General features: G+C 42.3%; 49 protein-coding genes (2 of these 49 cut by a window edge). 45 read left to right on the plus strand and 4 right to left on the minus strand.

The window, feature by feature from the left end:
* The 3 genes in view from OW255_RS05965 to OW255_RS05975 are tightly spaced (at most 11 nt apart) and all read left to right on the plus strand, a layout consistent with a single transcriptional unit that may run on beyond the window.
* A protein-coding gene (locus OW255_RS05965) for an ABC transporter ATP-binding protein (RefSeq protein WP_268115974.1) crosses the window boundary here: on the plus strand, positions 1–1,237 show its 3' portion. It extends 1,070 nt beyond the left edge of the window; 1,237 of the gene's 2,307 nt are visible here — the last part of the coding sequence; its start codon lies beyond the left edge, outside the window; the stop codon is at positions 1,235–1,237.
* Positions 1,238–1,244: 7 nt separating this feature from the next.
* Positions 1,245–1,787 carry a DUF1854 domain-containing protein gene (locus tag OW255_RS05970; protein ID WP_268115975.1) on the plus strand — a complete coding sequence of 181 codons (543 nt, stop codon included), beginning with the start codon at positions 1,245–1,247 and terminating at the stop codon, positions 1,785–1,787.
* A gap of 11 nt (positions 1,788–1,798) precedes the next feature.
* On the plus strand, positions 1,799–3,982 hold the full coding sequence (locus OW255_RS05975; RefSeq protein WP_268115976.1) for an ABC transporter ATP-binding protein: 2,184 nt from the start codon (positions 1,799–1,801) through the stop codon (positions 3,980–3,982).
* A gap of 14 nt (positions 3,983–3,996) precedes the next feature.
* Here OW255_RS05975 and OW255_RS05980 read toward each other — a convergent pair whose 3' ends face one another.
* Positions 3,997–4,920: an AraC family transcriptional regulator gene (locus tag OW255_RS05980; protein ID WP_024836807.1), complete on the minus strand. Its 924-nt coding sequence runs from the start codon at positions 4,918–4,920 to the stop codon at positions 3,997–3,999.
* Positions 4,921–5,157: 237 nt separating this feature from the next.
* Here OW255_RS05980 and OW255_RS05985 point away from each other — a divergent pair, with 237 nt between their 5' ends.
* From OW255_RS05985 to OW255_RS06065, 17 genes are all read left to right on the plus strand, one after another.
* The gene (locus OW255_RS05985) at positions 5,158–8,076 is read left to right on the plus strand and encodes an extracellular solute-binding protein (RefSeq protein ID WP_268115977.1); all 2,919 of its coding nucleotides are present in this window, start codon (positions 5,158–5,160) and stop codon (positions 8,074–8,076) included.
* A gap of 12 nt (positions 8,077–8,088) precedes the next feature.
* The gene (locus OW255_RS05990; RefSeq protein ID WP_268115978.1) at positions 8,089–9,027 is read left to right on the plus strand and encodes a carbohydrate ABC transporter permease; all 939 of its coding nucleotides are present in this window, start codon (positions 8,089–8,091) and stop codon (positions 9,025–9,027) included.
* Between the two features lies 1 nt (position 9,028).
* Positions 9,029–9,901 carry a carbohydrate ABC transporter permease gene (locus OW255_RS05995; protein ID WP_268115980.1) on the plus strand — a complete coding sequence of 291 codons (873 nt, stop codon included), beginning with the start codon at positions 9,029–9,031 and terminating at the stop codon, positions 9,899–9,901.
* A gap of 43 nt (positions 9,902–9,944) precedes the next feature.
* Entirely contained in the window at positions 9,945–11,456 is a 1,512-nt protein-coding gene (locus tag OW255_RS06000) for an NHL repeat-containing protein (protein ID WP_268115981.1), read from the plus strand.
* Positions 11,457–11,475: 19 nt separating this feature from the next.
* Complete coding sequence (locus tag OW255_RS06005) at positions 11,476–12,108, plus strand: YIP1 family protein (RefSeq protein WP_024836802.1); 633 nt, start codon at positions 11,476–11,478, stop codon at positions 12,106–12,108.
* A gap of 15 nt (positions 12,109–12,123) precedes the next feature.
* Positions 12,124–14,682: a DUF5696 domain-containing protein gene (locus tag OW255_RS06010; protein WP_268115984.1), complete on the plus strand. Its 2,559-nt coding sequence runs from the start codon at positions 12,124–12,126 to the stop codon at positions 14,680–14,682.
* 17 nt (positions 14,683–14,699) lie between these two features.
* The gene (locus OW255_RS06015) at positions 14,700–15,605 is read left to right on the plus strand and encodes a carbohydrate ABC transporter permease (RefSeq protein WP_268115985.1); all 906 of its coding nucleotides are present in this window, start codon (positions 14,700–14,702) and stop codon (positions 15,603–15,605) included.
* The gene (locus OW255_RS06020) at positions 15,598–16,602 is read left to right on the plus strand and encodes a carbohydrate ABC transporter permease (protein WP_268115987.1); all 1,005 of its coding nucleotides are present in this window, start codon (positions 15,598–15,600) and stop codon (positions 16,600–16,602) included. The genes OW255_RS06015 and OW255_RS06020 overlap by 8 nt, the downstream gene beginning before the upstream one ends.
* 31 nt (positions 16,603–16,633) lie before the next feature.
* On the plus strand, positions 16,634–18,082 hold the full coding sequence (locus tag OW255_RS06025) for an ABC transporter substrate-binding protein (RefSeq protein WP_268115988.1): 1,449 nt from the start codon (positions 16,634–16,636) through the stop codon (positions 18,080–18,082).
* A 30-nt stretch (positions 18,083–18,112) separates the two neighbouring features.
* Positions 18,113–18,760 carry a YesL family protein gene (locus OW255_RS06030; RefSeq protein ID WP_268115990.1) on the plus strand — a complete coding sequence of 216 codons (648 nt, stop codon included), beginning with the start codon at positions 18,113–18,115 and terminating at the stop codon, positions 18,758–18,760.
* Between the two features lies 1 nt (position 18,761).
* Positions 18,762–20,468 carry an SGNH/GDSL hydrolase family protein gene (locus tag OW255_RS06035; protein ID WP_268115991.1) on the plus strand — a complete coding sequence of 569 codons (1,707 nt, stop codon included), beginning with the start codon at positions 18,762–18,764 and terminating at the stop codon, positions 20,466–20,468.
* 46 nt (positions 20,469–20,514) lie between these two features.
* On the plus strand, positions 20,515–22,068 hold the full coding sequence (locus OW255_RS06040; protein ID WP_268115992.1) for a glycoside hydrolase family 43 protein: 1,554 nt from the start codon (positions 20,515–20,517) through the stop codon (positions 22,066–22,068).
* A gap of 30 nt (positions 22,069–22,098) precedes the next feature.
* A complete protein-coding gene (locus OW255_RS06045) occupies positions 22,099–23,706 on the plus strand; it encodes an N-acetylmuramoyl-L-alanine amidase family protein (RefSeq protein WP_268115993.1) in 1,608 nt (535 codons plus the stop codon).
* Between the two features lie 166 nt (positions 23,707–23,872).
* Entirely contained in the window at positions 23,873–25,705 is a 1,833-nt protein-coding gene (recQ, locus tag OW255_RS06050; protein ID WP_268115994.1) for a DNA helicase RecQ, read from the plus strand.
* Positions 25,706–25,778: 73 nt separating this feature from the next.
* Positions 25,779–26,879, plus strand: coding sequence for a TRAP transporter substrate-binding protein (locus OW255_RS06055; RefSeq protein WP_268115995.1), 1,101 nt, complete (start codon positions 25,779–25,781; stop codon positions 26,877–26,879).
* A 185-nt stretch (positions 26,880–27,064) separates the two neighbouring features.
* Entirely contained in the window at positions 27,065–28,234 is a 1,170-nt protein-coding gene (locus OW255_RS06060) for an exonuclease SbcCD subunit D (protein WP_268115997.1), read from the plus strand.
* Positions 28,231–31,398, plus strand: a complete 3,168-nt coding sequence (locus tag OW255_RS06065) for an AAA family ATPase (RefSeq protein WP_268115998.1) — start codon at positions 28,231–28,233, stop codon at positions 31,396–31,398. Before OW255_RS06060 ends, OW255_RS06065 begins: the two co-directional genes overlap by 4 nt.
* Before the next feature lie 7 nt (positions 31,399–31,405).
* Here the strand turns inward: OW255_RS06065 and OW255_RS06070 are convergent, their stop codons facing one another.
* Positions 31,406–31,744, minus strand: a complete 339-nt coding sequence (locus OW255_RS06070) for a helix-turn-helix transcriptional regulator (RefSeq protein WP_024836789.1) — start codon at positions 31,742–31,744, stop codon at positions 31,406–31,408.
* 199 nt (positions 31,745–31,943) lie between these two features.
* Here OW255_RS06070 and OW255_RS06075 point away from each other — a divergent pair, with 199 nt between their 5' ends.
* The 11 genes from OW255_RS06075 to OW255_RS06125 all read left to right on the plus strand — a co-directional run bounded on the left by OW255_RS06075 (position 31,944) and on the right by OW255_RS06125 (position 42,765).
* The gene (locus tag OW255_RS06075) at positions 31,944–32,564 is read left to right on the plus strand and encodes a hypothetical protein (protein ID WP_024836788.1); all 621 of its coding nucleotides are present in this window, start codon (positions 31,944–31,946) and stop codon (positions 32,562–32,564) included.
* A 24-nt stretch (positions 32,565–32,588) separates the two neighbouring features.
* Positions 32,589–33,086, plus strand: coding sequence for a dihydrofolate reductase (locus tag OW255_RS06080; RefSeq protein WP_024836787.1), 498 nt, complete (start codon positions 32,589–32,591; stop codon positions 33,084–33,086).
* A gap of 165 nt (positions 33,087–33,251) precedes the next feature.
* The gene (locus OW255_RS06085; RefSeq protein WP_268116001.1) at positions 33,252–34,142 is read left to right on the plus strand and encodes a sulfide/dihydroorotate dehydrogenase-like FAD/NAD-binding protein; all 891 of its coding nucleotides are present in this window, start codon (positions 33,252–33,254) and stop codon (positions 34,140–34,142) included.
* Positions 34,142–35,530, plus strand: a complete 1,389-nt coding sequence (gene gltA, locus OW255_RS06090; RefSeq protein WP_268116002.1) for an NADPH-dependent glutamate synthase — start codon at positions 34,142–34,144, stop codon at positions 35,528–35,530. The genes OW255_RS06085 and gltA overlap by 1 nt, the downstream gene beginning before the upstream one ends.
* A gap of 58 nt (positions 35,531–35,588) precedes the next feature.
* Positions 35,589–36,935, plus strand: a complete 1,347-nt coding sequence (locus OW255_RS06095; RefSeq protein ID WP_268116004.1) for an MATE family efflux transporter — start codon at positions 35,589–35,591, stop codon at positions 36,933–36,935.
* Positions 36,936–37,053: 118 nt separating this feature from the next.
* Entirely contained in the window at positions 37,054–38,304 is a 1,251-nt protein-coding gene (locus OW255_RS06100) for a C40 family peptidase (protein WP_268116005.1), read from the plus strand.
* A gap of 182 nt (positions 38,305–38,486) precedes the next feature.
* The gene (locus OW255_RS06105) at positions 38,487–39,179 is read left to right on the plus strand and encodes an iron-sulfur cluster assembly scaffold protein (protein WP_024836782.1); all 693 of its coding nucleotides are present in this window, start codon (positions 38,487–38,489) and stop codon (positions 39,177–39,179) included.
* 49 nt (positions 39,180–39,228) lie between these two features.
* The gene (locus OW255_RS06110; protein ID WP_024836781.1) at positions 39,229–40,239 is read left to right on the plus strand and encodes a GGGtGRT protein; all 1,011 of its coding nucleotides are present in this window, start codon (positions 39,229–39,231) and stop codon (positions 40,237–40,239) included.
* A 215-nt stretch (positions 40,240–40,454) separates the two neighbouring features.
* On the plus strand, positions 40,455–40,781 hold the full coding sequence (locus OW255_RS06115; RefSeq protein ID WP_024836780.1) for a hypothetical protein: 327 nt from the start codon (positions 40,455–40,457) through the stop codon (positions 40,779–40,781).
* A 77-nt stretch (positions 40,782–40,858) separates the two neighbouring features.
* Complete coding sequence (locus OW255_RS06120) at positions 40,859–41,308, plus strand: hypothetical protein (protein ID WP_268116007.1); 450 nt, start codon at positions 40,859–40,861, stop codon at positions 41,306–41,308.
* Between the two features lie 1,019 nt (positions 41,309–42,327).
* On the plus strand, positions 42,328–42,765 hold the full coding sequence (locus tag OW255_RS06125) for a hypothetical protein (RefSeq protein ID WP_268116008.1): 438 nt from the start codon (positions 42,328–42,330) through the stop codon (positions 42,763–42,765).
* 216 nt (positions 42,766–42,981) lie between these two features.
* On the opposite strand, the gene OW255_RS06130 is transcribed toward OW255_RS06125, so the two are convergent.
* A complete protein-coding gene (locus tag OW255_RS06130; RefSeq protein WP_197029663.1) occupies positions 42,982–43,155 on the minus strand; it encodes a hypothetical protein in 174 nt (57 codons plus the stop codon).
* 208 nt (positions 43,156–43,363) lie between these two features.
* The gene (locus OW255_RS06135; protein ID WP_268116009.1) at positions 43,364–44,176 is read right to left on the minus strand and encodes a superoxide dismutase; all 813 of its coding nucleotides are present in this window, start codon (positions 44,174–44,176) and stop codon (positions 43,364–43,366) included.
* A 278-nt stretch (positions 44,177–44,454) separates the two neighbouring features.
* Here OW255_RS06135 and OW255_RS06140 point away from each other — a divergent pair, with 278 nt between their 5' ends.
* The 14 genes from OW255_RS06140 to OW255_RS06205 form a co-directional block, all read left to right on the plus strand.
* Complete coding sequence (locus OW255_RS06140) at positions 44,455–45,762, plus strand: O-acetylhomoserine aminocarboxypropyltransferase/cysteine synthase family protein (RefSeq protein ID WP_268116010.1); 1,308 nt, start codon at positions 44,455–44,457, stop codon at positions 45,760–45,762.
* Between the two features lie 73 nt (positions 45,763–45,835).
* On the plus strand, positions 45,836–46,744 hold the full coding sequence (locus OW255_RS06145; protein ID WP_024836774.1) for a LysR family transcriptional regulator: 909 nt from the start codon (positions 45,836–45,838) through the stop codon (positions 46,742–46,744).
* Between the two features lie 121 nt (positions 46,745–46,865).
* Positions 46,866–48,020 carry a trans-sulfuration enzyme family protein gene (locus OW255_RS06150; RefSeq protein WP_024836773.1) on the plus strand — a complete coding sequence of 385 codons (1,155 nt, stop codon included), beginning with the start codon at positions 46,866–46,868 and terminating at the stop codon, positions 48,018–48,020.
* Positions 48,013–49,197 carry a MalY/PatB family protein gene (locus OW255_RS06155; protein WP_024836772.1) on the plus strand — a complete coding sequence of 395 codons (1,185 nt, stop codon included), beginning with the start codon at positions 48,013–48,015 and terminating at the stop codon, positions 49,195–49,197. Before OW255_RS06150 ends, OW255_RS06155 begins: the two co-directional genes overlap by 8 nt.
* 329 nt (positions 49,198–49,526) lie before the next feature.
* On the plus strand, positions 49,527–50,459 hold the full coding sequence (gene cysK / locus OW255_RS06160; RefSeq protein WP_024836771.1) for a cysteine synthase A: 933 nt from the start codon (positions 49,527–49,529) through the stop codon (positions 50,457–50,459).
* A gap of 325 nt (positions 50,460–50,784) precedes the next feature.
* Positions 50,785–51,774, plus strand: coding sequence for a glutathione S-transferase family protein (locus tag OW255_RS06165; protein ID WP_268116013.1), 990 nt, complete (start codon positions 50,785–50,787; stop codon positions 51,772–51,774).
* A gap of 23 nt (positions 51,775–51,797) precedes the next feature.
* Positions 51,798–52,730, plus strand: a complete 933-nt coding sequence (locus OW255_RS06170) for a transporter substrate-binding domain-containing protein (RefSeq protein ID WP_268116015.1) — start codon at positions 51,798–51,800, stop codon at positions 52,728–52,730.
* Between the two features lie 24 nt (positions 52,731–52,754).
* Positions 52,755–53,498 (plus strand): amino acid ABC transporter permease, encoded by a 744-nt coding sequence (locus tag OW255_RS06175; RefSeq protein ID WP_024836768.1) that lies wholly within the window; start codon positions 52,755–52,757, stop codon positions 53,496–53,498.
* The gene (locus tag OW255_RS06180; RefSeq protein ID WP_268116016.1) at positions 53,485–54,249 is read left to right on the plus strand and encodes an amino acid ABC transporter ATP-binding protein; all 765 of its coding nucleotides are present in this window, start codon (positions 53,485–53,487) and stop codon (positions 54,247–54,249) included. The genes OW255_RS06175 and OW255_RS06180 overlap by 14 nt, the downstream gene beginning before the upstream one ends.
* A gap of 31 nt (positions 54,250–54,280) precedes the next feature.
* Entirely contained in the window at positions 54,281–54,772 is a 492-nt protein-coding gene (locus OW255_RS06185) for a GNAT family N-acetyltransferase (RefSeq protein WP_268116017.1), read from the plus strand.
* Between the two features lie 27 nt (positions 54,773–54,799).
* The gene (locus tag OW255_RS06190; protein WP_268116018.1) at positions 54,800–55,756 is read left to right on the plus strand and encodes a glutathione S-transferase family protein; all 957 of its coding nucleotides are present in this window, start codon (positions 54,800–54,802) and stop codon (positions 55,754–55,756) included.
* Positions 55,757–55,769: 13 nt separating this feature from the next.
* The gene (locus OW255_RS06195) at positions 55,770–56,204 is read left to right on the plus strand and encodes a GNAT family N-acetyltransferase (RefSeq protein WP_268116019.1); all 435 of its coding nucleotides are present in this window, start codon (positions 55,770–55,772) and stop codon (positions 56,202–56,204) included.
* A gap of 16 nt (positions 56,205–56,220) precedes the next feature.
* Positions 56,221–57,246 (plus strand): glutathione S-transferase C-terminal domain-containing protein, encoded by a 1,026-nt coding sequence (locus OW255_RS06200; protein WP_268116020.1) that lies wholly within the window; start codon positions 56,221–56,223, stop codon positions 57,244–57,246.
* A gap of 17 nt (positions 57,247–57,263) precedes the next feature.
* Positions 57,264–57,671, plus strand: partial view of a M20/M25/M40 family metallo-hydrolase gene (locus OW255_RS06205; protein WP_268116021.1) — the 5' portion only. Its footprint extends 741 nt past the window's final position; the window shows 408 of its 1,149 coding nt (coding positions 1–408); the start codon lies at positions 57,264–57,266; its stop codon lies off the right edge, out of view.

Genomic DNA, 57,671 nt, shown 5'->3' on the forward strand with positions numbered 1-57,671 from the left:
GTATCTTAGGCCCAGGATCTGGGTGCTGTTCGGCAAAAGACATCGGACTGAGCGATCCGTAAACAGTACAGTAAATGATAATCTGACTGGGGCAAGGGTCATCAAATCCTTTGGTCAGGAACGGTTGGAAGCAGAACGCTTTCAGGTACCGAACAAGGGGCTATTAAATGCGGAAATTGCCATTTCCCGTCAGCAAAATGCGTTTCATCTTATCTATGGCGGAGCCCAGGAGATCGCCTCCTTTGCAGTCTGGGGGCTTGGGGTGTACTTTCTGATGAGCGGTAAAAATATGAACCTGGGAACGCTGATTACATTTACAGGCTACGTGGGACAGCTTCGTAGTCCTATGGGATTTTTTGCGAGGGTGTATAACCAATGGGCAGATAGTATGAATAGTGCAAAGAGAATGTTTGAGATCATGGATGCCATACCGGAGGTAAAAGAGGCTCCGGATGCCCTGCGGCTGGAGAAACCAAAAGGAGAGATTTCCCTTCAAAATGTCACGTTTGGATATACAGAAAACAAAACGGTATTAAAGGATATTACGCTTAAAATTCCAGCAGGCAGCATGCTGGGAATCGTGGGACGCTCTGGAGCTGGAAAAACTACGATTGTAAACCTGATTTCCAGACTTTATGATCCTGTGGAAGGACAGATTACAATTGACGGAATTGACATTAAAAAAATCTGCTTTCATGATCTGCGTAAGAATGTGGCTATGGTATCACAGGAAACGTATATATTTATGGGAACGGTAGCAGATAACATCGCATATGGAAATCCAGAGGCAGGACGGATGGAAATATTCCGTGCAGCAAAGCTTGCCGGAGCTCATGAGTTCATCATGGGGATGCCGGATGCTTACGATACGAGAATCGGTGCGTCCGGACGGGAATTTTCCGGCGGGGAACGGCAGCGGATATCCATTGCAAGAGCAATACTTGCAAATCCGAAGATTCTTATTTTGGATGAGGCTACTGCTTCCGTTGATACGGAAACGGAACGCCTGATTCAAAAATCTATCAACTACCTGATAAAGGGCAGAACTACAATTTCTATTGCTCACCGGCTTTCCACACTGCGGGATGCAGATTATTTGGTGGTGATTGAACAGGGGAAAATAACGGAGCAGGGGACCAGAGACGAACTTTTTAAACTGCATGGGACCTATTATAAGCTGTTGGAATTACAAACAAAGGCATTAGCAATAGAACACTTGCCATGTTCGGAGGGATGAGAGAAAAATGCCAGAAGAGTTTAACTTGAGTCAGATGGAACGGGAAACAGAAGAGATGCTAAAAATCCGTTACCTGACAAAACATAATACTGTATTTAAAAGGACAGAGGGAGGATTTGTAAGTCTTTACGTGGGAGAGGAATCCTATTCCAGAATCCAGGTGATGCGAATGTTCCCATTTATGGAGAAGGACCGGTTTTTGTCCGTCCGCTCCGTAGGAGATAAGTCAAAAGAAATTGGAATAATAGAAAATTTAAAGGATATGGAAGAGGATACGATTAAGCTTTTAAGGGAGCAGCTGAACCTGCGGTATTTTACACCTGTTATCACTAAAATCCGATCGGTTAAGGAAGAATATGGGTTTGCTTACTGGGACGTCCTAACGGATCACGGAGAGTGCAGATTCACAATCCAAATGGGAGGAAATGCAGTGGTTCATCTGACGGAAGAACGGATTCTTCTCTCAGATATTGATGAGAACCGCTTTGAAATACCGGATGTAGGGCGGCTTACACCCGCAGAGCGCAGAAAACTGGATCTGTTTTTATAGAGGAGGCTGCCTTGGAACTTTTGTATCAATTAACAGATAAAAACAAAGAGCTCCTTGGATTGTCCCGTGGGGAAGAAATCTATTATTGCTTTCCCCTGGATTTAGACCGGGAGGGGAGTTTCAGAGATAATTCCTATACGGTAGTGACCAATCAAAGGATACTTCTATTAGAGGAGGGCTGCTGTACCAAAGCGTACCGGCTTTCGGAGGTTGAGAAAGTAGTAGGTGAGCCTCAGATTTCAAGTGGTATTCTCTATGTAGTAAAGAATGGAGTAGAGGAATTTCTGGGCAGGTATTCCGCAAAGCATCTGACCAGGTATTCCTATATCACCAGAGGCTGTCTGCTTTTGCAGCGAGGGGAAAAGGAACGGGTGGTCAGCCGCGAATACGAGACCGCCTGTCTGACGTGTAAAAGAGCATTACCGGGAACCAGGGAATGTCCTAAGTGCACAGGAAAAAAAGAAAGTCTGGTGTCTGATTTTTTAATGCTTATAAAGCCGCAATGGAGACTTTTTGGAGTTATTGTTCTTCTTATGTTTTCTGCAACGGCAGTAACTCTGGCAAATCCTGCCATTCAGCAGCGCCTGATGGATGATGTTCTAATTGGGAACAAAGGCAATGTAAAACAGGCAGTGCTTTGCTTAAGCCTTATGTTTATCATGAGCGTTGGTATTGTATTTATCAATGCAGGGAAATCCTATCTTTGCTCAAAGCTTGGCTCAAGAATCAGTGCCGGACTTCGGGAAAAGCTTTATGTTAAAATACAGCTTTTGTCCCTTTCCTTTATTAATGAAAGAAGTCCGGGAGAGCTGATGAACCGAATTCTTTATGATACAGGAAGAGTAAGAGACTTCATGGGGGAAACCTTCTGTAATTTGTTCACAATCATTATACTTTTTATCGCAGATGCCCTGCTGATGCTGATTCTGGACTGGAAACTGGCATTGATGGCATTTTTATTTGCTCCGGCTGCCATGTTGTTTTCCCTGTCGTTGCGAAAATATATCAGAACAAGATTTCACATGCAGGGGGAAAAAGCTGACAAAGTAAACAGCGGGCTTCAGGATGTGATTTCCGGAATGGCAGTGGTAAAGTCCTATGGACAGGAGGAACGGGAGGCAGAGTATTTCGACAGGAATACAGAGGAGTATGTTAAGGTGCAAAGAAGCAATGAAGTATTTTTTGCAACGGTGTATCCCTTCATTGGTTTTGTCCTTGAAGCAGGTGTTTACCTTGTTGTTTATTTTGGAGGAATATCCGTATTACATGGACGAATGACTCCAGGCAGGCTGTTTCAGTTTATCATTTACACCACTCTTTTGTATACGTACATAGGATGGCTGACCAATATGCCGCGAATGCTCATGAATATGGTTACAAGTATGGAACGAATCGGAGATGTCTTAAAGCAGGAGCCTCAGATTTTTGACCATGAAAATGCCAAATATCATGAAATAAAGGGAAACGTGGAATTTCATCATGCATCCTTTGGTTACAAATCATACGAACCAGTCATCGAGCAGATTGATTTTAAGGTAAAGCAGGGAGAGATGATTGGAATCGTAGGGGCCTCAGGCACAGGAAAATCCACACTCATCAATCTTGTGATGCATCTCTATGAGGTGGATGACGGAGAAATACGAGTGGATGGGGAAAATATTATGGATATACGCCTTTCCCATTACCATTCTCAAATTGGAGTTGTTTTGCAGGAGACCTTTCTTTTTTCCGGTACCATTTTAAATAATATCCGATTTGCAAGACCAGAGGCTTCTTATGAAGAAATTATCCGGGCTGCCAAAATGGCAAATGCTCATGATTTCATCTGTGGTCTTCCTGATGGCTATCAAACTTATGTGGGAGAAAAGGGTCACAATCTTTCCGGAGGAGAAAGGCAGAGGGTGGCAATTGCAAGGGCAATTTTAAATGATCCTAAGATTCTTATTTTGGATGAGGCGACAGCAAGCCTGGATACGGAAAGTGAATATCTCATTCAAAAGGCACTTAAAAGACTGACCAGCGGCAGAACCACCTTTGCCATTGCTCACAGGCTCTCCACACTAAAGGATGCAGACAGATTAATTGTCATAGACAGGCACCGGATTGTAGAATCCGGCACCCATATGGAATTGATGAAAAAGAAAGGCATCTATTACAATCTGGTTACTGCACAGCTGATGATGCAGAAGAACTAAATTTTAGATGTAGATTAATTATGATTGCAAAAAGATCTGTACTCGCTTGGGGTACAGTTTTTTTGCTGTTTAAAAATACGGTTGAATGTGGAGATGCTGGAAAAACCTGTGGACAAAGCGATTTCCGTAATGGACAGGTTTGGCTGAGCCAAAAGAGTTTCCGCAGCCTTAATTCGTTTAAAACTGAGATAATCATAAAAGGTTGAGTCCGTGTACTGTTTAAATAACCGGGTAAAATGATACTTGGAAAAGCCGCTGAAATCTGCAATATCATCTAAGGAAAGCTCTTCCCTGTAATGAGCATCAATGTAGTTAATTACCGTATTAAATTTCTGCATGTATTCTTTTTGCTTGTAAATACGGACGTTTGGAAAAAGATTAATATTGTTTAATCGGTTTCGTCCAAGGGTAACAAAAAGATTGAGTAGAAGAGAGTAAATTACCAATTCCCGATATTCATTGGTACCAAAATATTCATTACGCATCTGCATGAGCAATTGCAGGACATCTTCATAAATTTGGGGATAGCTGGTATTTGTAATATGTAAGGAACTGCTCAGCAGAGATTGAAGTCCTGCAAATCCTTTCAATTTGGTAATGTTTGAGATATCAAACTGAAAGATAAACCGCTTTCCGTAATCAGGAGCAATCAAATAATGAATTTCACCAGGAGGAAGGATAAGAATCTCACCTGGAAGAATATGATACTTTTTATTAGAAGATACTGCATCATAATAATTTTCCACTGGCATGATGATCTCAAGTGCAGTATGCCAGTGGGGAGCGAAATTACTCGCTTGACAGTTGTACCAGATTCGGATTGTAGATCCATTTTGGAAGTTTATTGTCTCATAGTTATCATCTACGGTACGTTCTTTCCAATCACTGTTCTGAGTGTAAAAGTCTAAATAAGAACATTTAATCTGATCTCCTACCATGATTCCTCCATTTGCTAATATTCAGTGTGCTTATATTATAACAATAAGTTTAACACTCTTACTAAAATAATTCTAGCACGATACGACAAAAAGGTAAATATTGCACAATAAAATTGAAAAGATAAAGCGAAAACTAGGCAATATGTGAAGAGTAACTAGCAATAACTGATAAGCGATAGTCGTTTAACTTGATAAAATAATAGTAAGATAGATGTCGGGCAAGGGGATGGAGGAACTATGAAAAGCACTGCTAAAAAAACAGGTGTGGTATTAGGTGTGATTGCAGTATTCGTACTTCTGATTTATTTGATGAATCGGATGACCGGTGTAGAGAGCTATGCGGATAAGTATGCAGGCGTTGATCTTTTAGCAGAGGTCGATGGGCTTGACCGCGAAGGAACCTATTCTCAGTATATAGCCAGTTACTCTGATGCTGGTCATCCAGCAACAGACGTGGATATTAATGTATGCAGCTATGCATCAGGCAAAAATATTTCCGTGTATCAACAGTATGAAGGAGAGGCAGGAGCGCTTTATACTGGAGATGGATCAACGGTGACGTGGAATGTGGAAGTACCAGAGGCGGGATTTTACAATGTGTATCTGGAATATATGACCATAGGATCCAGAGGTGTTGCCGTAGAACGTGCCATCTACATTAATGGTGAGAGTCCTTTTACGAGTGCAGCCAATCTGACGTTTAAAAGACAATGGACAGACAAAGGAAAGGTCATTACGGATAATCAGGGCAATCAGATTCGACCGTCTCAGATTGAAGTTTACAAATGGCAGAGTGCCTACTGTAAAGATGATATGGGATACATGCAGGAGCCATATCAATTTTATTTTAAAAAAGGAAATAATGCTCTTACCCTTGCCGCAATAAATGAGCCCATGGTGCTTCGTAAACTGGCTCTTACGGCAGTAAAGGAGGAGAAGACCTACATAGAATACAGGAAAAGTCAGCCTGAAATGAAAAAGCCTCTCACAGGCTTTCAGCTAAAAATCCAGGGAGAGGACTCTTCGATGAGATCTGAACCATCCCTCTATGCCAAATATGACCGGTCTTCTCCAACGACAGAGCCAAACAGTGTAACAAAAACCGTGCTTAACTATACGGGAGGAGAAGCATGGAATGGGGCAGGACAATGGATCGAGTGGAACTTTAGGGTACCCGAGGACGGGTATTATCATATTACAGTCAAGGGACGGCAGAATTATTCCAGAGGCAGCATTTCCAGCAGAAGCCTTTTGATTGATGGTGAAATTCCCTTTAAGGAGGTTAAGACAATCTCCTTTGATTATGAAAATGACTGGGATGTGAAGACGTTATCCGATCAGGAAGGAAACCCCTATGAATTCTACTTAAAAGCAGGCAGCCATACCATTCGTCTGGAAGCGACCCTTGGAGGCATGGGCGACATATTAAAGGAGTTAGAGGAGTCTACCTATCGATTGAATCAGATTTATCGTAAACTTTTAGTTTATACAGGCGCAGCTCCGGATAAGTACCGTGACTATAATCTGGGGCAGTTATATCCGGATGTAATAAAAGCGATGGGCTTAGAGTCAAAAAGACTCTACAAAATTATTGATGATGTGGTGGCCTATACGGGACAAAAGGCAGAAAAGATTGCGACGGCACAAACACTGGCACAGCAGCTTGAGATGTTTGAAGAGCGACCAGATAAGATAACAGTAAATTTTATAGATTTTAAAAACAATATTACTTCATTGGGAACTGCAATATTGAACATGAGGGAGACAAAACTAGATGTGGATTATCTCATGGTAAGCAGTGGGAATGTTAGCATATCCGCCGATAAAGCTGGTATTCTTGATAAAGCCTGGCATGAAGTAAAATCCTTTGCTGCCTCTTTCTTCGTGGATTATAATGCCGTGGGAAACGTTTACAGTAAGGATGAAGATAAGGACTCGGTGGTAAAAGTATGGATCGCAACCGGACGTGACCAGGGAACGATTCTAAAAACTATGGTGGATGATACCTTTACCTTAGAAAGCGGAATCAAGGTCAACGTAGAAATCGTAGAAGCTGGAGCCCTTTTAAATGCGGTGGTAGCAGGTCGTGGGCCGAATGTTGTGCTGTCCGTAGGGGCTGATCAACCGGTTAATTACGCCCTTAGAAATGCAGTCGAGGATTTAACTCAGTTTGAGGACCATAAAGAAGTACTTAACTCGTTTTACAAAAGCGCCTACAGAGCGTATGAGTTTAACGACGGCCTGTATGCGATTCCTGAAACCCAGACCTACAATGTAATGTTTTACAGAAAAGATATTATGAAGGAATTAAATCTAGAGGTGCCAAATACCTGGGAGGAGCTGATTCATATGCTGCCCACCATCCAGGGAAACAATATGGAGGTAGGAATTCCAACAACTGCGAGTACAACCGCGCCGGACTTATCAGTCTTTTATACCTTGTTATACCAAAATGGCAGCGATGTGTATGATGAAAAAGCCTTAAAAACCATCATAGATAATGAGGCTGGAGTTAAAGCATTTAACACATATACCAGTTTTTTTACGGACTATGGAATGCCGAAAGATTATGACTTTGTCAGCCGTTTCAGGTCCGGTCAGATGCCCTTAGGAATTGCAAACTACAGCAGCTACAATACCTTAATGGTTTCAGCGCCGGAAATCAGAGGCTTATGGGATTTTACCCTGATTCCAGGCACAGAGAAAAAGGATACAGCCGGGAACAGGATAATCGACCGTTCTGATTACTCCACAGGAACCTGCACCATGATGATAAAAACAAAGGATGAAAACGTGAAGCAGAATGCATGGCAATTCATGAAATGGTGGGCCCAGCCAGACACTCAGGTGAGATTTGGCCGTGAGTTAGAAGCACTTCTTGGATCTTCTGCAAGATATGCAACAGCAAACAAAGATGCGTTTCGTCAACTGGCATGGAGTGCAGATAATGTAGAAGTGCTGGGAGAGCAGTGGAAATCAACGGTTGGATTCCGTGAGGTCGCAGGAGGCTATTATACTGGAAGGCATATCACCAACGCAGTCCGAAAGGTAATCAATAAAGGAGAGGATCCAAGAGAAACGATTCTGGAGTATTCGATGACAATTAATGAGGAGTTAAAGAAGAAACGAATTGAATTTGGACTTCCGAACGAGTAGCAGGAGGATGGGATGAGAGAGTATTTAAAAAAATATGTTACGCTGCGCCGTCATGAGTTTGGAATCATGGTGAAAAAGGCAAAGAAAAGCAAAGCGTGCTACCTGTTTCTTGCACCCTATGCAATATTATTTACCATGTTTTACATTCTGCCAGTTTGCTCCTCCATTTTTTTCAGCTTTACTTATTACAACATACTGGAGCCTCCGAAGTTTATCGGGTTGCAAAATTATATCAGTCTGATTTTACAGGATGATATCTTTTTAACAGCGGTTAAAAATACGTTTATGATTGCCGTAATTACCGGGCCATTGGGATATATCATGTCTTTTCTTTTCGCATGGCTCATCAATGAGCTGCCAAGGTGGATTCGGACCATTGCAGTTATCATATTTTACGCGCCGTCCATAGCAGGCAATGTATTTGTTATTTTTTCCATCTTTTTTCGAGGGGATGCCTATGGCTATGTCAATGCATTTTTAATGAATGCAGGTCTTATCGATGCTCCTATCCTGTGGCTGACCAACCCCAAGTATATGCTAACGGTATGTATGCTGGTTATCCTTTGGATGAGTCTGGGAACCGGATTCCTTTCCTTTGTAGCAGGCCTTCAGGGGGTAGACCGGTCTCAGTTTGAAGCAGGATACATGGACGGAGTTAAAAACCGGTGGCAGGAGTTGTGGTATATTACCCTTCCCAATATGAAGCCAATGCTGATGTTTGGTGCGGTCATGTCGATTACACAAGCATTTGGGGTCTGTGATGTTACCATGGCACTTTGCGGGTATCCAAGTACGGATTATGCAGCACGTACCGTTGTGACCCATTTGTTTGATTATGGTTTTTCAAGATTTGAGATGGGGTATGCATCGGCAATTGCTACCTTGCTGTTTTTAATCATGATCTTATGTAACAAGGCAATCCAGAGTCTGTTAAGAAGAGTAGGGACCTGATATGATAAATCGTAAAGTATTTAAAATCAAAAAAAGAAAACCAAACCGATCCAGAACCGGAGACTTCCTGATTTATTTCATGCTGTTTTTGGTTGCAATCGCTATGGTGTTTCCCCTTGTATTTGCTGTCAGCAGTTCACTAAAGCCTCTTGATGAATTGTTTTTGTTTCCCCCTAAGGTATTTGCACAGAATCCGACTCTGGATAACTTCCAGGATTTATTCGTCACCATGGGAAAATCCTGGGTCACCTTTTCCAGATACATATTCAATACCGTGTTTATTACGGCAGCAGGTACGGCAGGACATTTAATCATTGCTTCCCTTGGAGCCTTTGTGCTCTCAAAATATGAGTTTCCGGGCAGTAAGCTGTTCTTTACCATTGTTGTGACGGCACTAATGTTTAATGGATATGTAACGGCAATCCCCAATTACCTGATTATCAGCAAGCTGGGCTGGATTGATACTTACTGGGCTGTTATTATACCGGCATTTGCGGCACCTATGGGACTATTCCTGATGAAGCAGTTTATGGAAGGAATTCCCATGTCATTAATCGAAGCGGCTATGATAGACGGCGCTGGTCTTGGCAAGATATTTCTTCAGATTGTAATGCCTAATGTAAAGCCGGCGTGGCTGACATTAATCATCTTTTCCGTTCAAAGCCTATGGAATAACAAAGCGGCAACCTTCATTTATTCGGAACAAAAGAAGACTCTGGTCTATGCACTGCAGCAGATACAAAGCGGTGGAATTGCAAGAACCGGTCAGGCGGCAGCGGTAACGGTGGTCGTTATGATTGTTCCAATTACAATCTTCATCCTGTCGGAAAGCCGTATCCTTGAAACCATGGCAAGTTCCGGTCTGAAGGAATGATACGAAAGGAACTGTGAAGTAAGGAGAGGGAGGAAAACAGGATATGAAAAGGAGCATGAATTGCCTTGCAGCGTTGATTTTTTCGGTAAGCCTCCTGGCGGGTTCCACAGTTGCGGCCTATGCAGATGACGGCTCGGAAAGGGGTTATACCTATAACTATGATTATTGGGGTGACGTACAGTATTCCCCTGATGCCTATAGCACCGTAGACGTTTATACCGCAGCGGATCTGGGGTTAAATAAAGGCTTTAACGCACCGGCAGGATTGTATGTTCAGGGAGATGATGTTTATATCTGCGATACCGGTAACAACCGGATCGTACAGTTGAAACGAGAAAACAAGAATGTTTTTAAACTAATCCGTGTCATTGATGAAATAAAAGGAGATGTGGAGGTCAGAACATTTTTAAATCCCACGGATATTTGTGTCACAAAGGATGGATATCTCTACATCTGTGATAAAGGAAATAACCGGATTTTAAAAATAGATGATGACTTAAATTTTGTGATGATGTTTCAAAAGCCGGACAATGTGGTCTTTGACCAATCCGCTGAATTTCTGCCGAATAAGCTGGAGGTGGATGCAGCTGGAAGGGTATACTGCATTGCCGACAATATCAACAAAGGAATGATAAAATACGATGCAGACGGAACCTTTACTGGTTTTTACGGTGCCAGCCAGGTAACCTATAATTTTTCAGACTATATGTGGAAAAAGTTTGCCTCAAAGGCGCAGAGAGCAGCAATGGAATCCTTTGTGCCCACGGAGTATGACAATATTTATATGGATACCGAAGGCTTTATCTTTGCATGCACCACCAATGTAAGCGATAGGGGCATGGATACCGGTTCCGATGTGCCCATTCGAAGATTGAATCTAATGGGGCAGAACATACTCATTCAAAATGGGAATTATCGTGTTATGGGTGACCTCTATTGGGGTCTTGGCGGTGGTTACAAGGGCCCATCCTTAATTACTGATATAACAGCACTTGATCATGGGATCTATTTTGCAATTGACAAGGTGAGAGGAAGAATGTTCGGTTATGACAAACAAGGCCATATGCTATATGCCTTTGGCGGAAATGGCAACTTAAACGGCAGCTTTAAGCTTCCATCTGCCATTGATCATATGGGAAATGATCTACTTGTTTTGGATTCACAGGATGCCAGCCTTACCGTATTTACCCCAACGGAATATGGGAATTTAATTTATCAGGCCATAACAGAATACGATGCAGGAGATTACACGAATTCCGGGAAAACATGGGAAAAGGTAAAGGCGCAAAATGGAAATTATGATTTGGCATATGTGGGAATCGGAACCTCACTCATGAGCCAGGAAAAGTATAAAGAAGCCATGAAGTACTTTGAATTAAAATGGGATACAAAGAATTACTCCAAGGCATTTAAGCAGTATCGGAAGGCGTGGGTAGAAGAACATATAGGCTTACTATTTACAGGAGTAATCCTCTTATTTGTTCTCCCGACGCTCATAGAACGAGGAAAGAAAATCAAGTACCAAATCGATACTGCGGAGATTTTTAAAGAGTAATTCAGAAACGGAGGAAGGTATGACGGCCAATCGTTATGTATCATCATTAAAATATTCATTGTATGTGATTACCCATCCCCTGGATGGCTTCTGGGACTTAACCCATGAAAAAAGGGGTTCCCTTGCGGCAGCAAATACAATCGTATTACTGACCCTGCTTGCGAGAATCATGTCGTTGCAATATACAAGTTTCCAGTTTATGCAGGTTTACCGGGAAGGGATTAATATATTTGTCTACATTGCCAGCATCCTGTTTCCCCTGGTATTGTTCTGTGTGGGAAACTGGGGGCTTACTACGTTGTTTGACGGTAAAGGGAAACTGTCTCAAATCTGTATGGGGGTCGGTTATGCACTGGCACCATACCCCCTCATACGGTTTCCAATGATTATACTGAGCAATCTTATTACGGTAGAAGAAGGCGCATTTTACAACTTTGCACTGGTGTTTATGATGGGCTGGATAGCAGTATTAATGATTTGTGCCATGATGGAGATCCATGAATACAGCATGACGAAAACCATCTTGTTTATGATTGCATCCGTGTTTGCCATGCTGGTCATGATATTTATCTTATTGCTGTTCTTTAGCATGATCAGCCAGGGAATCTCGTATTTTGTTTCCATCGTAAAAGAAATCATGTTCCGAATGTGACGGGTGGGAGGGTAAATGAGAATGATAAAAGATAAGCTGAAAAATCTCCTGGCTCCTGCTCTGCTTATATTGGTGATTTTTGTGGTGGCTATGATACTAATACTTACCAAAAAAGAACCGGAACCGGAAAGCATAATCAAGGTAAATGCTTTTGAGGGAAAAGAACAGGAAATTATACTGGAAAATGATAAGTTAAAGCTGACCATGGATTCTGAAACGACACAGTTTATGATTAAGGTGAAATCCACAGGTAAGGTGTGGTACTCCAATCCACAGGATGCCGATGAGGATAAAGTGGCGCTTTCCACAGATATTGAGAATTTAAAGTCAACCCTACTTTTGACCTACAGCACCATCAATGGGGTGGACACTCTTTATAACAATTACAAATACAGCATAGCCAGTAAAATCTATGATATAGAGGCAACCAAAGATTCCATTAAGGTAAATTACTCGATTGGAGAGGTGGAGAAGGAATTTATCGTTCCTAACGTTATATTGAAAGATGAGTTTGAGAAATTTCTTTCTCAGATGAGCAAATCCAATGCCAGCATGGTGAAACAATACTACAAGATGTATGACATCAACCATATGGGAAAAAAGGAAGACAAAGATGCCCTGCTTGCCAAATATCCAATTCTTGCAGATGAAGTGATTTATGTCCTGCGTGATGGGGTCAAAAACAATATAAAAACCAAGTTTGAAGACTATTTTAAGGAAGCTGGTTATACCACTCAGGACTATGCCAAGGGGAAAGAGTTATATACGGCGGATCAATCTACGGATAAACCAGTGTTTAATGTCAGCGTTATTTATCGGCTGGAGGGAAATGACTTAAAGGTTGAAGTTCCCATGGAGGAAATTGAATACAAGAAAAAATATCCACTTCTGACTTTAAATGTACTGCCTTATTTTGGAGCAGGTACTTCTTTGGAGGAAGGATATTTATTCGTACCGGAGGGCGGCGGCTCCATTATAAATTTCAATAACGGAAAGACTGCCCAAAGCAGCTATTATTCCAATGTATACGGTTGGGATATGGCGCAGGGCAGAGAATCCTTAGTACATGAAACCCGCAACTATTTTGGGGTATTTGGAATCTCGAAAGGAGACAGTTCCTTTCTCTGCATGCTGGAAGACGGGGCACCATATGCCTCCATTGGTGCGGATATCAGCGGCAGAAGCAACAGTTATAATTATGCCAGTGCAAGCTTTAGTATCTTACACCGGGAACAGTGTGACGTAGCGGATAAGTATAATGGTGCCATGTTTGTGTATGAAGATAGCATACCAAAAGAAAAGCTGGTAGAACGATACCGTTTTGTGGATTCCGGCAGTTATGTGGAGATGGCAAATTCCTATCATGACTATCTGGGAGAGACCTATGGGGATAGTTTTACGGCAAATAATGATTCGACGGTACCAGTTTTAGTAAGCTTCATTGGAGCGGTGGATAAGATGGAGCAGGTGATGGGGGTGCCTGTCTCAAGACCCCTTTCCCTTACCACCTTTCAGGAAGCAAGGAATATTTTGGAGGAGTTAAATGAAAACGGAGTAAAGAATCTGTCGGTAAAGCTCTGCGGTTTTATGAATGGAGGAATGAAACAGACAATTTTATCAAAGGTTGATCTGGTTTCCAGGCTTGGCAGTAAAAAAGATTTAAAGGCTTTAACTTCCTATGCGTCTGAAAATGGAATGAAGCTTTACTTAGATGGCGTGACGAATTACGCATACAACAAAAAAATCGATGATTTTCTTCTGTCCAGGGATGCAGCAACAATGGCCAGCAAAGTGATTGTAAAACTTTATTCCTTTGATCCGGTCTATTATGGGAAACAGGATTATCGGGATCCATACTATCTGCTAAATGTAAAAGCAATCACTATGGCCATGGAAAATCTATGGGAAGCTGCAAAAACCTACAACGCAGCTGGAGTATCCTTTCAAGATGTGGGATATCAGCTTTCCGCAGATTATAATCCCAGACGGTTTGTCACCCGCCAGGGGGCAAAAGAACAGCAGATGGAAGTCTTAAATGCCATCCATAATTCTGGATTGGGAATCATGACCAATATGGGAAATGATTATATGCTTGGAGTCACGGATTTCATTAACAACATGGACTTGGCTGGCTCTGGCTATACAATCATTGACGAAACCGTTCCCTTTTATCAAATAGCCGTTCACGGTTATGTCAACTATACGGGAGAAGCCCTGAATCTAGCCAGAGATTATAGGGAGGAATTGCTTCAATCAGCAGAATATGGGGCTGGCCTTTCCTTCACATTTATGGCGGCGGATTCTAAGAAACTGCAGAATACATACTATACTCAGTATTTCGGAGCAGGATACGAAGCATGGAAGGACACCATGTTTACGATCTACCAAAGATATGAAAAAAACTTAAATGGTACCTTCAATCAGCGGATCAAAGACCATGCCAGATTAGACAAGGGGGTCACACTTACTGCTTACGAGGATGGAACAAAGGTATATGTCAACTATAATTATGAGGACTATACCACGCAAGATGGAACATTACTGCCGGCCAGAGACTATCTGGTAGTTCACTAGGAAAGGAAAATAGATATATGATGAAGCATAAGAAATTCAAAGGTCTTCAAAAAAGAAAAGCAATATCAGGATATCTGTTTATTATGCCTTTCATTATCGGCTTTCTGGTGTTTATGGTAAAGCCATTCTTCCAGTCTCTCTATATGAGCTTCTGCAACGTGAAAGTTGGAAGCAGCGGATTTGAACTCATATATGGTGGAATTGTAAACTATTTAAGAGCCTTTACCGTAGACATTGAATACAACAAGCTTTTAACAACAGAAATTACTCGAATGTCATATAATTCCGTGGCAATCATGGTGTTCAGTTTCTTTGCAGCAATGATACTGAATCAGGAGTTTAAAGCACGGGCGTTTGTAAGAGCTATCTTCTTTCTTCCGGTGATTTTATCTTCCGGTGTTGTTTTGGGGATTGAATATAATAATACACTGCTGGCTGGGATGCAAGATGAAATCCAGCGATCGGCCGGGGGCACCTCTATTACGTCTGCCATCCAGAACATACTCACCATAAACGGAATAGGTAGCAGTTTATTTGAGCTTGTTTTTAAGATTGTAGATGGAGTCTATGATGTGGCAATCGCATCGGGAATCCAGATTATCATCTTTTTATCCGGGTTACAGACCATCTCCAGTAATATGTACGAAGCAGCGGCAATCGAAGGCTGCACCCGTTGGGAAAGTCTCTGGAAGATTACGTTTCCCATGATCAGTCCCCTGTTTTTGGTAAACTGGATTTACACCATCATTGATTTTTGTATGAGATCTGATAACAAGGTAATGGAAAAAATCAGTAAGACCATGATCGTAGATTTGAATTATGGGTTTGCTTCTTCCATGGCATGGGTTTATTTTGGAATCGTAATTGTCATTATAGCCATAAGCTCATTGATTATATCCAAGGGGGTTTATTACTATGAATAAGACAGCGGTAAATAATAGATGGGCTAACTACTGGGGAAGAAACTTAAAATCCGGTGGTTATCTTCTAAGAAAAAGTATAAAGAATTTCGCTTATCGCATCATCCGTTTTTTTATGCTTTTTGGAATGTGCTTTTTAATCCTCCAGCCGATTTTTAACAAGATATCCATTAGTATCATGGCAGAAGAAGATTTATACAATGCAATGGTTATTACGGTACCGGAGCATTTTACTACAGCTAATTACCAATTGGCGGGGCAGTTTATGGATTACTGGAAAACCATGGCAAATACAGTATTTGTGTCCCTCACGATTGCTATGTTACAAATTGCTGTCTGTACCATCGTAGGGTATGGCTTTGCCAGATTTGAGTTTCCTCTTAAAAAGTTCTGGTTTGCCTGTGTGATGCTGGTAATTATCATTCCGCCCCAGACCATATCCACTTCACTGCATTTGCATTTTAGATTCTTTGATTTGTTTGGTATCGTTAAGATGCTTACCGGCAGCACCATCAATTTAAGAGGCTCTGCATTGCCTTACTACTTGATGAGTGCTGGCTGTATGGGACTTAAAAATGGATTATATATCTATATGATCCGTCAGTTCTTTCGAAATGTTCCAAAGGAGACAGAGGAGGCGGCCTATGTGGATGGCTGCGGAACCTTTAAAACCTTTGTCCAGATCATGCTGCCAGGGGCAAAGCCCATCCTGACATCCTGTTTTTTGTTTGCCTTTGTGTGGCAATGGACGGATGGTTTTTATTCCAAGATGTTTTTGGGAAATATAAAGCTTCTTTCCGTACAGCTCCAGCAGATTGGTGAAAGGCTTGGCAACTACATGATTCATACCTTAAACCAGGCCACAGGTGCCTCCGTGGGATATACCCAATGTATTGTATCCACAGGCACTCTGATGGTAATATTTCCTCTTCTGCTGCTTTATCTGTTTGCGCAGAAGGGATTCGTAGAGAGCCTTAGCAGTTCCGGCATTAAAATGTAAAAATAATAAAAAATAGAGGAGAAGATGAAGTATGAAAAAGTGGAAAAGAGCAATGGCTCTGATAATGGCATCTGCAATGGTAAGCAGTTTGACTGCTTGTGGGGGAACAGGTAAGGCTGCAGATGTAAAAGTATCCGATAGCACAGAGGATAAAACCTCCGAAGGGGATGAGGCTAAGGGTTCGGAATCTTCTGAACAGGAGGGAACGTATACCGTACTTAAGGATGACACCGGAAAGCCTTATGATCTTGGAGGAATGGAAATAACAATCGCAGACTGGTATTCTTCCGGCGATGAAGAAATACCGGCAAGTGCTTATGAAGAGGCACGACAAGAGTATATAGACTGGATCCAGGAAACCTACAATTTTAAAATCAAACAAAAGGCGATTACGTCCTGGGGAGACTCTCCAGAGGATTATGTAAATTATGCCACTACAGGCGGAAGTGAAAACTACCTTTTCACCCTGTATCAGGGAACGGCTTTAAGCTCTGCTGTGAACAGTGGACTCATGTATGATTTGTCCACCTTGGATTGCCTGGATTTTTCCGATTCCAAATGGGTTCCTTCTATTATGGAATTAATGAAAAAGGGAAATTCTGTCTATGGAATGAGAGGTATTCCTCATCAGGCTACTGCCGGTATTTTCTTCAATAAGAGATTGCTGGAGGAAGCAGGAATCAAACCGGATTCCCTCTACGAAATGCAGGCAAATAAGGAGTGGACCTGGGCAAAGTTTGAGGAATTATGCAAACAGGTTCAAAAGGATACGAATAACGATGGCATTATTGACCAGTATGCAATGACAAACTTTTCAAGTACCTTCTACCCTGCAGCAATGGCTTCCAATGGAGGAGGTCTCATTAAAAAGGATGAGAATGGCCGTTTTTATAACACTCTGGAGTCTGATGAGACCATGGAAGCATTAAACTGGTCTATTGATATGATTTCCAAGTATGAAATGGTATACCCAAAAGATTCCAAATGGGATTATACCTATACGGCCTTTGCGAACGGGGAAGCTGCATTTACCTGTGCAGAGTCTTATAGTGCAGGTGACTGGTCAAAAATGGAGGATGACTTTGGATTTGTCTGTTTTCCTATGGGACCTAAAATGGATCATTATGTAAACTATGCCCAGGATACTCTTGTCGTAATTCCTTCCTGCTATGATAAGGAGAAAGCATGGAAGCTGGCTTTTGCCTACAATCTTTATACGGATCCGGTCCCTGGATATGAAGATTACGAATCCTGGAAAGATGGTTACTATAAATCCTTCCGCGATACAGAATCAGTGGATCAGACCATTGCTCTTATGATTAACAGCGGTGTTCCAAGGTATGAGCAGGCCGTGAACGGTATTGATACAGGAAAGGATCTGTACTGGAAGATCAACAAGGATAATACTCCGGCACAGCAGGCAGAAGCAATTCGAAATACGTGGCAGTCTTATATTGATACGGCTAACGGAAAACAATAAAAGGTTACAGCCCTTTTCATGGAGGAAACAATGGGAGATTATTTTAGCATAGACGGCGGTTTGGTGCGTTTTCTGTCAAAGGCATCGGATATCTGTATCATTGGTATCCTTTGGCTTATATGCTGTCTGCCCATTGTTACCTTCGGGGCTTCCACGACTGCGGCCTATTATACGATCATTAAAGTGGTAAAAAGACAGCGGGGGACTCTGTCCCGGGAATTTATTCAAGCATTGAAAAAGAACTTTAAAGATTCCATTATGATTCATTGTTTCTATCTAGTCATAGAGGGATTTTTGGTTTTTAATATCTATCAAGCATATCAGGCGTTAGAAACCAGAGATTCTGCCGTGGCTCTCAATCAACTTTTTATATATGCAGCATTTTTATTACTGGTGATGACAGCAGGTATTTATACGTATCCGGCACTTTCCAGATTTTCAATGAAAAGAAACGAATTGATTCAATTTTCATTTATTGCCATGTGCCGGCATCTGCCAATTACAATACTACTCATTCCAATCTTTTTAGCGTCAATTGGTGCGATGGTACTGTTACCGGTGGGGATTATCTTTATGCCGGGAATATGTCTGTATCTGTACAGTCTGATCATGGAGCCGGTTTTAAGAAAATACATGACAGAAGAGATGAAAAAACAGTGGGATGGAGAGGAGGAGTAACATGAAAGGACCTGCCGCACCCAAAGATCCGGAAAAGAAAAAACCATACTTTTATATCATAAGAGAAAAAGAGATATATGGAGCAAAGCTTGATGAGGAAAAAGGGATTCATTTTATTTATGAAAATGACGGAAGGCTTATAAGCAGCGCTCAGATTACAGGAAATATATCGGATTCCAATATCCTGGAGCTCTTAAAAACGACTCAGGGATTTCGTACGTTAGTACATAGTATCGGCGTATCAGTCGAGACGGAAGACTCTTCAAGCAAAGTAGATTTTATCTTTCAGATGTATGGAAACAAGGACATCTACGGTGGTGGTACCAACTTAAAACTATCTCTGAATGGAGACGGAATGGAAGAGAAAATCAACTTATGTGAGATTGATTGGAGTGAGGATGACAAAGAGCCCGGACAGATACGTTTTGAATTTGATACTCCTGAGATTCTCGGAAGAGCCAGTGTCCGACTGTACTTAAACGACGGATATTCTGTGCCAGATGTCAGTGAAGAGAGTGAGGTGGATGTTTCCTTGGAAACGTATCATACCATGATCGCTCGTTCCCTGATGCAGCTTGGTAACCCTAAAAGATTGGCAGGAGCAATCAAACGTGCCAAAGAAGGAAAGGATGTGACCCTGGCCTATATTGGCGGTTCCATTACCCAGGGAGCAGGGGGAACACCCATTAATACGGGATGCTATGCCTATAAGTCATATAAGTCCTTTGCAGATCGCTACGGGAATGGAAACAATGTACATTTTATCAAAGCTGGAGTGGGCGGAACTCCTTCTGAGCTTGGAATGCTGCGGTTTGACCGGGATGTACTGCGTGATGGAAACTATCCAGATGTGGTTGTAATTGAGTTTGGAGTTAATGACGAAGGGGATGAAACAAAGGGAAACTGTTATGAGAGTCTGGTAAAAAAAGTTCTCATGCTGCCCAATGAGCCGGCAGTGATCCTGTTGTTTGCAGTATTTGCCAATGATTGGAACTTACAAAAGCGGCTCTCTCCGGTAGGCCAGCTTTATGAGCTTCCCATGGTAAGTATCTTAGATGCCGTATCTCCTCAGTTTCCATTGACAAAAGAGACCGGCCGGGTGATATCAAAAAATAAATTTTTTTATGATATGTTTCATCCAACCAATGCTGGTCATACCATCATGGCGGATTGCATTACCTATTTGCTGGAACAAACAGAACGGGAGAAGGAGTGGATAGACTGCACTCCAAAACTGCTCTTAAAGAAGCCGGCAATTGGTGATGACTTTGTTTCTGTGAAGCTGTTGGATAAAAAGAATCATAATCCGAAAGCGAATATTCGGTGCGGAGGTTTTACAAAAACAGATACCGAGCTGCAGCGGGTTGAGATGGATGAAGATCTTTTTGGCACCCCCCAGTTTCCGTATAACTGGATGTATGATGGTACAAAGGCTTTCGGTGATTCAACCTTTGAGCTCACGATAACATGTCGTGCCTTGCTCCTGATCTACAAGGATTCCGGAGCCAATGACGTAGGAAAAGCAGACGTGTTTTTAGATGGAAAAAAGGTTTTAACCGCTAATCCCCGTATTGTTGGCTGGGTGCACTGTAATCCAGTTATTGTTTGTAACGATAGGCATTCACAGGAACATATTCTTCAAATAAAAATGGCCCAGGGCGACGAAAATAAAAAATTCACCATACTGGGATTTGGATATGTAAATTAGTATTTTGTAAGATCAGGCACTTATTAATCACTACAAGGAGAACTGTATGGTAACAGCAAACAATCCAATTTTATCTGGATTTTATCCAGATCCCTCTATCTGCAGGGTAGGGCAGGACTTTTATCTGGTAAATTCCAGCTTTGCCTATTTTCCAGGTGTGCCTATTTTTCATAGCAGAGATTTGGCTCATTGGGAACAGATCGGCAACATCTTAAACCGGGAGGAACAGCTTCCTCTGGAGAACAGTGAAATATCCCAGGGGATTTTTGCACCCACAATCCGCCATCATAATGGCGTGTTTTATATGATCACTACCAACATCAACCATGGCGGAAACTTTATAGTAACCGCCCAAACCCCAAAAGGACCATGGTCTGTACCGCATTATTTAGGAAAGGAGGCACAGGGAATCGATCCGAGTCTTTTTTTTGATGAGGATGGGAAATGTTATTATGTAGGAACAAGGCCAAATCCAGAAGGAGTCCGCCATAACGGAGACTGGGAGATATGGATTCAGGAGCTCAGTCTCACAGAAATGAAACTAGTGGGCAAAAGTATGGCAATCTGGAAAGGCGCCTTAAAGGATGCCATCTGGCCGGAAGGACCGCATATTTACAAAATCGGAGCTTATTATTATCTGATTCACGCAGAAGGAGGCACCGGGCCGGATCATGCAATCAGTGTGGCAAGAAGCAGGGAGTTGTGGAATTGGTTTGAAGGCTGTCCACGTAATCCTGTTTTCACTCACCGTAACCTGGGGATGAATTATCCGGTCGTATATACAGGACATGGGGATTTGGTTGATGATGGCAATGGGGGCTGGTATGTCATCATGCTGGCTTCTAGATTATGTAAGGGACATAGCAGTATGGGACGTGAGACGTTCCTGGCAAAAGTGACCTGGGAAAATGACTGGCCGGTCATCAATGCAGAAACCGGCAAACTGGAGTCCCAGGTGGAGCTGCCATTTCCTCCCTGCCGCTTTGAGAAAGAGGTCCTGGAGCATGACAGCTTTCATTTTTATGGTAAAAAACTGGATGAAAGATTTGTCAGCATACACAGGTGCAGGGAAACCATGTATTCCCTTACAGAACGACCGGGATTTTTACGGCTCTACACCAGAAAAGAGAAAATCAGTGATAAAGCTGATGCCTCTTATCTGGGAATCCGTCAAAAAAGTTATCAATTCCGGCTGTCTGCGGGGGTGGAGTTTAATCCTTCAAAAGAGGGGGAGACAGCAGGTTTGGTTCTATACCAGAATCATGAAAATCATCTGCTCATGGAAATTGCCAAAAAGGGAAATGGACGATATTTCATTGTCACAACTAATATTCATGGAATAAAACAGATGATTGCTGAAAGAAAGCTTGAGCCCGTTGGCTTAGTGGAAATCAATATAAGGGCGAATGTACAAGAGGCAGATATCTGGATTACGGAGGGGGATATCCGTACCCAGGTGGCCAGAAACGTAGATTTACTTCCTTATACAACAGAACGGGCCGGAGGTTTTGTGGGCTGCACGATGGGAATGTATGCCTCAGCAAATGGGAATGAGAGTGCAAATTATGGGGATTTTGCATGGCTCTTATATGAAAAATAAAATAAATATGGGGATCAGGGGGTCACAAACATGAGAAGGGACTGGAAAAAAAATTTAGGAATCGTTATGCTCTCAGCAATTATGGTGATTGATACCAGTATGATAGCAAGAGCTGCTGGTTGGACAGAAAAGACAGACGGATGGTATTTTGAAGAAAACGGGGATTATCAAAAGTCTGTCTGGAAAAAAGCTGATAAAGGTTATTATTATCTAAGTGAAACTGGTAAATTGCTTACGGATTCATGGGTTGCTGACGGAGATAAAAAGTATTATGTGGACTCCGAAGGACTACGGGTGAAAAATCAGTGGATTAACACAAAATCCTGGGATGACGCGGAAGACAGCACGGAATACTGGTATTATTTTAACGCAAACGGGGAAATGCTGACTGGAAAACAAAAGATTAAGGATAAGAAATATTTCTTTTCTGAGGAAGGCAGGATGCTCACTGGTTGGGTCACTTATACCAATGGGACAGCGGAAAATCTTACCGATGATATCAGTCTTGACGATACCTACTATTGTCTTGAAGATGGCGAAAGAGCCAGCGGCTGGTTTGAACTGGCTCCTCCGGCAGATGAAGATAATAAGGGTGAAACCTACTGGTATAATTTTGAAGGAAACGGCAAAATCCGGAGAAATAAAAAGAATAAGGTGGGCGATTACGAATTTTGCTTTGATACTCAAGGCAGAATGATTGATGGCTGGGCTTATAAGACACTAGATAATTCCTTTGTCAAGGTAGATGAAAACACAGAAGCCGTAAACGAGTACAATGACGATTCCAGCAGATACTATTATTGCGGAGCAGAGGGAGTTGGGGTCGTTCAAAAGAATATCTGGCTGAAAGTCGTTCCTCCTGGAAAAGAAGGAGATCCGGACGAGGGTGACAAATGGTATTATTTTGACAAAAAGGGTTTTATGGCTATGCCTGATACTGAGTCAACAGCCACGCCTTCAGAGGCCTCACCTTCAGAAGCTACACCGTCCAGAGCGAGCCGCGTGATTGAAATCAGAAAAGTTGATACCACTGGAGAATATAAGGTGAAAGGAGGCGACGGAGACTTACTTCAAGTTTTGCTAAGACAGTTTAACGATAAATACTATTTGTTTGATAACAAGGGACAGATGGTAGATGGCCTTTTATACGTATATAATAAGGAAGGAAAAAATCCATTAAAGGAAGGCTATTACGATTTTAGTGCGGATGGAGCCAGAAGAACCGGCAAAGCAAAGAAGGAAGAAGCTGGAATCAATTATGATTACTATTTTTCAAAGAAAAATGAGGATGGATACTCTCTGGGACAGGGAGTGACCGGTGTATACGACGGAAAGCTCTACTATAAGGGTCTTTGTGTTACCGCAGACGATAATTACGAGTATGAACTGGTATATGTTCCAGATCTTGCAGGTGAAAAAGGCACTGGACTGTTTGTAATAGATGAAAATGGGAAGGTGAAAACCAGCGGTACAACGCCAGAGTTTTCGGATGGAAACAAATATCGGATCAAGGGCGGCAAATCGAAAAAGAGTGGATATCAGGTCTTTCTGATGGAAAAAGGGGTAAGAGAAGGAACCCTTCTTCAAGCAGATGATGCAGACCGGACGATACACTTTGATCAGCCAATGTTTAAATAAAATTTTGTCATAGAATTCAATTACACCCTGCCAGTATCTCTTAAAAAGAAGTCTGGCAGGGCTTTTTGTGGTATTTTATAAATATAAAAAGGAACATTGGTGGAAAAACCTGTTGCTGTATGATATAATAAAACCAGCAAATGATAAGGAGCACAAACAACAGAATATGGACAAATCTCAGGTATTAAAGCATTATTTCGGCTATGACACCTTCCGGGAAGGGCAGGAGCCTTTGATGGATGGGATTCTGGAGGGAAGAGATGCCCTTGGCATCATGCCTACCGGCTCTGGCAAATCCCTTTGCTTTCAAATTCCAGCTCTTATGATGGAAGGAATCACGCTAGTCATATCCCCTTTGATATCTCTTATGAAAGATCAGGTATCAACACTTAACCAGGCAGGAATTCACGCCGCATATCTTAACAGTTCTCTGACGGCCAGTCAGTATTACAAGGCCCTGTCCTATGCCCGGGAGGGGCGATATCCCATTATTTATGTAGCACCCGAACGTCTTTTAACAGAAGAATTTTTAGATTTCGCCCTTCATGCCAGGATTTCCATGGTAGCCGTTGATGAGGCTCACTGTGTTTCCCAATGGGGACAGGATTTCAGGCCCAGTTATTTAAAAATTGTAGATTTTATAGAGAAGCTTCCAGTCCGTCCGGTCGTCAGTGCATTTACGGCAACGGCAACGAAAGAAGTCCGTGAAGATGTGATAGACATTCTTATGCTTCGGGAGCCTGTGATCGTATCAACCGGTTACGACAGGCCCAATCTCTATCTGGGGGTACAGGCGCCAAAGGATAAATACGGCACGCTAAAAAACTTCGTTGAACTGCACAAAGACCAGTGCGGGATTATTTACTGCCTGACCAGAAAGCTGGTGGAAGAGGTCAGTGACCGGCTGAGAGGAGATGGATTCTCCGTAACGAGATATCATGCCGGACTTAGTGATGCAGAGCGAAGAAAGAACCAGGATGATTTTATTTATGATAAAATCACCATTATGGTAGCGACCAATGCATTTGGAATGGGGATTGATAAATCAAATGTAAGATATGTCATTCATTATAATATGCCAAAAAATCTGGAATCCTATTATCAGGAGATTGGCCGCTGTTCGAGAGACGGAGAACCAGGAGAATGCATTCTTTTATACAATGGCCAGGATGTAATCACCAACCAGATGTTTGTAGAAAACAATCAGGATAACCAGGAACTGGACCCGCTGACGAAGGATCTTGTTATGGAGCGGGACCGGGAAAGACTGAAAAAGATGACCTTTTACTCTTATACCAATGAGTGTCTGAGGGATTACATACTGCGCTATTTTGGGGAATACGGAAAAAATTACTGCGGCAACTGTTCCAACTGCCTGACTCAGTTTGAGACAGTGGATGTGACGGAGATTTCAGAACATCTTATCGGATGTGTGGAGACGAGCAGACAGCGTTATGGAACCACAGTTATACTGGATACCGTACATGGGGCAAGTACAGTCAAAATTAGAAACTACCGGATGGATGAAAATCCCCATTACAGCACCCTTTCAAAAACTCCTCTCTATAAGCTGAGGCAGGTCATGAATTACCTTTTGCTAAACGATTATCTGGCGGTCACCAATGATGAGTATGCCATTGTGAAGCTGACAGAAAAATCGAAACGTGTTATGGAAGAGCCTGTGACAATCACCATGAAGATGGCAAAGGAACAGGAATCCGGCACCAGGGAAAAGTCTGCGAAAAAAATTAAAAAATCAAGTGCAGCTTCCCAGCTTTCCGGTGAAGAGGAACTGATTTTTGAAAAGCTGAAAGCGCTTCGCCTTTCCATTGCAAAGGAAGAAAAGGTTCCGCCTTATATTGTATTTTCAGATAAGACTCTTTCGCATATGGCTATCATAAAACCTGGGTCAAAAGAAGAGATGCTTTCTGTATCTGGAGTGGGAGAATTTAAAGTCGATAAGTACGGCAGTCGGTTTCTTCAAATATTTAAAGAATAAATGATTGAAAAATGCAAATAAATGAATGGATACATGGAAAGACTACCTGTATTAGCATACAGGAGGAATGATCATGAAACGTTCACTGATATTAATGCTTGTGGCTTCCCTAACAGTAAGTCTTACAGGATGCAGTCATAGATTTGGCTCAGAAAATACAAAGGCAGCAGCAGAATCATCTTCGGAAACAAATGATGCACAGGCTGCACAGGCGACTGCCAAGGCAGCCACTCCATCAACAACGCCCCAGTATGTGTTTCGATATGGGGAAGTAAATGGAGAAGATAACATTGTAACGCAGACAGGACATAAGTTTGCAGAATACGTGGATCAATTATCAGATGGCCGCATAAAAATTGAAATTTATCCAAACCATTCCCTGGGAGATGAAAGAACTTCCCTAAGAGATCTTCGAAGGGGTGGAAGATATATTGACATGTACCGGGGAAATACAAACGCTCTGACTGGATACGGCTTTAAGAAGCTGAGCTTGTTTGGTCTTCCTTATATTTTTGAGAGCAGGGAAGGAATGTGGAAAGTCCTGGAAGATGAGCAGCTTGGGCAGGCATTTTTGTCAGAGGGCACGGAAGTAGGTGCCAATATGGTAGGGCTTTTTTATACCGATGAAGGTGCACGAAATATATTCTCTACCAAAAGGATTCGTAATTTAGATGACTTAAAAGGGATGAAGATCCGTGTTCCGGAATCGGTCCTTATGATGGACACTTTTTCCGCTCTCCAGGCACGCCCGATTCCTCTTCCTTATGCTGATGTTTCAGAAGCATTGAAAAGCGGCGTCATTGAAGGGGGAGAAAATCCGGTCACTGCCTACCAGTCCAATCGCTTATTTGAAGTCGCACCCTACTATTTGTTAAGTGGACATGTATTCAGCCCCGGAATCGTTCTCATGGCGGAAGATAAATGGAACATGCTTAATGAGGAAAATAAAAATATACTTTTGGAAGCTGGACGTATGGCATCTCAATGGAATCGGTCAGCCATTGAGCAGGAGGAAGCAAAGATATATCAGCTGCTGGAGAGCGAGGGCGTGACTGTAACCAATCTATCTCAAGAGGATATGGAAAAAGCCCGTAATTTAGAAGAAATTGTAAGAGTCAGCTTTACGCCAGGTCTGGAAGACTACCTGGCCAGAATCATCGAAATCCAGAAATAATCAAGAGGGTGTTGTAAAATGAAGATTTCATACAAGATACGGTTGTAAATCAAACAGCCAGTTATTATATCTTGATGATGTATTTCATGTTGCAATACCCTCCTATTTACTTATGGTCCTTTACAGTCCCTGTTCAATTAGGGACAACTATGATATTATGAAGAAAAAAAGATAAGGAAGAAACTATGAAATTTTTTCATTTGTCTGATTTACATATAGGAAAACAGTTAAATGGGCGAAGCTTAAAGGAAAATCAGGAAGCAGTTCTAAGTCAGGTTGTGGAATATGCAAAAAAACTCCATCCTGATGCCATATTAATTTGCGGTGATGTCTACGATAAAACAGTTCCTTCAGGAGAAGCTTACACCATGTTTGGAGACTTTCTTGGTGCTCTTTCTGAAATCAGCCCCAAAATCACTGTACTTATTATAGCAGGAAACCACGATTCACCAGAACGTCTTTCCTATGCCGGATCATTTTTAGAGAAGCACCACATTCATTTGTCTGTATTTCCTCCTAAAAATCAAGATGAGTACCTAAAAAAAGTTGTGCTGCTAGATGAGTTTGGACCTGTGAATTTCTATCTTATGCCTTTCTTTAAGCCTGGATATGTCCGAACACTTTTTAAGGACAATCAGCCGGAAGGCTATGAAGAAGTTGTCCGGGCGGTTCTTAAACGGGAGAATATAGATGACAGGGAGCGCAACGTCATTTTATCTCACCAGTTTTACGCGGGCGGCGGAAAAGACCCTGAAACTTGTGAATCAGAACAGGCAGTTATTATGACAGGGGGACTGGACCGGGTGGATGCCTCTTTGCTCACCGGCTTTGATTATGCAGCCCTTGGCCATATTCATGGTTCCCAAAAGGTTTTAAAAGAGACGATTCGATACTGCGGAACTCCATATAAGTATTCCGTCAGTGAAGAGTACCATAAAAAATCCATTCCCTATGTGACCATGAAAGAAAAGGGACAGGCTTTACAGCTGGAATTCCTCCCTCTTTCCGGCATTCAGGATGTAAGGAGAGAACGGGGGAAATTAGACGAGATTCTTTCCAGAGCGACGGAAGAGAGCCGTCATGATTTTGTCAGCGTGACCATAACTGATGAGGAAGAGCCATATCGTATCAGAGAGCAGCTGGAGGAGGTTTTTGATCATTTATTAGAGCTTCGGATAGACAATGAACGGACCAGGAGCATGTTTTTAGATCAGGGAGAGCCGGTACCTGTCTTAAATCCCATGGAAGCATTCCTTCAGTTTTATCAGACCGTAAGAAATGATGAGATGACGCCAAAGGCCAGAAAGGTCATGGAGAAAATCATACAGGAAGCAAAGGAGGAGGAAGGATTATGAAGCCTCTTACATTAACGTTGTCAGCATTTGGTTCCTACGGCACCACCCAGACCATAGATTTTAATCGAATCGGACATGGAATATTTCTCATTACCGGAGATACGGGAGCAGGAAAGACTACCATATTTGATGCAGTATCCTTTGCGCTTTTTGGTGAGACAAGCGGACAGAAGCGGGAACCTGCCATGATGAGGAGCCAATATGCTCCCGAGGATGAGGAAACCTATGTGACTTTGACTTTTTTAGAGCATGGGGAAGTGTATGAAATAAAAAGGAGCCCTTCCTATATAAGAATGAGCAAACGAAAGAATAAAAGCGGTGAGTATACCGGCGTTCAAGTGCCTGCAAAGGCCTCTTTATTTCTTCCTGACGGGTCTGAATATCCTGGTAATCTTAAAGATATTAATGTTAAAATACAGGAAATCATAGGTGTTGACCAGAACCAGTTTTCCCAGATTGCAATGATTGCCCAGGGAGATTATTTACGGCTCCTCCACGCTTCCTCCAAAGAACGAAAAGAGATCTTTTCAAAGATTTTTAATACTGGAGTTTTCCAACGTATCCAGATGAAATTAAAAGAAAAGAACAGTCTTTGCCTTGAGAAGTTAGAGGATAACCGAAAGCTTTGTTTTCACGAGCTAAGCCATATGGAGCTATTAGAAGATAGTAAATACATCACAGACTGGCAGGAGCTTTTGAGGTTTAAAGAGACAAGAACAGAAGATATTCAGCTGGTTTTATATCAGGCAATGGACGAATTAAGAGAAAGAACGGAAACACTTCATGAACAGCAGGAAGAAAGCACGGCCCTGCTTTTTGAGGTGAAGAGCCGGCTGAGCCTGGCGGAGGAGGTCAACCGGATTTTTGACAGCCTTACAGAAGCAGAGAAACATATGGAGCAGCTGAAAGAGGAACAGGAGACATGGAAGAAAAAAGAGGAGCATTTAAAAAAAGCCAGGCTAGCTGAAAAGCTGGAGTCAGCTGCCGATCAGCGCCTGGAAAAAGAAAGTGCATATAAAGAGGCTCTCCACCTGTCTGATATCCTGAAAAATGAGCTTGAAGCATTGAATCAGTCTCTTTCAGAGGCTGAGCGGGCAGCGGAAGATGAAAAGAAAATAGCAGATGAGGAGCTTCCACGTCTTCAGCTGGAGGTTAACCGGCTAAATGAGGCGATGCCACTGTATGCCACATGGAACCAGGAGAAAAAAATCTGGAAAGAGTTAAAGCATTCAGAGCAAGAGGAAAAAAGCAGATTAGAAAAGCTTGACTCCCAAATACATGACCGAAAAGCAACGCTCTTACTAAGGGAGTTAAAACAAAAGGAGTTTGAAAAAAAGGCGGAGCATCTACCCGTTTTGATTCAGGAAACAAACGAACTTAAGGAGCGGAAACAAGGATTAGAGCTCTTAAAAAATGAATTATCTCTGCTTGAAATAGAGCAGGCTCATAAAGAAAAGAGTCAGGAAAGTACTTTAAGAGCCCGAAAAAAATATATAGAAGCGGACCATATTTACAATGAACGATACGATCTGTTCCTGGCTCATCAGGCAGGTATTCTGGCAGAGAAGCTGTCCGAAGGAGAAGCCTGCCCGGTGTGTGGCTCCACCCACCACCCATTAAAGGCAAGTCTTTCCCATGATGCCGTTACGCAGGATATGGTGGAGCAGGCAAAACTTCAGCGCAGCCAGGCAGAAGACGGACTTGCTCAGGCGACAAAAGAAAGCATTGCTGCTGAAGAGCGTTTAAAGCATCAGGAGGAACAAATCAGAAAAGATCTGAAACGGTGGTTTCATGCTCCCTTAACTTTTACTCAACTTAAGGAATGCCTGGGAGAAGAAATCAATAAGAATGAAACTCTCCTTTCTAAAGCCATGGAACAGGAAGAGGAAGCAAAGGAAGCAGAAAAAGGCCGGAAGGAAATGCTTGAGACAATCAGAACAGACCGCACGACTCTGGAGAAACTGGAGTCTGACAGGGAAGAGGCAAGAGTCAGTCTGCAGGAGAAAGAGATAAAAGCCTCTGCTTTTACGGAGAGAATCAAACAATTGGAGGAGCGTTTGCCATTTCCAGAGGAGGAAGCTGCAAACGCTCATAGAGAAAGAATATTAAACCAGTTGGAGCACCGAAAACAATCTTTAAATATCTCAAATGAGAACGTCCGTCGTCTTTCGGAAGAAACAAGAGAAAAGAAGGGACGTCTGGCATCAGAACTTGAGAACCTGGAATGGAGAAGGCTGTCGGCAGAGCAGGCGGAAAAGAAATTCCTGGAAGGATTAAAAGCAATGGGATTTGACACAAAGGAATCATACTTAGAGGCCAGGAAAACTCCTGAAATTATGGAACAATGGGAGAAGGATCTGGATGCTTACGAAAAAGAGCTTTTAAAGTCCCGTACCATATGCAGCCAGTTAAAGGAGCAGATAAAAGGAAGGGAAAGAATCGATTCAGAGCCATTTAGAGAAAAAGAACAGGTATTAACGGAAAGGCAGAAAGAACTTCAGAAAGAAGAGGCGATAACGTCCGGCATCTTAAGCAGATTGAAACAATCCTATGAAACCCTTAACCGTCTCTGGAAGGAGAGGGAAGTACTGGAGGAGGAATATAAGCTTTACCACGATCTTTTTCAGACTGCCAATGGAAAGCTTTCCGTCAGTCTGGATTTTCAGACCTTTGTACAGCGCCAGTATTTCAATCAGATGATCCAGGCAGCCAATAAGCGGTTAAAGGATATGACTGACGGTCAATTTCTCCTTAAATGCAGGGAGCTTGACGCCCTTGGAAGGCAGGGAGAGGTTGGGCTTGATCTGGATGTTTACAGTATGACAGCCGGAAAGGTACGGGATGTAAAAACGCTTTCCGGCGGAGAATCCTTTATGGCAGCTCTTGCCATGGCTCTTGGTATGTCAGATATCATACAGAGCACGGCAGGGAATGTATCCATGGATGCTCTTTTTATAGATGAAGGCTTTGGCTCCCTTGATGAGGATTCCAGAATGAAGTCTGTTCGCATACTGAAAGAACTGGCCGGGGAACGTCGCCTGATCGGTATTATTTCACACGTAACAGAATTAAAAGAACAGATTGGGAAAAAGCTTCTTGTGGAGAAAAGTGAAAGAGGAAGCAAAATACGCTGGGATATTGACCAGTTTTCTCCTGAGTCATAGGATTACATCAGGAAAACTTTTTTGTCTCTCTTTTCACACTGTTTCTGACTTCCGATAAGCGGGATAGCAGATCCTCTAAATCAGCCCCGCTTAGTGGAAGCAGCTTTTGCAGCAGCTGATTGAGAAGCGTTGGATTTAGATTTTCTTCATCGAAAAACTCTCCTGGAGTAATCTTAAAAAACTCACAAATGGACAGGAAGTCCTCCATGCAGGGGGTAAAACGGCTTTGCTCTATTTCTTCCACATATGTTTCCCTTTGTCCAAGAGAAAGGCTCATATCTTTTGCTGAGATACCCATTTGAGTGCGCAAAAGAACCAGTCTCTCCGATATAAATTTTTGATTCAATTTATTTGACCTCCTTTTTCCATATATTGGATATTTTGTTCTCAAGAGTCATTATAAGAGAGGATGGGAGAGGAATCAATAGAGAAGCATTTATTTTCTAAAGTGGGATTCCTATGACAAAGAAATGGACGAAATCGATAATATGTTCTATAATAAACGTTGAATCAAACAATAGTTTTTGCTGGAAAGGAACGATACCATGTTAAAATGTGAAAGAACAAGTGTAATGAATATAGAAAATGCCATTCGCGGTGCAAGAAATCCAATGAACAGCTGGGACCGGATGGACAGCAGCTACAACGAGGATGGGGAATACATATTAGGGCCTAATGATTTAGGACTGGCAAAACGCCTTAGAAAAGCAGGAGGTGATCACCGGAAATACATTCGTCAGATTTTTGTATCCGTAGATATTACCGCTCCCCTTTACTGGTGGAAGGAATACGATACCTACAAAGTATCGACCGTAGCCAATTCCACAAGTACCATGCATAAGATTCACAGTAAGCCGTTTGAGCTGTCTGATTTCAGTCATGATCATATGACAGAACAGACACTTGTGTTTATGGAATCTGTAGTGGCTGAGCTTGAAAAGATCCGCCTTCGTTATCTGGAGAATAAGAATAAGGACGACTGGTATGATATGATCCAGCTTCTTCCATCCAGCTACAACCAGATGCGGACATGCACCTTAAACTATGAAACGCTGATCAATATGTATTTTGCAAGAAAGAACCACAAGCTGGTGGAATGGCATACCTTCTGCCAATGGGTGGAGAGCCTTCCTTATGGGAAGGAACTGATTCTTTTAGAGGATTAAGACAGGAAAAGGAAAGGGTTAATTATGAATCTAATTGTTGCAGTGGATAAAAACTGGTCCATCGGCAATCAGGGCCAGCTTCTCGTATCCATTCCCGAAGATAAGAGACTGTTTCGGGAAGAGACTCTGGGAAAAGTGATTGTAATGGGCAGGAAAACGCTGGAAAGCCTTCCAGGGAAGCAGCCCCTGTACGGACGAACGAATATAGTGCTTACTAAGAATCCTGATTATAAAGTAAAAGGAGCCATTGTCTGCCATAGCTTTGAAGAAGCCATGGAAGAACTGGAAAAACACGATGAAAATGATTGTTTCATCATTGGAGGTCAGAGTATTTACGAACAATTCCTGCCCCACTGTCATACAGCACATGTGACATATATCGATTATTTATACAGTGCTGATACCCATTTTCCAAATCTGGATAAGGACCCGGAATGGGAGATGACAGGGGAAAGTGATGAGCAGACCTACTTTAATCTTTGCTATACCTTTCGGTTATATCAGAAAAAAAATACTGATTAAGCCTCCTGGAAAAAAACTTTGTTAAAATTTTATTGATATTTTCTATAAATGTTGTCATGGTCCTTCAAAGGTGGTAAGATGGTACTGATGGCATTCTCCTGAAGGATTTTGTCGATTTCAGGAACGGTGCTCAGGTATATTCACGAAGACATTAGGAGGATAAAGATGTATAGGATTCTAAAAGCAGAATTGTTGGCCGACAAGATCTATCTGATGGATGTGGAAGCACCCCGGATCGCAAAAGCCTGTCAGCCAGGAGAGTTTGTTATCGTTAAGATGGATGACAAAGGGGAGAGAATTCCTCTCACCATTTGTGACTATAATCGGGAAGAAGGTTCGATTACAATTGTATTTCAGACTGTTGGCTCCAGCACCCAGAAGATGGCGGTTTTAAAGGCCGGAGACAGCTTTGAGGATGTGGTGGGACCATTAGGAAATCCCTCTGAATTCGTTCATGAAGATATCGAGGAGTTAAAGAAGAAAAAGTTCTTATTTGTGGCCGGAGGCGTGGGTACAGCACCGGTTTATCCTCAGGTAAAATGGATGAGAGAGCATGGCATTGATGTGGATGTAATCGTAGGTTCCAAGACTAAGAATCTTTTGATTCTTGAGGATGCCATGAGAGAACAGGCCGGCAATCTCTATGTTACAACGGATGACGGTTCCTATGAAAGAAAAGGAATGGTAACAGAAGTAATCAAGGATCTGGTACATAATCAGGGGAAGAAATACGATGTTTGTGTAGCCATCGGTCCTATGATTATGATGAAGTTTGTCTGCCTTTTAACAAAAGAGCTTGAGATTCCAACCATTGTAAGTTTAAATCCGGTTATGGTAGACGGAACCGGCATGTGCGGTGCCTGTCGTATTACTGTTGGCGGTGAAGTGAAATTCGCCTGTGTAGATGGACCTGAATTTGACGGCCATCTGGTAAACTTTGATGAAGCCATGAAGCGTCAGATGATGTACAAGTCAGAAGAAGGACGTGCGGTTTTAAAGGAAAGTGAAGGCGATACCCATCACGGTGGATGCGGACAGTGTGGAGGTGACGAGTAATGGACGTTTTAAAGAAAGTACCAGTAAGAGAACAGAATCCAAAGGTAAGAGCAACTAATTTTGAGGAAGTCTGCCTTGGATACAATGAAGAAGAAGCAAGAGAGGAAGCTTCACGCTGCATCAAGTGTAAAAACCCAAGATGTGTGGGCGGCTGTCCTGTTTCCATAAATATTCCAGGATTTATTAAAGAAGTGGAAGACGGTAATATCGAAGAAGCATCAAAGATCATTGCATTGTCTTCTGCCCTGCCTGCGGTATGCGGACGTGTATGCCCCCAGGAAAGTCAGTGTGAAGGCGTATGCATCCGTGGAATCAAGGGAGAACCGGTTTCCATTGGAAAGCTGGAGCGTTTCGTAGCGGATTGGTCCAGAGAACACGGTATCGTACCTCAGGCTCCAGAAAAGACCAACGGAAAAAAGGTAGCAGTCATTGGTTCCGGCCCCTCCGGCCTTACCTGTGCGGGGGACCTTGCAAAGCTTGGTTATGAAGTGACCATTTTCGAAGCTCTTCATGAGCCAGGCGGAGTTTTGACCTATGGTATCCCAGAGTTCCGTCTTCCCAAGGAACGCGTGGTTCAGCCTGAGATTGACAACGTAAGAAAGCTTGGCGTAACCATTGAGACCAATGTAATCATTGGTAAATCTGTAACCATTGATCAGCTTTTCGATGAGGAAGGTTTTCAGGCCGTATTCATCGGTTCCGGTGCCGGACTCCCCATGTTTATGGGAATACCAGGTGAGAATGCCAACGGCGTATTCTCAGCCAATGAATATTTAACCAGAAGCAACCTGATGAAAGCATTCCGCGATGATTATGACACACCGATTGCAGCAGGCAAGAAGGTAGCAGTCGTAGGCGGCGGAAACGTTGCCATGGATGCAGCCAGAACAGCGCTTCGTCTTGGTGCAGAGGTTCATGTTGTTTATAGGAGAAGTGAAGCAGAGCTTCCTGCCAGAGCAGAAGAAGTTCATCACGCAAAAGAAGAAGGTATTATTTTTGACCTGCTGACCAATCCGACTGAAATCTTAACCGATGAAAAAGGCTGGGTCAATGGAATGAAATGCATTAGAATGGAACTTGGAGAACCGGATGCATCCGGCAGAAGAAAACCGGTAGAGGTTAAGGATTCTGAATTTGTCATTGACGTAGATACCGTCATTATGTCTCTTGGTACCTCACCAAATCCTCTGATTTCCAATACGACTAAGGGATTGGATATCAATAAGCGCAGATGTATTATTGCGGAAGAGGATACTGGAAAGACCAGCAAGGAAGGCGTTTATGCCGGCGGAGATGCAGTAACAGGTGCTGCGACCGTAATTCTTGCCATGGAAGCCGGCCGTGCCGGTGCCAGAGGAATTCACGAATTTCTTTCTGCCAAGGATTGATCCGTAGATAGAAAAGGGCTGCCGTATGGCAGCCCTTTTGAAACGGAGTAATTGATGTATGAACAGAAAAATTGATTTGTTAAATGGAAAAATATTTAAAGCCTTAACTGGCCTGGCACTGCCTATTATGGGAACAGCCATGCTTCAGATGGCCTATAACTTAACGGATATGGCTTGGCTTGGACTGGTAGGGGCGGAAGCAGTTGCTGCCGTAGGTGCAGCGGGAATGTATGTATGGCTGTCCCAGGGAGTGGTAGCAATGGCCAAAATGGGCGGACAGGTTAAAGTGGCTCACTCCTTAGGCCGGAAAGAGCCGGAGGAAGCTGGGAAATATGTTACGGCTGCCTTACAGATGGGAATGTTATTTGCTGTTTTGTTTGGAGCAGTTTGCTATTTTGGAGCAAGCTTATTGATTGGATTTTTTGGATTGAATCATGAATCCATTATTCTAAATGCCCAGGTATATTTAAAAATCACCTGCGGGCTTATTTTTTTCTCCTTTTTTAATGGAATTATAACTGGAATTATGACTGCAACGGGAGACAGCAGAACGCCTTTATATGCAAATGTAGTCGGTCTCGTTTTAAATATTGTTTTAAACCCGTTATTAATCTTTGGGTTTGGTCCATTAAAGGGCTTTGGCGTGGCTGGTTCTGCATCAGCTACCGTGCTGGCGCAATTTATTGTTTCTGTGATGTTCTTAAGAGCCATCCGAAAGGACAAACATGTTTTTGACAAGGTTCATATATTACACAAGGTTCCCTGGAATTACAGAAAGGAAATCGTTAAAATAGGGTTTCCTACCTCAATCCAGAATTTAATCTACACCAGCATCTCCATGGTCCTGACCCGTTTTGTAGCCGGTTTTGGAGATACAGCTGTTGCAGTGCTAAGGGTTGGAGGCCAGATCGAGTCCATTTCCTGGATGACAGCCGATGGTTTCGCGGCTGCCATTAATTCCTTTATTGGACAAAACTATGGAGCCAGACAATTTAAACGGGTGAAAAAGGGATATTCCACAGCCATTGGTATTATGGCTGTCTGGGGGTTCTTCTGCTCTGCACTCTTAATATGCTTTCCCTCCCAGATATTTGGAGTTTTTATTCATGAGCAGGATGTGATTCCCCTTGGTGTTAAGTATCTTGTAATACTGGGATTCTCTCAGATGTTCATGTGCCTGGAGCTTACCACCATTGGAGCTTTATCCGGCCTTGGGAAAACATTGTTATGTTCCATCATAAGCATCATATTTACCTCCGCAAGAATCCCTCTTGCAATTCTTTTAAGCGGTACCTCTCTGGGACTTGATGGTATCTGGTGGGCATTCTCCATATCCTCGATTATAAAAGGAATTTTGTTCTTCCTCTGCTTTTTGCTGGTTGCAAAAAAGCTTCCAAACGATTAAAAATGGTAAAATAAAACAAAGTTATTACATCAAATTTAAAAAATTAATAATTTTGGACTTGAATTTTATTCCTGTTTTAGTTAACATATATAGTAGAAAATATGGTAAAAGGGAACGGATGATGAAACGAAAATTACTATTTAACAGCATTCATAAGAATGCAAAAGGACTACGAAAGTTTTTTTTAAGTTCGCTCATAGGTATCCTGGTCGTAAGCCAGACAGTGCCGGCTTATGCTCTTACGAAAGCAGAAAAAGAGAAACAGGAAGCGCAAAAAAAGATGGAAGAGGCCAATCAAAAGGCCAAGGATGCGGAGAATAAAAAGAGTGCCGCTCAAAGTCAGGTATCAAAGCTTACTTCTAATCTCACAGAACTTTTATCTGATATCAAGGTACTGGAAAATGATATGGCGAATAAAGAAGCCGAAATCAAACAGGCCGAAAAGGATTATGAAGAGGCAAAGAAAGAAGAAGAAAAACAGTATTCTGCAATGAAAAAGAGAATCCAGTATATGTATGAAAAGGGCGATACGGAATATCTGGATATATTTCTTCAGGTAAAGAACATGTCTGATCTTCTTAATAAGGCTGAGTATGTAGAAGGCATTTATACATATGACCGTAAGATGCTTGAGACATATCAGGAGACCAAACAAAAGGTTGCCGATTACAAGGCTGACTTGGAAGATGATAAAGCCGAGATGGAAGGCATGAAGCTTGAATATAAGGAACAGCAGGGCCAGCTTGAGACCTTGATCAGCAAAAAGAAAAAAGAGGTTTCCAACTTTGACGGCCAGCTTGCAGTTGCAAAGCAGGAAGCTGCAGCTTATGCCAAGACTGTAGAGAAGAAGAATGAGGAAATCCGTAAGGCGAAGGAAGAAGAAGCCAGACGGAGAGCCGCTGAGGAAGCCAGGAAAAAAGCAGAAGAAGATGCAAGAAAGAAAGCCGCAAAGAATACTTCTGGTAAGTCCACAAGTGCCAACAATACATATTCCGGGCCAACCGCAGCAAAGAGCAGCGGCGGCAGCGCCTCGGGACGAGCTGTGGCTGACTATGGCCTTCAGTTCCTTGGAAATCCATATGTCTTTGGCGGAACCAGCTTAACAAACGGAGCGGACTGTTCCGGCTTTACCCAGGCGGTCTACCGGAAATTCGGTTATTCTCTGCCCAGAAGCTCAACGGAGCAGCGCTCTGCTGGCCGGGAGGTGTCTTATGCAGATGCCCAGCCGGGAGATTTGATCTGTTATGCAGGCCATATAGCTATTTACATCGGCAATGGACAGATTGTTCATGCAAGCAGCCCAAGGACTGGAATTAAGATAGGTACAGCTACTTACCGGACCATTCTATCTGTAAGAAGAATCGTTTAAATGTCATAATATAGTTGAAAGCCGGAAGGCAGAAATCCCGTGATTTCTGCCTTCCGGCTTTTGTATAAAATAAAAAACACTTGCGGAAATCGACATAATATGAGAAAATGTAATCAAGTATGATGTGATATATTTAACAAAGTACTTTTCACAATTATTACTTATTCGAAAGGAGTTTTAACATGATTTATTCACATGAAGTAGAAGAGATGTGCGTAGTAGCACAGGGCGTTCACCACGGCGCAGCTCCAATCCCGGAAGAAGCAAAATGGGTAAAATCTAAAGAAGTTAAAGATATCTCCGGTTTAACACATGGCGTTGGTTGGTGTGCTCCTCAGCAGGGTGCATGCAAGCTGACTCTTAACGTAAAAGAAGGAATCGTTCAGGAAGCATTAGTAGAAACTATCGGTTGCTCCGGTATGACTCATTCCGCTGCTATGGCAGCTGAGATTCTGCCAGGTTTAACTGTTTTAGAAGCATTAAATACAGATCTTGTTTGTGACGCTATTAACACTGCTATGAGAGAGTTATTCTTACAGATCGCTTACGGAAGAACTCAGAGTGCATTTTCCGAAGACGGTCTTCCAGTAGGTGCGGGCCTGGAAGACTTAGGAAAAGGACTTCGTTCACAGGTAGGAACCATGTACGGAACCTTAAAGAAAGGTCCTCGTTATTTAGAGATGGCAGAAGGTTATGTAACCGGCATTGCTCTTGATGAGGAAAATCAGATCATTGGTTATCAGTTTGTAAGTCTTGGCAAGATGACTGATTTTATTAAAAAGGGTGACGATCCGAATACCGCTTGGGAAAAGGCAAAAGGACAGTACGGCCGCGTTGCAGATGCTGTTAAGATCATTGACCCAAGACATGAATAATCGGCTGACCGGAAAATAGTTATTGGCCAATAATAAGGAGGACAAGGTAATGGCATTATTTGAATCATATGAAAGAAGAATTGAAAAAATCAATTCCGTATTAAATAGCTATGGGATTGCTTCTATCGAAGAAGCTGAGAAGATTACAAAAGATGCAGGTCTTGATGTATATGAGCAGGTAAAGAAGATTCAGCCGATTTGTTTTGAAAATGCGTGCTGGGCATACATAGTTGGTGCAGCAATCGCCATCAAAAAAGATTGCAGAAAAGCAGCAGACGCTGCAGCAGCCATTGGTGAAGGCCTTCAGGCTTTCTGTATTCCTGGATCTGTAGCTGATCAGCGTAACGTAGGTATCGGACACGGAAACTTAGGAAAGATGCTGTTAGAAGAAGGTACAGACTGCTTCTGCTTCCTTGCAGGACATGAGTCCTTCGCAGCAGCAGAAGGTGCCATCGGTATTGCTGAGAAGGCAAACAAAGTTCGCCAGAAACCTTTAAGAGTTATTTTAAATGGTTTAGGAAAAGATGCTGCTCAGATCATTTCCAGAATCAACGGCTTTACTTATGTAGAAACAGAGATGGATTACTACACAGGCGAAGTAAAAGAACTTTTCAGAAAATCTTATTCTGAAGGCTTAAGAGCAAAAGTAAACTGCTACGGTGCCAACGACGTAACCGAAGGCGTTGCTATCATGTGGAAAGAGGGCGTAGATGTTTCCATCACCGGTAACTCCACAAACCCAACCAGATTCCAGCATCCAGTAGCAGGTACCTATAAAAAGGAATGCAACGAGAAAGGCAAACAGTACTTCTCCGTAGCTTCCGGCGGCGGTACAGGCCGTACCCTTCACCCAGATAACATGGGCGCAGGCCCAGCTTCCTATGGTATGACAGATACTATGGGACGTATGCACTCTGACGCTCAGTTTGCAGGTTCTTCTTCCGTACCAGCTCACGTTGAGATGATGGGTCTTATTGGTATGGGTAATAACCCAATGGTAGGTGCTACTGTAGCTGTAGCTGTCGGAATTGAAGAGAGCGCTACTGCTGGTAAGTTCTAAGAAATAAGCTTGATTTTATTAGGGATTGTAATAAATAGACGAAAAAATACGCATAAGTAATCATAAGAAGAGGAGCCGTTTTTGCGGCTCCTTTTTTCTGTATAAAATGAGGGTAAATTGAGATTATGAGACATATTTCCTTATTAACATTAAGAAGTTACTATTTAGGACGATTATTTATATGTAACATTATAACTGAGAAGCGAGGGAATGAGATGAATGAAGAAGTATTAGTATTTGGAAAAGGAATTAAGATTTGGAGCATTATTTGTATCGTTTTAAGCGCACTTGCTGCAATTGTCAATGGTACGTTAGGATTTTTTGATCTGGCTGTTATTGGTTTAGCTGGTTGTGCTGCATATGTACTGCTGTTAATTAAGAAAACGAAGATTGCCTTTTACGCCATTGTTGTTTGTACAATCATTATAATGGTTCTAAATGTGGCTATACATAGTGTGGGGATTATATCATCAATGGTCGGTCTGGTAAATCCTATCATTACATTTTGTTTTCTATCGAAATACTGGAAACAGATGCAATAAATGATGATGGTAGGCGAACTATCTAATCTGTTTAGCTGTCAGATCATAGTTTAGAATACGAACAGGGGATCGAGTCATTGAAAAATGCAAAGAGAAAGAAATTAAGAAATATTTTTTTAGTATTATTTGTAATAATAACTGTAGCCTGCGTAGTGTTAAACCTGAAAGTAAATAATGGAGTAAGGGAAGAGGACTGTGAGAAGGTAGAAGTAGAAATTTTAGATGTAAATAAAAATGTCGTTGCTAAAAAGATGTTTAGAAAAAAAGCGAAAGAATTCATAAAGGTCACCGCTGCCTATCAAAATAAGGAGTATGAAGTAAAGGGTGCGGTAGGTTATGATAAATTTGTAAGACTAAAGGGACACAAGTTTAATGCATTGCTTTATAATGATGAAATCTATTATGACCTAGCCAGTGCAAAAACATCAACAGCTTTTGGAACTATATATTTTATATTATTAGCAGCAGATTTTGGGTGTTTAATGCTGGCGGCTCAATTTAGTACTAAGAAAAAAGATTCAGATTAATTGTGTAATAATTAATACTTTGACAAAAGGTAGCATTCATGGGGATGCTGCCTTTTATTTTTAGATTTTATTGAGTATCTGGAGTTTGTTTTATATGTATCAGATCTGTAGACAGTATTGTTTATTGGAGAGAAGTAAATCTATTTATTTATAGAATATATGAAATATTATCATAAACCAACACATTAAAGAAGTGACACCACCTATAACTAAAAAAATGCTTTCAATGCTAATTACACAATCAATTGCGCTTTGCATTTTAGAATCCCTGTGGGATTTGAATTCCTCTTCACCAGCGATGTTTTTTCTGCGAACATGTCTTCTTTTTTCAACCGATTTTAGATACAGACCTGATCCTAAATAAAGTGCACCCATGATAAAATATGTTGACAAGTCTCGTTTCCCCCTTATATCTGTAATTTAATATTTTGTATATTATACGAAATAAATCATATGATAGCAAGTAATCATAAAGTATAATTTATAAATGCCATAAGATATTACGCGAGTGCTAAAGGAAAAGCATTCATTTTGGATTGTAGATGGATAACGGTATAAGCGCTACAGCTGAGTATTGTCATGATTGTACATATTGATAAATATTTGTGTTTTTGCAAATGGAGTGAGTCAAAAACAAATACGAAAAAATATAAGCCTTTCAATAAATATATTTAGAGGTTATGCGACCAGAGGGTAATGCAGAAGATTTCATCAAACTCGATTAGGATTTGATAACGTGTGCTAAAATGTTTTCATCGTCATGTAAAATAACTAAGTAATAATTGCTATATCACAAATTTATTATTTATGAAACGTCCATCTTTAATTAACGCTAGGTGGGCGTTTTTTTAGTAAATATGAAAATTTAGAAAATTATTAAAAAATCTATGTGCTTAAAAACCGTTTCCTATTCGTGTCCTGTTACTGATTATTTGGCAGATTTATAATAGAATTATTCCTAATTATTTATTTTGGAATAGATACTGGTAAGTATAAAAGATGAAAGAGAGGTTTTATTTATGGATGAAAAAAAGTGTTGTACTGTTGTTAATCACTATTATGGTTGCTGTGGTGGCTGCAGAAATGTTGGTCCAGAGACTGAAAACGTATATTCTACGGAAGAATTTGTATGCGGTAAATGGATTGACGGTAAGCCAATTTATCGAAAGGTCATTACAGGATCGCTAGCAAATGAAAGTGGTAATTCGTTAGTATTTGCAGATGTTTCAGGACTTAATATTGATAGACTGGTTGATTTGTACGGTAGTGCTACCAATAAGGCAGAAACGGGTCAGATCGTGTTGCAGACATCCTATAACCGCGCAGATGCGCTACCTGTTGCAGTAAATATGGTTTATGATGCGGGAGCAGGTGAGTTACAATATTACTTTGTTAATGTTGGTGGATTTTATTCTGGTGCCTCTGCATACGTGGTTATTGAATATACAAAGAAATAATCTATGCGACTGCTAGGTGTAATACTTTAAAAAATGGTAGACGCTAAGGTTGCGGTTAGATTTGAGGAAAGTGTTACAGTAGGCGAGCACTAAAAAAAGCTTGATTTTTATAATGTTATGTAATAAATAACTAAAAATAAGGGAGCCGTTTTTGCGGCTCCTTTTTCTAGTGATTTATTCAATTTCCGTATGTAAAAGCTATGAAATCATATCATTTCAATTATGATACTTCTTTTTTTTATGAATAGTAATATGGTTATTGTTCCCGCAGTAAATCCCTTTTTTAATGGGAGCAATTAAAAAACCAATAACAACTCCTGATAAGAAAAAGGTTGATACAATCAGCTTCTTTTCAAGATAGCTCCATTCATTTTTCAAAAACTTGTCCATAGTTTCTCCCTTTCAATATTTTTATTTTATATTACTATAAAAGTACAAAATAAGTAATACCTTTCAAACAGTATATCTCCATCTATATCATTGATTAATACAAGAAAAATATAGCTTAAAAGCTAAAAGAAAAGGAACCGTGATATCGGCTCCGTATTTCTTACTAATATGCAAAAGAAACGTGCTGAACGAATATGTAAGCTATATATCAAACCGTAGGAACAACTTCCTCTTCTGGAGCAGCAGGAGCCTCTGGCCCTGCAACCGGAAGCTCTTCCAGTCCGGAGCCAGGCCCTGTATAAGTCTCAGGAGCTGGAACAGGCTCTTCTTCAGCAGTAGGAGCACCTAACGTATCAGCGGGCTGTTCTGGGGCATTTGCCCTCTGATTTTCCAGATTATTCATACACTGTTTATAAAGCTCGTCTGCCATCTCCCAGTTGACTACATGGAACCAGTCTTCGATGTACGCTGCACGGTCGTTAAATCGTTTCAGATAATAAGCGTGTTCCCATACATCCATGCCAGTTACCACGCAGAATCCATCGGCAAGAGGGGTATCCTGGTTCCGGGTGGTGACTATTTCAAGGCTTCCATCGGGAGCGACCACCAGCCAGGCAAATCCTGATCCAAATACAGATAAGGCTTTTCGTTTATATTCATTAAAGAACTCTTCCAGAGTACCGAAATCCCGAACAATGGCAGGATAGAGAGTTTCGGCCTGGGAACGGTTCAGAGCATTGGTCATGCCGTTAAAATAAAGAATATGGTTATAAACGCCTCCTCCATAATTGATAATGCCTTGGCGTATTTCTTCAGGAAGGTTTTCCGGGTTTGATATCAGCTCCGGAAGGGATAAGTTTTGCAGTTCCGGATAGTTTCTTAATATTGTATTGAGCTCAACCACATACCTCTGTAAATGCCTGTCATGATGAAGATACATGGTTTGTGTGTCAATATAAGGCTCCAGAGCGTCATAGGCGTACGGAAGCGGAGGATTCACAAATGGGTAATGTTCGTTCATGGGCTGTTATCCTTTTGCATTTTTGTATATGTATATTCAGGGATATCTGATATATGATGGATAAGCAAGGAAGAAAAAAATAGTGTAAGCTGCAAGAGAGTGTTGTATAATAAAGAAACAGTGAATGGTCAAGGAACCGACTTTGGGTGTTTGCTATAGGTTTTACCTATAACCAGATAGTAATTATACATATTAACACTAACGCTTCAAACACGGTATAATACGATCAAGATAGAAATCAAACAAACCAGAGAAGATGTAAACAGGAGGAATTCCCCATGGCAAAGAAGAATAGAGCAGAAAGAGAATTTAAGTTTGAAACATTACAGTTACACGTTGGTCAGGAACAGGCAGATTCTGTTACCGATGCCAGAGCAGTCCCTATTTACCAGACATCCTCTTATGTATTTCATAGCAGCGAGCATGCGGCAGCAAGGTTTAATCTGACAGATGCAGGCAATATTTACGGAAGACTTACCAACCCTACCCAGGATGTATTTGAACGGAGAATTGCAGCACTGGAAGGGGGACTCGCAGCCCTTGCCGTTGCCTCTGGAGCAGCAGCGGTAGCTTATTCCGTTGAGAACCTTGCAAAGAATGGCGATCATATTGTTGCAGCTAAAAATATTTACGGCGGAACCTATAACCTGCTGGCTCATACTCTTCCGGAGTACGGTATTGAAACCACATTCGTGGATCCTTTTGATTACGATGCCTTAGATAAAGCGGTTCAGGAGAATACAAAGCTTATTTTTATCGAGACTCTTGGAAACCCTAACTCCGATGTCGTTGATATTGAGAAAATTGCTCATATCGCTCATGCACATAAAATTCCGTTAATCGTGGATAATACCTTTGCGACTCCTTATTTGGTAAGACCTATTGAATACGGAGCGGATATCGTGGTACATTCAGCAACCAAATTCATCGGTGGCCACGGAACCACCATTGGCGGCGTGATTGTTGACAGCGGAAAATTTGACTGGGAAGCATCCGGTAAATTCGAGACCTTAACAGAGCCAAATCCAAGCTATCACGGAATCTGCTTTACAAAGGCAGCAGGAGCGGCAGCCTATATTACGAAGATTCGGGCGATTTTACTTCGTGACACAGGGGCCTCCATTTCCCCGATTCACTCCTTTATCTTCTTACAGGGACTTGAGACCTTATCCTTAAGGGTTGAACGCCATGTGGAAAATGCCATTAAGGTAGTGGAATTCTTGAAAAATCATCCTCAGGTAGAGAAGGTGCATCACCCATCTATTTCAGAGGATGCACAGCAGCAGGAGCTTTATAAGAAGTATTTCCCAAATGGAGGCGGTTCCATCTTCACCTTTGAGATTAAGGGAGATGCAAAGAAAGCAAAAGATTTCATTGACCAGCTGGAGCTGTTTTCTCTACTGGCAAATGTAGCTGACGTAAAGTCTCTGGTAATCCATCCGGCTTCCACCACACATTCCCAGATGACGGAAGAGGAGCTTTTAGGCTCTGGAATTAAGCCGAACACCATTCGACTTTCCATTGGTACGGAGCATGCAGCGGATATCATTGAAGATTTAGCAGAAGCATTCAAAGCAGTGGAATAGGATTACATAACCGCACGCAGGCTGCCATTACCATATGGCAGCCTGTTGAGCGCGTGTCAGGAAAGGAGTAACTATGACATTACAACAGTTACGGTATGCCGTCTGCATTGCCAACCAGAAGTCCATGAACAAGGCAGCAGCCGAACTATTCATTACCCAGCCAAGTCTGTCAAGCACCATAAGGGATTTAGAGGAGGAGATAGGTCTGACCATATTTCTTCGTTCCAACCGTGGTATAGTGATCACATCGGAAGGGGAAGAATTTTTAGGATATGCAAGACAGATGTTGGAGCAGTACCGTCAGATGGAAGAACGGTTTGTAAAAAAGGAAAAATTCAAAAAGAAGTTCAGCGTTTCCATGCAGCATTATACCTTTGCGGTTCAGGCTTTCATTCATATGGCAAAAGAGTTTGGTATGGATGATTACGAATTTGCCGTCCATGAAACAAAGACCTATGAGGTCATTTTAAATGTGAAAAACCAGAAGAGCGAAGTGGGAATTCTTTATTTAAATGACTTTAACCAAAAAGCCATGGAAAAACTTCTTATCGACAATGACTTAGAGTTCATCGATCTGTTTCGATGCGGAATCTATGTGTATCTTTGGAAAGGAAATCCCCTTGCGGCCATGGACCGGATCGGATTTGAAGACCTTAAAAATTATCCCTGTCTTTCCTTTGAGCAGGGAAATAACAATTCCTTTTATCTGGCAGAAGAAGTATTCAGCACCTATGAATATAAGCAGATTATTAAGGCTGACGACAGGGCCACCTTATTAAATCTGATGGTGGGACTAAACGGATATACTCTTTGCTGTGGTATCATCTGCGAGGACTTAAACGGAGGAGAATATCGAGCCATTCCTCTTGATACAGAGGATAAGATGAGAATTGGGTATATTAAAAAGAAAAAAATGCCCTTAAGTGTTCTTGGAACGAAATATATTGACGAGCTTAAAAAGTATGAGGCCCAGCTATTGTAAGAAAATATTGAACCATAGAAAGAAACTATAGCAGGCTATTGTTTTTTAGTATTAGCGGTTCAACCTACCATATGGGTATACTTATAGGACAAAATAGAAAACGAGAAAGCGGTGGATAAGTATGGAATATGGAATTTCAACAAAGTGTTTATACGGCAATGGAACAGAGGAAACGGTGGATCAATCAGGGGCAATCAGCTTCCCTATTTATCAAACAGCTACCTTTGCACATAGAGGTGTAGGAGAAAGCACCGGGTACGATTACAGCCGTTTGCAGAACCCAACGAGAGAGCAACTGGAAAAGGTAGTGGCAGCATTGGAAAGCGGTGTGGATGCCCTGGCATTTTCCAGCGGAATGGCTGCCATTACAGCTTTGATGGAATTATTCCGTCCCGGTGACCATATTATTACGGATTGCGATTTATATGGAGGAAGCATTCGCCTTTTTGACAATGTGAGTAAGAAAAATGGAATCTTATTCAGCAACGTTGACTGCGCAAAATGTTCTCCGGAAGAATTTGAAAAGCTGGTAGGGGAGAATACAAAAGCCATCTTTATTGAAACTCCCACCAATCCAATGATGAATGTCATTGACATTGAAAGACTGGCAGAAATATCAAAAAAACATGGACTTCTTCTCATTGTTGACAATACATTTATGTCTCCTTATTTTCAGAATCCCTTAAAACTGGGAGCGGATATTGTGGTTCACAGCGGAACCAAATATCTGGGAGGACATAACGATACCATAGCTGGATTTTTAGTAGCCTCCACAAAAGAGCTTTCTGAAAAGCTGCGCTTTCTTATTAAGACAGTGGGCTCCGGACTGGCTCCATTTGACAGCTGGCTGATCTTAAGAGGAATTAAGACACTGGCCCTTAGAATGGACCGGGCTGAGAAGAATGCAGAGCAGCTGGTTTCCTTTCTTTGTAACGAAAAGAAGGTAACAAAGGTCTGTTACCCGGGGCTTAAAGATCATCCGGGACATGAGGTCTGTAAAAAGCAGGCGAGAGGCTTTGGCTGTATGGTCACCTTTGAGGTGGAATCAAAGGAACTGGCTCATAAGATTTTAAAGGATGTCCGGTTGATCCGTTTCGCAGAAAGCCTGGGAGGCGTAGAAACTCTGATTACTTATCCCATTACCCAGACCCATGCCGATGTACCGAAAGAGGTTCTGGCTGCGAATGGAGTTACGGACCGTATCTTACGGTTATCCGTAGGAATTGAAGACGCAGAAGATTTAATCAAAGAATTGGAGCAGGTATTTCATGAGTAAGAGAAATTACGATTTTGATGAATTAATAGAGAGAAGGAATACCAACTGTCTGAAATACGACTTTGCCCTGCGCAGAGGAAAGCCGGAGCATGTGCTGCCCTTGTGGGTCGCAGATATGGATTTTAGAGTCTCCCAGGAGGTTTTAGATGCCATAACGGAACGGGTCCAGCATGGTATTTTCGGCTACAGCGAAGTACAGGAGGATTATTTTGAGGCAGTAAGGGACTGGATGAAAAAGCGGCATGACTGGTCTGTGGAACGGAGATGGCTTGTTAAGACTCCTGGCGTCGTGTTCGCCCTGGCTATGGCTGTGAGAGCCTTTACAAAGCCGGGAGACGGAGTCATGATCCAGCAGCCGGTTTATTATCCCTTCAGCGAAGTGATTGAGGATAACGGCAGAAGGATTGTGGACAATACCCTGGTTCTTTCAGAAGACGGTATTTACAGAATGGATCTGGCGGACTTTGAAAAAAAGGCTGTGGAAAACAAGGTGAAATTATTCCTCTTATGCAATCCCCATAATCCAGTGGGAAGAGTCTATTCCAGAGAGGAATTAGAGCAGCTGGGTGAAATCTGCATCCGCCACGACATTCTGGTCATCAGCGATGAGATCCATCAGGATTTTGTCTACGACGGAAAGCATCAGGTATTTGCAAACATTGGAGACGAGCTTAAAAACAGGACGATTACCTGCACGGCTCCCAGCAAGACCTTTAACCTGGCCGGTCTTCAGGTCTCCAATATTTTTATATCAAACGCTGATATCAGAAGAAGGTTTAAAAAAGAAATTGCAGCCGCAGGCTACAGTCAGCTAAACACCCTGGGACTTACGGCTTGTGAGGCGGCTTACCGCCATGGAGAAGCGTGGCATGAGGAGTTGATGGAATACCTAAAAGAAAATCTCGGCTTTGTAAGGGAGTATCTAAAGAAACATTTGCCTCAAATCAAGCTGATCGAGCCAGAGGGTACCTATCTTGTATGGCTGGATTTTCGGGAGCTTGGACTCACAGAAGAAGAGCGGGAGTCAATGATTGTAACAAAAGCAGGCCTCTGGCTGGACAGCGGAGCCATTTTCGGAGAAGCCGGAGAAGGGTTTGAGCGGATTAACATTGCATGTCCGAAGTCAACGTTAAAGCAGGCTCTTGATAAGCTGAAGGCTGCCATAGCAGAACTTTAAAAAAATATTAAAAAGTTATTGACACACACCTTTTCATGTATTAATATAATTATAACATATAAACATATTAAATATGTATGTAAATAGAAGAGGTGGTCACATATGAAATATAATACGAATGTTATCTCTAATCGGATCTATTTTAATAATAAATGTTGTTGTCAGGCTGTATGTATGGAGAGTGATACAGTTTTATTGTAATGCCATTTGCGTTGCCTGACAGCTTAAAGGGATGAAATAGCAGTTTATTTCATAAACACCAAAGAGCAGGTGCCAAAGTGGCAGCTGCTCTTTTTTCATAATCAAACTAAAAAATGGAGGAACATATCATGGGAGCAATCAAAGAAAGTGCATTAGAATTAATTGGAGGAACACCGTTACTTAAATTAAACCGCTACAGTGCAAAGGAAGGAATTAAGGACGCTACCATACTTGCGAAGCTGGAATACTTAAATCCGGCAGGTTCTGTAAAAGATCGTATCGCGCTCGCCATGATCGAGGATGCGGAAGCAAGCGGCGTATTAAAGGAAGGCGCTACCATAATCGAGCCAACCTCCGGCAATACAGGAATCGGCCTTGCAGCGGTTGCAGCGGCAAAGGGCTATAAGACGATACTTACGCTTCCGGATACCATGAGTGTGGAACGAAGAAACTTATTAAAAGCATACGGCGCAGAGCTGGTACTGACAGAAGGAGCCAAGGGCATGAAGGGCGCCATTGCAAAGGCAGAGGAATTAAAGGAGTCCATTCCTGGTTCCGTCATCCTTGGTCAGTTCGTAAATCCAGCAAACCCTAAGGTGCACAGAGCTACCACCGGACCAGAGATCTGGGAGCAGACCGATGGAAGCGTAGATATCTTTGTCGCAGGCGTAGGAACTGGCGGAACCATTACTGGAGCAGGCTCCTACTTAAAGGAAAAGAATCCGGATATTAAGATCGTAGCCGTAGAGCCTGCTAGCAGCCCGGTACTTTCCGGAGGAAACCCAGGCCCTCATAAGATTCAGGGAATCGGAGCAGGATTCGTACCAGAGGTATTGGATACAAAAATTTACGATGAGGTCATCACAGTAGAGAATGAAGATTCATTTGCAGAAGGAAAGACCTTTGCAGTTACCGAGGGAATCCTGGTAGGTATTTCATCTGGTGCAGCATTGAGAGCAGCAAAAATATTAGCAGAAAGACCTGAAAACAAGGGAAAAACCATTGTTGTGGTATTACCTGATTCCGGTGACCGCTATCTGTCCACCCCATTATTTGGCTAAAGAGATCTGACATACAAGGTGACTGGTGGTATTTACAGCTGGTTATAAGTAAATCTTATTGCCAGCTGTATTTTTTATATATTATACAGAAACCTATAGGAATGGTATGATTTAAGAAAGAATAAAGAAAGTACAGAAAGGAGTTTTCAAATGAAGTGTTGGAACATGAAATCAAACAATCATTTAATCGTCATGTGCAGACTCTCTTTATGCTATACCAATGGCGAAACCTGATATCCTATGCATAGAAAAAATGCTATGGGGAGCAGGCGTCAGACGGCATCTGCTTTTTTTGTACCCAAAAATCAGAAAGAAGGAAAAAATAATGGCAATAGATGAGAAATTTGGCAAGGTGGTAACCTCGGAAGATGCACACGAAGTATCAAAAACAGGAGCATTTGTAAGACAGGAAAATTACTTTATTACCCCATTTGGAGATGGGGAAGGAGAACTTCCGGTGGAGGCCGGACGGTACCGCCTTATCTGGACTCCCCTTTGTCCCTGGGCCACGAGACAGATCATTGCATTAAAGCTTCTTGGCTTGGAGGATGCGATCAGCGTAGGAACCGTAAGCCCCATACGAAGAGAGCAGGGCTGGGAATTTTCCTTAGATGAAGGAGGCGTTGATCCCGTATTACAGATTCGCTATCTTCCAGAAATCTATGCAGAGACAGCACCGGAGTATGAGGGAAGAGCAACGGTTCCAACTGTAGTAGATGTAAAGACCAGAAAGGTGGTAAATAACGATTACCACCACCTGACGAACCATTGGGAAACGGCATGGAAGCCGCTTCATAAGGAAGGAGCACCTGATCTATACCCAGAAGAATTAAGAAAAGAAATCGATGAACTGAATGTTATTTTGTTCCATGATGTGAATAACGGAGTTTATAAGTCCGGCTTTGCCCAGTCCCAGGAGGAATATGAAAAAGCCTATGAGGTACTGTTTGAACGGCTTGACTGGTTGGAGGAACGCCTGTCAAAAAGCAGGTATCTGTTTGGAGATCAGATCACAGATTCCGATATCCGCCTATACGTGACCCTGGCAAGATTCGATATAGCCTATTATTTCTGCTTTAAGACAAACAGAAACCGGCTTACCGATTTTGAGAACCTGTGGAATTATGCAAAGGACTTATATTCCATTCAAGCTTTTAAAGAAGCAACGGATTTTGAATCCATTAAGAAAGGATATCTCCTGGGTAATCACGCCCATAATCCTTACAATATCCTTCCCCTTGGCCCGGATACTTCCACTTGGACCGAACCACATAACAGAGATGAGAAATTTGGAAAAAGACTAGTTCAATATTAAACTTAAAAATGAGGAGAAAAGTTATGAAGAAAAATTTTGCGAAAAAGACAGTATTAGGATTCCTTACAGCAGCAGCCGTAATCGGCGCATTGGCAGGCTGCGCAAAGCAGGAGAGCAAACCATCAGAAGCCCAGACGAGTAAAGCCAGTGAGGCTGCCTCAGAGGGAACAAAGACAGCGGAAAGCACAACAGCAGCAGGAGAGAATAAAACAGAGCCAATCACTATCTACGCAGCTACAGGCGGCTCCCCAAAGCCATTTACCTTCGTAGATAAGGACAATACGCTGACAGGACATAACATTGAATTAATCAAAGCTATATTTGAACGTCTTCCCCAGTATAAGCTTGAAATTGAAGTGACTGATTTTCCATCCATCTTTGCCGGCCTGGATTCTGACCGTTACCAGATTGGTGTAAACAACTTTGCAAAGAATGAAAAGCGAAAAGAAAAGTACTTATTTACAGACCCGATTTTTGCCAATGAATACGTTGCCATTTTTAAAAAAGACAATGCCAAAGCAGAAACCATTGAATCATGGGATGACCTTTCAGGCTTAAAGACCATTTCCCAGGCAGGCATCAACATAACCACTGCACTTGAAAATTATAATGCAGCCAATCCATCAAAGCCAATCAACATCGAATACAGCGAAGAAGACCTTGTTCTTCAGATTCAGGATGTAGAGGCCGGAAAATACGATTTCGTTTTAATGGATAAACCAATGTTTGAGTATTACCAGAAAGAGTTTAACTTTAATGTAACCGGCGTTTCTTTAAATAATGATGTTTCCAAGGATCTGATGGGAGAGCCATTCAGCTACTTAATTGTCAGCAAAGGAAATGAAACACTGGTAGAAGATTTAAATAAAGCCTTAAAAGAAGTCATTGAAGACGGAACCTCAAAGGAAATCAACTTAAAATGGTTTGGTAACGATTATTCCCCTTCCTATAAATAAAGAAGGATTAGCTGGAGGAACAAGATGAGCAAAATATTTGATTGGCAGCTGGTATTTACGGAAATTCCCGCATTACTGAAATACTTGCCCGTAACCTTAAAACTGACGGTAATCGCCCTGGTGATCGGCTGGGTAGTAGGGCTTTTGATTGCATTTGTAAAAATTCACAACATTCCGGTCTTACGGCAGATTTGTTCTCTGTTCGTATCGGTAGTAAGAGGAACCCCTATTATCGTTCAGCTCTACTTAACCTACTTTGGGATTCCCATTGCCTTAAAATACTACAATTTCTACAATGGAACCGAATATAACGTCAACGGGATACCGCCAATTATTTTTGCCATCGTGGCATTGGGCTTAAATCAGTCCGCTTTTGACTCGGAAACCATACGTGCTGCCATCCAGTCCGTGGAAAAAGGCCAGGTGGAAGCCGCTAAATCCTTAGGGATGAACGGCTTCCAGATCTTTCGGAGAGTGCTGTTTCCCCAGGCTGTAACGGTTGCCATACCGTCCCTTGGAAACTCCCTCATCGGTCTGGTAAAAGGCACGTCTCTTGCATTTACCTGTTCGGTGGTGGAAATAACCGCTCAGGGTAAGATTTTAGCCGGCAGCAGCTACCGGTATTTTGAGATTTACTGTTCTCTTGCCATCATCTACTGGGTGCTGACAATCTTCATTGAAAGACTGTTTGCATACATAGAAAAAAGAATGAGTGTACCGGAGCAGGTCACAGTGGTAAAAGGAGGTGCAGGAAATGAGCGCAATTGAAATCCGCGGATTAAGTAAAAAGTACGGCGAAAACGTGGTACTCGATAACATGGATTTAACCGTTAATAAGGGAGATGTGGTTGCTATCATCGGTCCTTCCGGCACGGGAAAGTCAACCCTTTTACGCTCCATCAATCTCCTGGAGAAGCCAGAACAGGGCACTGTAGTCATCAATGGCAGAACCATTGATTTAACCACCAAATCCTCCAAAGAAAAGCTGGAGCTGAGGCGATACACGGAAATGGTTTTCCAGCAGTTCAATCTTTTTAAGAACCGAACGGCTCTTGAAAATGTAATGGAAGGCTTAATGGTAGTAAAGAAGTTAAAAAAGAACGAAGCCAGGGAGATTGCAGTTAAGCACCTTCAAAAGGTAGGAATGGGAGACCGCCTCTTTCATTATCCCAGACACTTGTCTGGCGGACAGCAGCAGCGGGTCGCCATAGCCAGAGCGCTTGCCATGGACCCGGGACTTCTTCTCATGGATGAACCAACCTCTGCTCTTGACCCGGAATTAGTCAGTGAAGTACTGACCACTATCCGGAATGCGGCCAAAGAGGGTAACACCATATTACTGGTCACCCATGAAATGAACTTTGTTAAAAACGTAGCAAACCGAATCCTATTTCTGGAAAATGGAAAAATTGTAGCGGATGGAACCCCAAAGGAAATTTTTGATAATCCTCAAAATGAACGCTTAAAAGAGTTCCTGGTGAAGATTCATATGCTGGAAAGCCCGGATTTTACAATATAGGAAAAAAGTTTAAGCCTCGGGAGGTATTTTTATGAACGATATTATTTATAAGACAACAAAAGAACATGTGAACTGGCAGGAAGTTTCTGATATCCTCCGCCGGTCCGGACTTTCGAACCATACGAAGGAGGAGCAGGAGACCATCTTCACGAACAGCTACGCCGTGGTATTTGTTTACCATGGGGAAAGACTTATCGGAGTGGGGAGAGCCTTATCCGACGGAGTCTGCCAGGCAGCCATTTATAACATAGCCCTTGAGGAAGAATTTCAGGGAAATGGAGTGGGCAGAAAGCTGATCACTCTTCTTCTTGATCAGGTAAAAGGCCAGAATGTAATTCTTTATACCCACCCAAGAACAGTAGCCCTATATGAAAAAATGGGATTTCGAAGAAGCAAGACCGCCATGTGTATCTTTAACGGTTCCGAAGAGTCCAGAGCCTTTATGGAGGAGGAAGGATTTATGCTTCCGGAATCATACCGGTTCGTGGATGAGTATGGAAGGGAAGATATGAAAAGGTCATAAAAGCCAATAGGAAAAGAGGAAATTGCCATGTCAAAGAGATTTATCACCAATGAAGTAGAAAAAGACGGGAAGTTTAAACGACAGGAGAATCGTTTTACCACTCCCTTTGGAATAGAGGAGGGGCAGCTCCCCATAGAACCTTCCAGATACCGCCTGCTTTGGTCACCTGCCTGTCCATGGGCCCACAGGTCTGTGATTGTTCGAAGCCTTTTAGGCCTTCATGATGTCATAAGCCTGGGTACCTTAGACCCTGTAAGGCCAGATGTAGAGCGGACGGACTGGGCATTTACCTTAGATGCTGGTGAGGTGGACCCGGTATTAAAGATTCATTATATAAGCGAGGCTTATCTAAAAGCGGACCCGGATTACACAGGTAGATTTACCGTTCCAGCCGTAGTGGATGTGGCAACAGGAACCGTAGTAAATAATGATTACTATCACCTGACCAGATACTGGGAGGTAGAGTGGAGCAAATACCATAAGCCGGATGCCCTTGACCTCTATCCTGAAGCATTAAGAGAAGAGATTGACGCATTAAACCAGATTCTTTTTGACGAGATCAACAACGGGGTATACAAGGCTGGATTTGCCAGAAGCCAGGAGGCGTATGAAGAGGCTTATTCCCTCGTATTTAACCGCCTGGATTGGCTGGAAGAGCGTTTAAGCCACAGCCGTTATTTATTTGGAGATAAAATCACAGAATCGGATGTAAGACTATATGTTACACTGGTTCGGTTTGACGTCGCATACTATAACGGCTTTTTCTTAAATCGTAACCGGATTTCTGAATTTCCCAATCTTTGGGGCTATGTAAGAGACTTATATTCCCAGAAAGGCTTTGGGGATACCACAGATCTTGATGCCATTAAAAAGCATTACCATCTCTGCGCCGTATCCAATAATCCCTACGGTATTGTGCCAAAAGGCCCTGATCTATCCGGCTTGTTAAAACCTCATGGTAGAGATACCATCCATTATAAATAGGGGAGGCGAAAGGGTGAAGGCAGTAAGAGTATCGGAAAACTGGCAGTATGCAGGTGTCTATTATGTCAGAGTAGAAACCATGGTGAAAGGATTTCGTGTCCCCATGGACAAAGAATTCGATGAGGGAGATTTTAACGAACCTCTGTATGTTTTAGTTCTTGACGGCATTTACCCTGTGGCAACCTGCAGAATTCATCTTCTGGAGGAAGAGAACATAGCAAAAATTGAGCGTGTCAGTGTTTTAAGTGAATACCGTAGTAGGGGAGTCGGAAGGCTTTTGATTGACGAAGCGGAGAATTGGATCCGGGAATGGGGCGTTAAAAAAATTGTTATCACCAGCCGGGATGAAGCCGTGGGCTTTTATGAAGCCCTGGGCTATCAGCCGGATTATGGAGTAAAGATAGATGGAGGAATCTTTCAGATTATCCATACGGAAAAATATGTCTGAAAAAGGAGGATTTGATATGTCAAGCTTGAGTACGAAACAGAGACTGCGTCCAAAAGAAATCGAAAATGAAATTGATGAAAGAGGGGCATTCATCCGCCAGCCCAATCATTTTACAACTCCTTTTGGAGAGGGAGAAGGTGAGCTAAAGGCGGAAGCCGGAAGATACCGTCTCTTCTGGGCCAAGGGCTGTCATTGGTCCAACCGGGCCTCCATTGTAAGGGAGCTTCTTGGGCTTACGGATGCCATTGGAATCAATCTTGTGGGACACAGCAAGGAAAACAGTGCATTTGGATGGGAATTCGTGTATAATGAGGACAGAAAAGATCCGGTACTGGGGGCTCAGTTCTTAAGTGAATTTTATTATAACGCTGATCCGGATTATCAGGGACGCTGCACGGTTCCAGCTCTTGTAGACATCACAACAAAGCAGGTGGTGAACAATGATTATCACAGACTCACCAACTATTTTGAAACAGCCTTCCGGCCGTTCCAGGCTCCGGATGCTCCGGACTTATATCCGGAAGAAATACGTCAGGAAATCGATGATTACAATGACTGGCTTTTTCCCAATGTAAACAATGCTACCTACCGTATGATGTTTGCCCAGTCCCTTGAAGCCTATGAAGAGGCATTTGAAGATTTCTACAAGGCTCTGGATGAGATAGAAGAGAGACTGTCAAAGAACCGCTTTTTATTCGGCGATTATGTCACAGACAGTGATGTCCGGCTTTTTGTTACATTAGCGAGGTTTGACACCCATTATTACCGCAATCTCGGCCCGATTAAGCGACGGGTGGTGGATTACGAGAATATATGGGCATACTTAAGAGACTTATATGTAATTCCGGCTTTCCGCAATAACACATATTTCCGGGATATTGCGGCGCCCCGGTCAGAGAATAAATCCCTTTTCCAGGACTTTAATTCCCGTTTTGTGAATCAGATTGATTACGAAGGTATTTGGTCTGCCCCTCAAACCCGGAAGGAATTAAGCAAAACTCCAGAGGAGAAGTTCAAACGCCATGGAAAGGGAAATGAATAATCCAGGCAGGTGATCGTATGATAAACACAAACAGGCTTGTCAGCCAATTTAAAACAATGGTAGAGTTTGATTCTGAAACTTACCACGAAAGAGAGATTGCAGACTATCTGACTCTTCAGTTAAAGGAATTGGGATTTGAGGTAGAGGAAGATGATGCCGGAATACAGCTAAAAGAGCGTATTACCGGATACGGAAATCAGTCCCCCACCGGAAATCTCTATGGACGATTAAAAGGAAACACAGAGGGCAGCCCGGTTCTTTTATCGGCCCATATGGATACCGTACGTCCGGGCATAGGAAAACGGGCCATTGAGGACGAACACGGAGTCATTACTTCAGAAGGCGAGACCATCCTTGGTGCTGACGATCTTTCTGGGGTTGCGGCCATCTTAGAGGCAGTCCGGGTCATAAAAGAAGAAAATCTG

The organism is Lacrimispora xylanolytica (assembly GCF_026723765.1).
GTDB classification, from domain to species: Bacteria; Bacillota; Clostridia; order Lachnospirales; family Lachnospiraceae; genus Lacrimispora; species Lacrimispora xylanolytica.

Excerpts from the sequence above, each read along its gene's own strand:
- OW255_RS06030 (WP_268115990.1), top strand. The coding sequence starts at position 18,113 with ATGGGAGATTATTTTAGCATAGACGGCGGTTTGGTGCGTTTTCTGTCA.
- OW255_RS06045 (WP_268115993.1), top strand. The coding sequence starts at position 22,099 with ATGAGAAGGGACTGGAAAAAAAATTTAGGAATCGTTATGCTCTCAGCA.
- OW255_RS06060 (WP_268115997.1), top strand. The coding sequence starts at position 27,065 with ATGAAATTTTTTCATTTGTCTGATTTACATATAGGAAAACAGTTAAAT.
- OW255_RS06115 (WP_024836780.1), top strand. The coding sequence starts at position 40,455 with ATGAATGAAGAAGTATTAGTATTTGGAAAAGGAATTAAGATTTGGAGC.
- OW255_RS06155 (WP_024836772.1), top strand. The coding sequence starts at position 48,013 with ATGAGTAAGAGAAATTACGATTTTGATGAATTAATAGAGAGAAGGAAT.
- OW255_RS06085 (WP_268116001.1), top strand. The coding sequence starts at position 33,252 with ATGTATAGGATTCTAAAAGCAGAATTGTTGGCCGACAAGATCTATCTG.
- OW255_RS05970 (WP_268115975.1), top strand. The coding sequence starts at position 1,245 with ATGCCAGAAGAGTTTAACTTGAGTCAGATGGAACGGGAAACAGAAGAG.
- OW255_RS06125 (WP_268116008.1), top strand. The coding sequence starts at position 42,328 with ATGGATGAAAAAAAGTGTTGTACTGTTGTTAATCACTATTATGGTTGC.
- recQ (WP_268115994.1), top strand. The coding sequence starts at position 23,873 with ATGGACAAATCTCAGGTATTAAAGCATTATTTCGGCTATGACACCTTC.
- OW255_RS06175 (WP_024836768.1), top strand. The coding sequence starts at position 52,755 with ATGAGCAAAATATTTGATTGGCAGCTGGTATTTACGGAAATTCCCGCA.
- OW255_RS06015 (WP_268115985.1), top strand. The coding sequence starts at position 14,700 with ATGATGAAGCATAAGAAATTCAAAGGTCTTCAAAAAAGAAAAGCAATA.
- OW255_RS06095 (WP_268116004.1), top strand. The coding sequence starts at position 35,589 with ATGAACAGAAAAATTGATTTGTTAAATGGAAAAATATTTAAAGCCTTA.
- OW255_RS06165 (WP_268116013.1), top strand. The coding sequence starts at position 50,785 with ATGGCAATAGATGAGAAATTTGGCAAGGTGGTAACCTCGGAAGATGCA.
- OW255_RS06190 (WP_268116018.1), top strand. The coding sequence starts at position 54,800 with ATGTCAAAGAGATTTATCACCAATGAAGTAGAAAAAGACGGGAAGTTT.
- OW255_RS06130 (WP_197029663.1), bottom strand. The coding sequence starts at position 43,155 with ATGGACAAGTTTTTGAAAAATGAATGGAGCTATCTTGAAAAGAAGCTG.
- OW255_RS06150 (WP_024836773.1), top strand. The coding sequence starts at position 46,866 with ATGGAATATGGAATTTCAACAAAGTGTTTATACGGCAATGGAACAGAG.
- OW255_RS06145 (WP_024836774.1), top strand. The coding sequence starts at position 45,836 with ATGACATTACAACAGTTACGGTATGCCGTCTGCATTGCCAACCAGAAG.
- OW255_RS06105 (WP_024836782.1), top strand. The coding sequence starts at position 38,487 with ATGATTTATTCACATGAAGTAGAAGAGATGTGCGTAGTAGCACAGGGC.
- OW255_RS06065 (WP_268115998.1), top strand. The coding sequence starts at position 28,231 with ATGAAGCCTCTTACATTAACGTTGTCAGCATTTGGTTCCTACGGCACC.
- OW255_RS06025 (WP_268115988.1), top strand. The coding sequence starts at position 16,634 with ATGAAAAAGTGGAAAAGAGCAATGGCTCTGATAATGGCATCTGCAATG.
- OW255_RS05980 (WP_024836807.1), bottom strand. The coding sequence starts at position 4,920 with ATGGTAGGAGATCAGATTAAATGTTCTTATTTAGACTTTTACACTCAG.
- OW255_RS06010 (WP_268115984.1), top strand. The coding sequence starts at position 12,124 with ATGAGAATGATAAAAGATAAGCTGAAAAATCTCCTGGCTCCTGCTCTG.
- OW255_RS06075 (WP_024836788.1), top strand. The coding sequence starts at position 31,944 with ATGTTAAAATGTGAAAGAACAAGTGTAATGAATATAGAAAATGCCATT.
- OW255_RS06180 (WP_268116016.1), top strand. The coding sequence starts at position 53,485 with ATGAGCGCAATTGAAATCCGCGGATTAAGTAAAAAGTACGGCGAAAAC.
- cysK (WP_024836771.1), top strand. The coding sequence starts at position 49,527 with ATGGGAGCAATCAAAGAAAGTGCATTAGAATTAATTGGAGGAACACCG.
- OW255_RS06140 (WP_268116010.1), top strand. The coding sequence starts at position 44,455 with ATGGCAAAGAAGAATAGAGCAGAAAGAGAATTTAAGTTTGAAACATTA.
- OW255_RS06135 (WP_268116009.1), bottom strand. The coding sequence starts at position 44,176 with ATGAACGAACATTACCCATTTGTGAATCCTCCGCTTCCGTACGCCTAT.
- OW255_RS06020 (WP_268115987.1), top strand. The coding sequence starts at position 15,598 with ATGAATAAGACAGCGGTAAATAATAGATGGGCTAACTACTGGGGAAGA.
- OW255_RS05985 (WP_268115977.1), top strand. The coding sequence starts at position 5,158 with ATGAAAAGCACTGCTAAAAAAACAGGTGTGGTATTAGGTGTGATTGCA.
- OW255_RS06000 (WP_268115981.1), top strand. The coding sequence starts at position 9,945 with ATGAAAAGGAGCATGAATTGCCTTGCAGCGTTGATTTTTTCGGTAAGC.
- OW255_RS06005 (WP_024836802.1), top strand. The coding sequence starts at position 11,476 with ATGACGGCCAATCGTTATGTATCATCATTAAAATATTCATTGTATGTG.
- OW255_RS05995 (WP_268115980.1), top strand. The coding sequence starts at position 9,029 with ATGATAAATCGTAAAGTATTTAAAATCAAAAAAAGAAAACCAAACCGA.
- OW255_RS06055 (WP_268115995.1), top strand. The coding sequence starts at position 25,779 with ATGAAACGTTCACTGATATTAATGCTTGTGGCTTCCCTAACAGTAAGT.
- OW255_RS06185 (WP_268116017.1), top strand. The coding sequence starts at position 54,281 with ATGAACGATATTATTTATAAGACAACAAAAGAACATGTGAACTGGCAG.
- OW255_RS06110 (WP_024836781.1), top strand. The coding sequence starts at position 39,229 with ATGGCATTATTTGAATCATATGAAAGAAGAATTGAAAAAATCAATTCC.
- OW255_RS06200 (WP_268116020.1), top strand. The coding sequence starts at position 56,221 with ATGTCAAGCTTGAGTACGAAACAGAGACTGCGTCCAAAAGAAATCGAA.
- OW255_RS05990 (WP_268115978.1), top strand. The coding sequence starts at position 8,089 with ATGAGAGAGTATTTAAAAAAATATGTTACGCTGCGCCGTCATGAGTTT.
- OW255_RS06035 (WP_268115991.1), top strand. The coding sequence starts at position 18,762 with ATGAAAGGACCTGCCGCACCCAAAGATCCGGAAAAGAAAAAACCATAC.
- OW255_RS06080 (WP_024836787.1), top strand. The coding sequence starts at position 32,589 with ATGAATCTAATTGTTGCAGTGGATAAAAACTGGTCCATCGGCAATCAG.
- OW255_RS06040 (WP_268115992.1), top strand. The coding sequence starts at position 20,515 with ATGGTAACAGCAAACAATCCAATTTTATCTGGATTTTATCCAGATCCC.
- OW255_RS06170 (WP_268116015.1), top strand. The coding sequence starts at position 51,798 with ATGAAGAAAAATTTTGCGAAAAAGACAGTATTAGGATTCCTTACAGCA.
- gltA (WP_268116002.1), top strand. The coding sequence starts at position 34,142 with ATGGACGTTTTAAAGAAAGTACCAGTAAGAGAACAGAATCCAAAGGTA.
- OW255_RS06100 (WP_268116005.1), top strand. The coding sequence starts at position 37,054 with ATGATGAAACGAAAATTACTATTTAACAGCATTCATAAGAATGCAAAA.